We start from the raw sequence: 54,356 nt of genomic DNA on the forward strand, positions 1-54,356 counted from the left end.
AGGGCGACGTCGAGGGCGGCCAGCGGAGTGCGTTCCTGCCAGGTTCGTCCGCTGTCGCTGCTGGTCATCAGCAGTCCGCGGGTGGCGTCGAAGCCAACGACGGCCGTGCCGTCGACGTCGAGCGCGTGGAAGTCGACCTGGCCGTGCAGGCTGATCGGCTCCCACGTCGCACCGCCGTCGGTGCTGCGGACCAGGCCGAGCGGGTTCGGTGTGCTGGTGTCCTGGGGGGCGGGGTGGCCGCTGGCCAGATACGCCGCCGGTCCGGCGACGGTGAAGCCCATCAGATCCGGTCCGCCGGTCTGCGGTGAGGTTTGGCGCGGGGCCAGTGTCCCCTCGGGGGTGAGGCCGAACAGACCGTGGTGGCCTGCGATCACGATGCCGCCGTCGGCAGGGTCGACCCCGACCCCGTGGACGTGACCAACCCGGTCGAACAGGTCGGCGGTGGTGTCGGCAGCGGTGGGGGAGGTGCCTGGCTGAGCCGGTCCGCCACAGCCCGCCAGCAGTACGGCGATGCCTGCGGTGAGCAGGGCGTAGGCGGGGCGGGATCGAGTTCTGCGGGGGTTGGGTTTCGTGCGGCGTGCGGAACGTCTATCGATCATCAGCAGTGGTGGTTTCTCTTCAGTCGGGTCGTGCTCCGGCAGCGCGGTGGGCTCGGCGGGCCGAGCCTTGAGCAGGATGTGGAGACCGTCGTGGCTGCGCGGTCATCGACCGTCGCCACATGCCGCGCGGCGGTCGGCGGGGGGTGTGCGGGCAGACAGCGCCCGAACCGCGCACCCGAGCAGGCAGCGCAGAACCGCACGGCCGGGCTCGGATGTGGCGGCCGTGATCACGGCGGACAGCGGACCTCGAGCAGTAGGCCGACTCGCGCTCTTCGCCATCGGACAGCCTCCTTCGTCGATACGGGCGGGGGGTATGTTACGGACTACCGTACATACCCCCCGCCCGTATCGGTCAGGGGTGAGAGCGACCTTTCGGTGCCGGCTCACCCTGACCGGGGGCCCGTCAGCCGAGGAGCTCGCGCATCTCGGTGATCTCGGTTTCCTGGGCGTCGACGATCTGCTGGGCCAGTGCCTTCGCCTCGGGGTTGGTCCCGTTGGCGAGTTCGGTCTGGGCCATCTGCACCGCACCTTCGTGGTGGGCGATCATCATCTCGAGGAACATGCGGTCGAAGTCGGCGCCGTTGGCCTGCTTGAGCTGGCCCATCTGCTCGGGGGTCATCATCCCGGCCATGCCGCCGTGGTCCATGCCGCTCTGTCCCATGCCGTCTTGGCCCATGCCGTTCTGGTCGGGGCCGTGGCCCATCGACTCGTGGTCCATCTCGGGCATGGCGCCGGGTGCGGGCGCGTCCCAGGCGGTGAGGAAGGTCTGCATCTGCGCGATCTCCGGGCCTTGGGCCTGCTCGATCTTGGTGGCGAGGCGGCGGACGTCGTCGCTGCCGGCGCGGTCGGTGGCCAGCTTCGACATCTTCAGGGCCTGCTGGTGGTGCGGGATCATGCCCTGGGCGAAGGCGATGTCGGCCTGGTTGTGCTCGGCCGAGATCGCCGCGCTGGGGGCGGCGGCGCTGGTGGGGGTGGGTGCCGGGTTCGCGGGTGTGGCGCTGCCGGCGGGATCCGGACCGCCGCAGGCGGTCAGGACGAGGGCAGCAGTCAGTGTCGTGGCCGCGGCGGCCACGTTGGTGATCTTCATGTGTGGTTCTGGCTCTCCGTGTCGGAACGTGTGATCAGACCGGATCCGGCGCTCTGTCGCGCCGGGGGCCGATCAGGTCCGCATCACGCAGAGCTGGGCGAGTCTTCGGGGGACGGGCGGTGGCCGCTGGGCCGGTATGCCGTGGGCCAGCTGGCGGGCCGGGGTGACCGAGACCGGGAGCGTCAGGCGTCCGAGGAACAGCCACGCCGCGAGCAGCGCGAGCCCGGCGGCGGCCAGCACCGCCAGGCACAGGTGCAGCAGGTGGGCGTCGTACTCGCCGTGGTCGGCCGGCATCGGGCCGTGGGCGGCCGCGGCCGAGACCGGTGCAGACGGCGGCGTGGAGGCCGCGTCGGCTCGCAGGTCGGTGTGTTCGACTACGGACGTAGCGACCGCACCCTGATGCCCGGTGTCCGTTGCGGGGGCGGCAGCCGGGGCGACGAGCGCGTGCATCCCGACGAGCCCGAGCAGGACAGGCAGGACCAGCAGCACCAGCTGCAGTCCGTGTTGCCTGTTGCCCATGTCGGCCACGGTACCGGCGTGACTGCGCGCACTGTGCGGTCAGTAGGACGACGGTGCCTGGGCGCCACGGAAATGGCAGCGCTTCCCGGGCTGGCGCGCGGGTGCATCACCCCGACCCGCCATGGATAGTCGTTACCGGCCGGCGGAGTGGTCTGCGGACCTGTTGAGCGTCGAGGAAGGTCAGGTCAGTGAGTCGAGGGCGGTACGTAGCCGTTTGCCGGCGTCGGCCGCGGTGTCGGCGAGTTCGGCTTGGCCGCCGGCGGCGATGCCGAGCAGGGCGCCGGGATCGACGGCTTGGACGATGGTGCGTCCCTCGGCGCGTCGGATGGTGACATTGCAGGGCAACAGTAAGCCGACCTCTGGGCTGGCAGAGAGCGCGGCGTGGGCGAGGCTCGGATTGCAGGCGCCGAGGATGGTGTAGTCGTCGACTTGCTCGCCTAGCTTTGCGGCGAGGGTGGCCTTGATGTCGATAGTGGTCAGCACGCCGAAGCCCTGCTCGGCGAGGGCCGTCGTGACGGCGTCGATGGCCTGTTGGTGGTCGAGATCGACCTCGACGGTGTGGGCGATCTGCATCGCTACTGGCTCCCTGTCATGTGCGGGTGCGAGCCCGGGTGGACGGGCTCACGACACTTCCGGAATACCCCGGGGGGTACGGTCGTTGTGCGGACGGCGAGCCCACGGACCCACCGTGGGATGCCCGGGAACGGAGACCGCCATGCAGGTTCAGGCCAAGGAACTCAGTGATGTGGTGAGCCGGCTTCGCCGCGTGGAGGGTCAGATCAGCGGGATCATCCGCATGATCGAGGAGGGGCGTGAGTGCAAGGACGTGGTCACCCAGCTCGCCGCCGCGGCCCGGGCGCTGGATAAGGCCGGCTTCAAGATCATCGCGACCGGCTTGCGGCACTGCATGACCGAGAACGACGAGGGAGAGCGCGCCGTCGACGTGGCCGAGATGGAGCGACTCTTCCTCTCCCTGGCCTGAGCGCGCAGGCCCCCGCGCTCCGGCCGGACCGACGTCAGGAGTGGCGAGAACGCTGCTCCTGACGGACCTTCGGCCAGAACGACGATCAATCACACGGTAGGGCATACCCTACCGGGTAGGGAATCTGATGATTAACATTCGAACGATTGCGACGTCCGGCCTCGGTGATCGCAGCTACCTGGTCACCGACGGCGAGGTGGCCGTGGTGATCGATCCGCAGCGCGACATCGACCGGGTCCTGGACCTGGCCACCGACCTCGGCGTGACGGTGACCCACGTTGCCGAGACCCACATCCACAACGACTACGTCACCGGCGGGCTCGACCTCGCGCAGCGCACCGGCGCGGCGTATCTGGTCAACGCCGCGGACGAGGTCGGCTTCGACCGCACCCCGATCGCCGACGGCGAGCAGGTCACGACCGGGACGATGGGTCTGCGGGCGATTGCCACCCCGGGACATACCCACCATCACCTGTCCTACGCCCTGCTCGACACCACCGCCGACACAGGTGGCGAGGTGGTGGCGGTGTTCACCGGCGGGTCGATGCTCTACGGCACCACCGGGCGCACCGACCTCGTCTCGCCCGCCGACACCGTCGAGCTGACCCACGCCCAGTTCCACTCGGTGCGCCGGCTGGTCGCCGAGCTGCCCGCCGCGGCCGCGGTCTACCCCACCCACGGATTCGGCAGCTTCTGCGCCAGCACCCCGGCCAGCGGCGCCGACGGCTCCACCGTCGGGCAGGAGGCCACCAGCAACCCGGCACTGACCCAGGACGAGCAGGACTACGTCGACACGCTGATCGCCGGACTGGGGGCGTTCCCGACCTACTACGCCCGCATGAGCCCGGCGAACACAGCCGGTCCCGCCCCGGTCGACCTGTCGGCCCCGGAACCGGTCGACCCCGCGGAGCTGCGACGCCGCCTCGAGGCCGGCCAGTGGGTGGTCGACCTGCGTGAGCGCACCGCGTTCGCCGCCGGTCACCTGCCCGGCTCGCTAGGCTACGAACTCTCGACACCATTCGTCACCTACTTCGGCTGGACGTTCGACTTCGACGCCGAGCTGACCCTGATCGGCGACGACCCGCAGCAGGTCGCCGACGCCCAACGCGAACTGGTCCGGATCGGCATCGACCGCTTCGCCGGCGCCGCGACCGGCCCGATCGAGTCCCTCGATGCCGGGCAGGGTCTGCGTTCCTACCCGGTCTCGGACTTCGCCGGCCTGGCCGCGGCCCGCGCCGAGCGCGGCCAGGATGCGCTGTTCATCGTTGACGCCCGCCGCGACGAGGAACGCGCCGCCGGTGGGGTGCAAGGCTCGGTGCACATCCCGCTGCACGAGCTGGCAGGCCGCCGCGACGAGGTTCCCGGCGGCCAGGTGTGGGTCTACTGCGGCTCGGGGTATCGCGCCTCGATCGCCGCCTCGATGCTCGACCGGCCCGGCCGCGACCTGGTCCTGATCAACGACGACTGGCCCCGGGCCGCCGACGCCGGGCTGACCATCACCGACCAGTCCACCACCGGCAGCTGACCCCTGCCCAGGCGCCACGCACGGGCGCCTCCCAGGAGCCCGCCCACCAGCCGGCGCAGCTCCACGGGGCGAGTCGCCTCGACGTAGCACGAGAGGACTCCTTCTCCCATGACCACGACCTCCACGCCCGAAACCTCCCCGACCGGGCATACCGTCGACGCCAACGCCGTCATCGCCCGGCACCAGGCCGCCGCGCGCGACGGGACCGGTACACCGGTGGTCGTCGACGTCCGCAGCGCGGCCGAATACGGGACCTCTCACATCCGCGGCTCCTACCACGTGCCGCTGGCCACGCTGGCCGAGCACACCCGTGACCTCGCCGCCCACATTGAGGGCCCGGTGGTGCTGGTGTGCCAGTCCGGGGTGCGCGCTGAGCAGGCTCGGCGCCACCTCGCCGCGGCGGGGCTGGAACACGCCCACGTCCTCGACGGCGGCCTGCCCGCCTACACCGCCGCCGGCGGTGACATCGTGCGCGGCCCTCAGGTCTGGGCGCTGGAGAGGCAGGTCCGGCTCGTCGCCGGAGCTCTCGTGCTCGCCGGGCTGACCGCCGGACGGTACCTCTCGCCGAGGGGCCGGCTGCTGGCCGGCGGAATCGGCGCCGGGCTCACCTTCTCCGCGCTGAGCAACACTTGCGCCATGGGCGCCGCCCTGGCCCGGCTCCCGCTCAACCGCGACGTCGCCGAGCCCGAGGTCAGCCAGATCCTCGCCGCGTTGCGGGCCCGGCGGAACGAACGCCCCCGGGACACGCAGCGGTGATCGTTCTCGCGGCAGGGTTCGGGCTGCTCATCGGCGCCCTGCTCGGCCTCGTGGGCGGCGGTGGCGGCATCCTTGCCGTGCCCGCCCTCGTCTACGGGCTCGGGCTGCCGCTGGCCGAGGCGGTCCCGGCATCGCTGGTGGTGATCGGTCTGGCCTCAACGGTCGCGGTCGCCCCCCGCGTCCGCCACGAGGTCAACTGGCGCCTCGCCGCGATCATCGGCGCCGCGGGCATCCCCACTGCTGTTATCGGTGGGATCGTCAACCAGCAACTCGACGGCCGATGGCTGATGCTCGTGTTCGCCGCACTCATGGTCACCGCCGGACTGCGGATGCTGCGCGACACCGACGAGGCCGGCGGGGTATGCGAGCTTCCCGGCGGCGGCGTCGCCTGGCGCCGCTGCCTGCCCCGCGCCGTCGCGACCGGGCTGCTGGTCGGGTTCCTGACCGGGCTGCTCGGCGTCGGTGGCGGGTTCCTGCTCGTGCCCGCCCTCGTCGTCGCCCTCGGGCTACGGACCCCGAACGCGGTGGCCACCTCGCTGGTCGTCATCGTCATCAACTCGATCGCCGCCCTGCTGCCCTACCTCACCGCCGGCAGCGCTGCCGGCACCGCAGGCGGGCTGGACTGGCCCATCATCGCCCCGTTCGCCGCCGCCGCGATCCTCGCCTCGCTCCCGGCCGGCCGCCTCGCCCGCCGGTTGCCCGCGAGGACGCTGAGCCGCGGGTTCGCCACGCTGGTCCTGCTCGTCGCCGCCGGCGTGACCGCCCAGACCGTCGTCGCCCTCGCCACCACCTGACTTGCAGCGAAACGACACGAAGGAGCACACCGTATGACCGTCCGTGAGATCTCCGTCGACGACCTCGCCGCCGCCCGCGACACCGGCGAGGCGACCGTGATCGACGTCCGCAACCCCGACGAGTACGCCGAGGGCCACATCCCCGGGGCCCGCCTGATTCCGTTGCCCGAACTCGGTGACCGCCTCACCGAGGTCCCCACCGACCGTCCGGTGCACCTCGTGTGCCAGTCCGGCGGACGCAGCACCCAAGGCGCCGAACTGCTCACCGCGGCCGGACTCGACGCGGTATCGGTCACCGGCGGCACCACGGGCTGGATCGACTCCGGACACCCCACCACCACCGGATAGCGCGCCACCCCACCGGGTAGCGAGCCGCATCACAGCACTGCACGAGAGCGACACCCGACGCCCCCTGCACCGAGCAGGGCGCCGGGCGAGGAGGTCATGACCATGATGGGTGGATCGATGATGGGCTGGGCCTGGGTATGGCCGGTCCTGGTGCTGATCGGGCTGGTCCTGCTGGGCTATGTCGTGGTCCGGCTCGCCCAGAGCCGCGCACGTGCCGGCGCGGCACCGGGCGGGGGAACCCGGTCGGAGGGATCGCCGGAGGCTCGCCCGTCGGCGCGACAGATCCTCGACGAGCGTTATGCCCGCGGCGAGATCGACGAGGACGAGTACCACCACCGCCGCGACATGCTGGGATGAACCCGCCCCGATCAGCCGGCGCCGCGCGCTGGGCTGGCCGGGCTCGCCGCCGCCGTTGCGGCCGGTGCCACCGGATGGCTCGGCGGATTCTCCGGTGCCGGGACGGGCCGGCTACGGTTCCCGCCGGGAACCGTTGCAGGACCCAGTCGTAGCGGCCAGCCGTAGCGGGCGACTCGGGTGGAACTCACCGCCGCTCCGGGGCGGGCTGGGCGGGCCGGACACCGCCGCGCTCGGTTACAACCGGCTCCACGCCCGGGCCCGACGCAGCGGGGCCGACCCGGCGACGAGTTCGCGCGTCCGGCCACGGAGGCTGCGACCCAACTCGATTGCCGGTCTCCGTTGCGGAGGCGGCAGCTGCGGCCACGAGCGCGTGCATCCCGATGAGGCGAGCAGGACCAGTCGCAGTCTGTGTCGCCTGTTGCTCGTATCGGCCACGGTACCGGCGTGGCTGCGCGGCCCGTGCAGGTCGTGCGTGCCGTTCATGTCGGTGTCCCGACCACGGTCAGGACTGCACCTGCGCCCACGCCGAGCAGCAACGACACCGCAGCGGCGCCGAGCGCGGTCCACCGCGCCCACGGGCGCGACCGGGTCCCCGATCTCTCGTGGTCGACGGGGCCGGTGGTGTCGTCGTGGTCGTTTGTCGGGGGCGGTGAAGGCGGGTGCGATGACGCGCAGGTAGTAGAACAGCGAGGCGACGGTGTTGAGCACGGCGAGCACGACCAGCCAGGCCAGGCCACCGTCGACGGCCGCGGTGAACACGACGAGCTTGCCGAACAGCACCGCGGTCGGCGGGGTGCCGACCAGTCCGAGCAGCGCGACGACGAGGGCGATCGCGAGCAACGGGTCGCGGCGCAGCAGCCCGCGGTGCCCGTCGATGCTGCGCTGGGCGGTGGCGGCGACCACGGCGAAGGCGGCGATGTTGGTGACGGCGTAGCCGGCGAGGTAGAACAGCAGCGCCGGCTGGGCCAGCGGTGCGCGGCCGGCGACGGCGACGGCCATCAGCAGGTAGCCGACCTGGGACACGGTGACCTAAGTCCGGGTCGGTCCGGCGAGCACCACGAACTCGGTTTCGCGGCGGTGCCCGGCGACGGTGTCGCCGCACACCGTCGAATCCGCCGGCTACTCGGCGACCCTGCCGCACGCCGACCAGGCCGGCGACCGGACCGAGGACGACGACAGCGGTGCCGACGACGAGCTGCGCGCCCTGCGCGACCGGCTGATCGTCTCCGCCGTACTGGCCCTGCCGGTGGTCGCCATGGCGATGGCCCCGCCGCTGCAGTTCACCAACTGGCAGTGGCTCTCGCTGGTGCTCACCGCGCCGGTGTGGGCCTGGGCGGGCGCCCCGTTCCACCGGGCCACCTGGACCAACCTGCGCCACGGCGCAGCCACCATGGACACCCTCATCTCGATGGGCACGACCGCGGCCATGGCCTGGTCGGTCTATGCACTGTTCTTCGGCACCGCCGGGATCCCCGGCATGGTGCACCCGTTCGAGCTGACCGTCTCGCCCACCGACGCCGCCGGAAACATCTACCTCGAGGTCGTCGCCGGGGTCATCACCTTCATCCTCGCCGGCCGCTACTTCGAACAGCGCTCCAAGCGACGCGCCGGCGCCGCCCTGCGCGCCCTGCTCGAACTCGGCGCGAAGGACGTCGTGGTGCAGCGCGGCGGCACCGAGACCCTGATCCCCGTCTCCGAACTCGTCGTCGGCGACCGGTTCATCGTCAAGCCCGGCGAGAAGATCGCCACCGACGGCACAGTCGTCGAGGGACGGTCCGCGGTCGACGCCTCCATGCTCACCGGCGAGTCCGTGCCGGTCGAGGTCACCGTCGGCGACACCGTCGTCGGCGCCACGGTGAACGCCGGCGGACGGCTGGTCGTCGAGGCCACCCGGGTCGGTTCCGACACCCAGCTCGCCCAGATGGCGAAACTGGTCGAGAACGCCCAGAACGGCAAGGCCGCCGTCCAGCGCCTCGCCGACCGCATCTCCGGGGTGTTCGTCCCGATCGTCATCGTGATCGCCGCGGTGACCCTCGGGTTCTGGCTCGGCGCCGGCGTCGGCGCCACCGCTGCGTTCACCGCCGCCGTCGCCGTCCTGATCATCGCCTGCCCGTGCGCGCTGGGCCTGGCCACCCCGACCGCGCTGCTGGTCGGCACCGGCCGCGGCGCCCAGATGGGCATCCTGATCAAGGGCCCCGAGGTGCTCGAATCCACCCGCCGGGTCGACACCGTGGTGCTGGACAAGACCGGCACCGTCACCACCGGGACGATGGCACTGGCCGGGATCCACACCGCCGACGGCATCGACGAGACGACCGTGCTGCGCCTGGCGGGCGCGCTGGAGAAGGCCTCCGAACACCCCATCGCCGCCGCCATCGCCACCGCCGCCATCGAGCGCACCGGTGACCTACCCGGCGTCGAGGAGTTCACCAACCACGAAGGCCTCGGCGTCCAGGGGATCGTCGAGGGCCACGCCGTACTCGTCGGCCGGCCGCGGCTGCTCGAGCAGTGGTCGGTCCCGCTGGACGGAGAGCTCGCCGACGCCGCCGCGGGCGAGGCCGCGAAGGGCCGCACCACCGTGGCCGTCGCCTGGGACGGCCAGGCCCGCGCCGTGCTCGTCGTCGCCGACACGATCAAGGCCACCTCCGCCGAGGCGATCGCCGAGTTCCGCCGCCTCGGGCTCACCCCGGTCCTGCTGACCGGCGACAACCAGGCGGTGGCCGACACCGTCGCCGCCGAGGTCGGCATCGAACCCGGCCCGGACACCGTCATCGCCGAGGTCATGCCCGCCGACAAGCTGGCCGTGATCGAGCGGCTGCAGGGTGAGGGCAAGGTGGTCGCGATGGTCGGCGACGGCGTCAACGACGCCGCCGCCCTCGCCCAGGCCGACCTCGGCCTGGCCATGGGCACCGGCACCGACGTCGCCATCGAAGCCTCCGACATCACCCTGGTCCGCGGCGACCTGCGCGCCGCCGCCGACGCGGTCCGGCTCTCCCGCCGCACCCTGACCACCATCAAGGGCAACCTGTTCTGGGCCTTCGCCTACAACACCGCCGCGATACCGCTGGCCGCGGCAGGCCTGCTCAACCCCATGATCGCCGGCGCGGCCATGGCATTCAGCTCCGTCTTCGTCGTCGGCAACAGCCCGCGGCTACGCCGATTCCGAGGACACGCCATCTGAGATGCGGGTCGAGGCGCCCTGTAGGAACTGCACGTCACACAGCGCCGCTCTCCACCACGGAGGGCGGCGCTGTTGTACGACGTCCCCTGCAGGGAGAGGTCCTGCCGAATGCGTGCGCAAGCCAGGTCGGCGTCCCAGTCCGGGATGAACAGCTAGGGGGTACGTCGAGTGCAGTGGGCCGCCGCCTGTGCCGAGCACGACAGCCGTCTTCCTCACGGTCGGCTCAACTCTGCCCCCGGCGGCCCGGCTTTCATCCAGCGGCGCAGGACGGGTGAGCGCGGGTCGGTCCGTCCAGGTCTCGCTCTGCCCGTCGCGGTGCACGTGCAATGCGGTCGATCTGGTAGAGGTCGCCCGATGAGGATCGCAGCCACTGCCGCCCGGCAGAAGCTTGCCACTCCCCTGGTTTGCGACCGTCCGCGCCACATGAACGTTTCGTGGCCTCGGTCCGGCAACCGGAGCGTGGCGCTGCCGGCGGCAGTGGGTGCCGTGCGTGTCGACCGTGCTCCCCGTCGTCGAGCCGCTCCGGGGCGCGAACGGACGAGGGCCGGGCGACCGGTCAGGCCCGGGCCGGGGTCCGCGGCGCGTAGTGCCTCGGCCCGGCCAGCGGCCGGTCGGTCTCCGCAGCGTCTAGAAGTGCAGTCAACGGGTCGGTGGTCGACGAGGGCAACGCCCGCGGGTACGGCCGGTTCCTCGGCGAGCGGTACGGCGACCGGGACAACGTCACCTGGACGCTCGGCGGGGACCATCCGGCGGGCGGCGAGGAACGCCTCTGGGGCAACCTCGCCGAGGGCCTGCGCGAGGGCGGCGCGACCCAGCTGACGACCTACCACCCGCAGGGCGACCAGACCTCCGCGCAGTGGTTCGCCGGGGCCGACTGGCTGGACTTCCACATGATCCAGGGCGGGCACTGCCTGCGCTACGGCGTCCGGCAGCGGCTCATCGAGACCACCTACGACGCCCGCCCGGCGAAGCCGTTCATCGACGGCGAGCCGATCTACGAGGAGCACCCGTACTGCTGGGAGTCCGATCGTGGGTTCTCCACCGCGCAGGACGTCCGCCGCGACGCCTGGTGGGCGGTGCTCGGCGGCGCCGCCGGGCACACCTACGGCGCGCACTCGGTGTGGCAGTTCAACGACGGCGGCCGCGGCGCGCTGGGCGCCCGCGGCAGCTGGACCGACGCGCTGCGGCTGCCGGCCGGCGGGCAGATGGTCCACCTGCGGGAGCTGATGGAGTCGCTGCCGTTCCAGCTGGGTGTGCCGGACCAGTCGGTGATCACCTCGGAGACCGGGTCCGGGAAGGACCGGATCGTCGCCAACCGCGCCTCGGACGGCTCCTACCTGCTGGTGTACACGCCGTCCGGCGGGGGCTTCGCGCTCGACCCGGCCGCGACCTCCGGGCTGACGACGGCCCGCTGGTTCGATCCGCGCACCGGCGCGTTCCGGGACGCGACGCCGGGGGAGCGGTTCGAGCCGCCGTCGGACAAGGACTGGGTGCTGCTGCTGACCGGCCCGGACGCCCCGGGACCGGACGGTCCCGGGGACGCCGCGGCGGGGCCGGTCAGCTGATCGCGAACCCGGCGAACCCGGCCTGCTTCGCCTCGTCGAACCGCTGCCGGTAGAGCGGCAGGCCGCCCGGGTAGTTCAGGCTCTGGATCGGCTTGCCGGGGATGTTGGCGCCCATGTACCAGGACCTGGCCTTCGGGAACAGCGTCGGCGCCACCAGCCCGGCGACGTGCTCGGCCCACTCCCGGTCGGCCTCCGGCGTCGACTCGATCCGCCGGGCGCCGGACCGCAGCAGGTGGTCGAGCGTCTCCACCACCATCTCGCCCTGGATCTCGGCGCAGGTCGGGCCGTTGCAGAAGCCGGAAGGGCTCTGCGGGCCGTAGACGAACAGCAGGTTCGGGAAGTGCGCGGTGGCGATGCCCAGGTGCGCCGCGACCCCGTCCGCCCACTGCTCGCGCAGCAGCCGGCCGTCGGTGCCCCGGATGTCGAGCCGGGTGAGCCCGCCGGAGACCGAGTCGAAGCCGGTGGCGAGCACGATCACGTCGAACGGGTGATCGGCCCCGTCCCGGGTGGTGATGCCGGTCGGCGTCACCGCCTCGATCGGGTTCTCGACGAGATCGACCAGGCTCACGGTGTCCTGGTTGAACACGTCGTAGTAGTTCTGCTCCAGCGACGGGCGCTTCACCCCGAACGGGTGCGGCGGCTCGGTCGGCGCCAGCTTCTCGGCCAGCGCCGGGTCGTCGATCCGGGCCCGGACCTTGTCCCGCCAGAACCGGTAGGCGTGGTCGTTGGACTCCTGCACGAACAGGGTGTCCTGGTAGATCGCGAGCCAGAACCGGAACCCGCCGCGGTCCCACAGCTGCTGGTAGCCCGCGGTCCGTTCCTCGTCGGTGAGGTCCAGCGCGTTCTGCGGGATGAAGTCGTAGTCGAACCCGGCGAACGTCTCGCCGCGGGCGGCGAACCGGTTCGGCAGCTCGCGCCGGATCTCGTCCTGGTCGGCCGGGGTCAGCGTGCGCTGGCGCATCGGCAGCGCCAGGTTCGGCGTGCGCTGGAAGACGGTCACCGCGGCCGCGTCCGGCGCGGCCTCCTGGGTGACCTGCACCCCGCTGGCGCCGGTCCCGATCACCGCCACCCGCTTGCCGGTGAGGTCGACGCCCTCCTGCGGCCACAGCGCGGTGTGGTGCGCGGCGCCGCCGAACGAGTCGAGCCCGGGCAGGTCCGGGACGTACGGGCGGGACGCGAACCCGAGGCAGGGCACCAGGTAGCGGCAGCGGGTGGTGCGGCCTTCGGCGGTGCGCACCACCCACTGGTCGCGGTCGGTGTCGAAGTCGGCCCCGGTGACCCGGGTGTCGAACCGGATGTCCCTGGCGAGATCGAGCGTCCGGTCCAGATGGTCGAAGTAGTCCCGCACCTCGCTCCAGCCCGGGTACAGCTCGCTGTACTCCCAGCTCTTCCAGATGTCCTTGTAGGCGAACTGGTAGATCGGGCCCTCGGTGTCCACCCGGGCGCCCGGGTAGCAGTTCCAGTACCAGATGCCGCCGAGCCGCGAACCGGCCTCGTAGATCTTCACCGAGTAGCCGAGATCGCGCAGCCGGTCGAGCTGGTAGATGCCGGCGAACCCGGCTCCGATGACGAGGACGTCGAGTTCCTCGGTGGTCGTGTCGGTCATGTGCGGTCGACTCCTTTCGTCGGGGCCGGCGCAGGTCCGCCGGCGGGGATGGGTGCGGCGGTGGGGATCACGGGGTGCCGGCGTGCGGCACGTCGACCCGGGTGCGCAGGATCCGGCCCAGCCGGGTGCTGCGGCGTTCGGCCTCGTCGAACGACGGCGCGACGCACAGGTGCAGGGTCCGGCCGTCGTCACCGCCGAGCATGCAGGCGTACACGCCGTCGTCGCCGGTGCTGATCTCCTCCAGGATCGTGCCGCCCTCGGCGACCCGCACGCACCGGTGGTGCACCGCGTCGGCGGTCCAGACGGCGCCCTCGGCGTCCAGGCAGGTGCCGTCCGGGGCGACGACGACCGAGGCCAGCATCGCGTCCAGGGTCGAGGTGTCCGGCGGGTCGCCGAACACGGCCCAGTCCCGGCGCGGCCCCAGCCCGCCGTCGTCGTGGATGTCGAAGGCCGAGATCCGGTTGCCGAACGTCTCGCTGACCAGCAGGGTCCGGCCGTCCGGGGTGATCACCGAGCCGTTCGGGAACATCAGGTCCTTCGCGACGACGGTGACGGTCCCGTCCGGGTCGACCCGGGACACGTCGGTCGTGGCGAACGGGGCGCCGCCCATCAGGTCGTAGCCGAAGTTGCCGACGTAGGCGCGGCCGTGCGCGTCGACCACCATGTCGTTGGTGTGCCCGCCGGCGACCGCCGACAGGTCGCCGTGCTCGACCAGCCCGCCGTCGGTCAGCCGCAGCAGCTTGCGGTCCCGCATGGAGACCACGAGCAGCGTGCCGTCCGGCAGCCAGCCCAGGCCGGACGGCTGCTGCGGCACCGTCGTCACCACCTCGGTGCTGCCGTCGGGGGCGACGGCCAGTACCTGGTGGGTGTAGAAGTCGGAGGTCCACAGCCTGCCGTCGTGCCAGCGTGGGCCCTCGAGGAAGGTGTACCCCTCGATCAGCGGGGTGAGTTCGCGGGAGGTCATAGTCGACGTCCTTTCGCCGGGTGCAGGGCGGAAGGGAGTGTCGGGCGCCGGTGTCCCCGGTCACTGTCCGACTTCGCTACATCCACCGCCGGGGCGACGACGTGTCCTGTTTTGGGACAGTTACGGGACGCACGACCTGCTGTGATCGGCCCCTACACTGGAACCGGCCTTCATCAACGGTGAGGGGGCGGCTGTGCGGATGCACCGGCGCGACGTCATGCGCACCCACCGCGAGCTGGTGCTCGGCGGGGACGACGGGCAGGACACCGGCGATCCGGCGGCCCGCGGCACGGTCCGCGACGAGATCGTCTCCTCGTGGCGGCGCTGCCGGCTGGTCGGCGTCACCACCAGCGGCGAGGACGTGCCCTACCGGGCGGAGTTCGAGCGTCCCAACCGGCTGCTGCGCGCCGCCGATCCGGTGATCGGCAGGCTCGCCGACCAGATCGACGACGGCCCGGCCACCATCCTGCTCGCCGACTCCGACGCCCAGATCATCGACCGGCGGGCCGGTCGCCGCGAGCTGGCGAACGCGCTCGACCGGCTGCTGGTGGCCCCCGGCTTCACCTACGCCGAGGAGTTCACCGGCACCAACGGCATCGGCAGCGCGCTGGAGGAGTGCCGGCCGTTCGTGGTGTCCGGCGCCGAGCACTTCCGGGACAACCTGCAGCAGTTCACCTGCATGGGCTCGCCGATCCGGCATCCGGTCACCGGCCGGGTCGAGGGCGTGCTCGACGTGACCTGCCGGGTGGAGGACCGGCACGAGCTGCTGGCGCCGCTGGTGCTCGCCGCGGTCCGGGAGATCGAGGCCCGGATGGTCGCCGACGCCTCGCGCCGCGAACAGATGCTGCTCGACCGGTTCGTGCGCGCCGGGCGGCGCAGCACGGCGGCCGTCGTCTCGCTGAACGAGGACGTGGTGATCGCGAACACCGCCGCCGCCGGCCTGGTCGAGCTGTCCGACCAGGCGGTGCTCTGGGACTGGGCGTGCCGGATCCTCGGCACCCGCGACGAGTTCACCGGCGACATCCGGCTGTCCAACGACGTCGTCGTGCAGGCCAGGGCGACCCGGGTGGGGGAGCGCGGCGCGACGGCCGGCGTGGTGATCGAGATGCGGCCGCAGCCGGACCGCGCGGCGCCGTCCGGGCGCACGCGGCAGCGCGCCCGGGCCGGCACGGGCGAGGGGCGGCTGGTCGGCCGGAGCGTCGCGAGCAGCCGGTTGCGCGACGCCGTCGACGCCGCGCTGGCCGCCGGCCGGCCGCTGCTGGTCTGCGGCGAGCCGGGGGCCGGCAAGCTGTTCGTCGCCACGCACGTGCACGGCAGGCGCGCTCCCGGCGAGCCGGTCACCGTGCTCGACGCGGTGCTGTCGGCGGACGATCCGACCGGCTGGCTGGGCCGGCTGACGGACGCGCTGGACGGCCCGGGCGGCGTCGTGCTGCGCCATCTCGACCGGCTCGCGCCCGCCGTCGCCGCCCGGGTGGCCGCCGTCGTCGAGCAGGTGACGACGGCCCGGCTGGTCGCGACCGCCCGGCACCGCGGCGGCGCGGGCGCGGCGAGCCGGGTGCTCGACCACTTCCCGGTGTCGGTGACCGTCCCGCCGCTGCGCTTCCGCGGCGAGGACATCGCCGATCTCGCCCCGCTGCTGCTGGGCGCCGGCAGCAGCCGCCGGCCGGTCCCGCGGCTGCAGCCCGGGACGCTGCGCACGCTGGCCGCGCTGGACTGGCCGGGCAACGTGCGCGAGCTCGGCGCCGTGCTGTGCACCGCGGCGGTCTGCTCGCTCGGGTCCGACATCGGGCACCGGCACCTCCCGCCGGAGTACCGCTCCCCGGGCGGTCGGTCCGGCCCGTCGTCGCTGCTGCGCGCCGAGCGGGACACCGTGCTCGAGGCGCTCGCCGAGACCGGCGGGAACAAGGTGGCCGCCGCTGAACGGCTCGGCGTCGCCCGGTCCACCCTCTACCGCAAGCTGCGCCAGCTCGGGATCGACGACCACCGGCTCCCCGGCGCCGATCCGGGCTGACCGCGCCCCGGCGGCGTCACTGGTGGTGCACCGGCTCCCACAGCGCGCCCGGCGTCGGCGCCGGCCCCTCGCCGCGCAGCGACCAGCGGCCCACGACCAGCCCGAGCAGCCGCTGCACCGGGCCCGGCGCGAGATGGTGCGCGGCCACCAGCAGCCGGACCGGGAGCCCGCCGGCGACGGTCTCGGCGCGGGGCCTGCGCAGCCGGGCGACGATGGTGCGGGCCACCCGCTCCGGTGCCGCCACCGGCGGCGGCGGGGCGACCCGGCGGCCGGTGTGGTTGGCCGACACCGACCAGATCGGGGTGTCGACGGCGCCGGGCAGCACCGTGCACACGTGCACCCCGCGCACCCCGGCCCGGCGCAGCTCGGACCGCAGCCCCGCGGACAGGGTGCGGACCGCCGCCTTGGACATGCTGTAGGCGGTGAGGTGCGGCGCCGGCACGATCCCGAGCACCGACGACACGTTCACCAGCACCCCGCCGCCGCGCTCGACCATCGCGGGCAGCGCCGCCCGGGCGCCGTGCACGCAGCCACCGACGTTGACCTCCAGCACCCGGGCGGTCTGCTCCGGCGGGGTGTCCAGCACCGTGCCGAACAGTGCGACCCCGGCGCAGTTCACCCAGCCCTCGACCGGGCCGAGCCGTTCGGTGACCACGGTCGCCGCCCGGGCGACCGATCCGGCGTCGGCGACGTCGGCCGGTACCGCCACCGCCCGGCCGGCCGGGAGCTCGGCGGCGACCGCGCCGAGCGCCGCCTCGTCCCGCCCCAGCAGGCCGAGCAGTGCGCCGGCCCGGCCGAGCTCGCGCGCCGTCGCCCGGCCGATCCCGCTGGACGCCCCGGTCACCACCACCACCGCACCGTCGAGCCGCATACCGGTGCTGCTACCCGCTCCGGGCCGGTGCATGCCCGGCGGAGTGCATCGCGTCCCGGCGGGTAGGCGGTGCGGGTCCGCACGACGAGAGGAGCCGGGACGTGATCGAGGTACGACGCAGGCTGGGGGCTACGCCGGGGCAGGTCGACGCCGTGCTGGCGGACGGCTGGACCTACGGGCTGTGGGTGGTGGGCGCCGTGCACATCCGGGGGGTGTCGGAGGACTGGCCGAAGCCCGGTGCCCGGATCCGGCACAGCATCGGCGCCTGGCCGCTGATGATCGAGGACCGGACCTACGTCGAGGAGTACGAGCCGGGGCGGCTGCTGCAGCTGCGCGCGCACGCCGGCCCGGCCGGGACCGCCCGGGTCCGGCTGGAGTGGGAGCCCGACGGCGACGGCAGCACGGTGCGGATGTCCGAGGACGCGATCGCCGGGCCGGGCCGGCTGGTGCCGCCGCCGGTGCGCGCGCCGCTGCTGCGGTTGCGCAACGGGGAGAGCCTGGCCCGGCTCGCCGCGATCGCCCGGGGCCGGCCCGAGCAGCCGGATCAGGCGTAGAGCCGCCGGTGCGCGAACCGGACCGCCCCGCGGTAGAGCAGGCCGGTCCGGCCGGTCGCGGCGAGCGCGGCCCGGGCGGCGTTCCCGCCCGGCCCGCCGTGCACGGCGCCGCCGGGATGCGCCGACGCGCCGGACAGGAACAGCCGGTCGATCGGGGTGTCGGCCCGGCCGAGCCCGGGGACCGGCCGGAACACCAGCTGCTGGTGCGGGGCGCAGGTGCCGCCGGTGATCGCGCCGTCGACCAGGTTGGCGTCCTGGGCCTCCAGGTCCGCGGGCCCGGCGACGGCGCGGGCCCGGATCAGCGACCGGAACCCGGGCGCGTGCGCCTCCACGACCTGCTCCATCCGGTCCGCCCAGCGCAGCACGTCGTCGGTCCCCCAGCCCAGGCCGCGCGGCACGTGGGTGTAGGTCCACGCCGACTCGGTGCCGGGCGGCGAGCGGTCCGGATCGGCCGTCGTCATCTGGCCGAACAGCAGGAACGGGTCCTCGGGCAGCCGCCCGGAGGTGAGATCGGCGGCGTAGCGGCGCAGGCCGTCGACGTCCGCGCCGAGGTGCACGGTGCCCGCCGAGCGGGCGCCGGGCGCCGCCCACGGGACCGGCCCGTCCAGCGCCCAGTCCAGCTTGACGGTGGAGAAGTCCCAGTGGAACCGGTCGAGATCGGCGACGAACCGGGCGGGCAGGTGCTCCTCGCCGACCAGGTCCCGGTACAGCCGGGGCGCGTCGATGTCGGCCAGCACGGCGCGCCGGGCGGCGATCCGGTTCCCGGCGGCGTCCGCCACCCCGGTGGCGCGGCCCCGGTGCACCAGCACCGAGCTGATCGGCCGGCCGCACTCGACGCGCCCGCCGCGGGTCGCCAGCCGGGCGACGAGCGCGTCGGTCAGCGCACCCGAGCCGCCGACCGGCACCGGGAACCCGATCTGCTGGCCGAGCATCGTGAGCAGCCACCCGTAGGCGGCGCTGGCCGCCGAGTCCGGGCCGAGATCGGTGTGCAGCGCGTTGCCGGCCAGCAGCAGCGCCGCCGCCGAGCCGCCGAACCGCTCGCGGGCCATCCGGTCCACCGGCTGCACCAGCATCCGGGCCAGCCGCAGCGCGTCCCCGGCGCCGAGGGTGCGCAGCAGCCGCCCGGCCGCGCGCACCGGCGGGAACGGGCGCAGCGCCGCCTCCAGCACGTCGCCGCCGATCCGGTCCCAGTCGGCGGCCAGCGCCCGCCAGGCGTCGCCGTCGCCGGGATGGTCGGCGTCCAGCGCGGCGGCGGTGTCGTCGACCGAGCGGTGCAGCACCGCGCAGCGGCCGTCCAGGGTGGGATGGGCGACCACGGCCGGGGCGTGCCGCCAGCGCAGTCCGTGCGCCGGCAGGTCCAGGTCGCGCAGCACCGGGGAGGCCGCGCCCATCGGGTGGAAGGCGCTGGCCAGGTCGTTCACGAAGCCGGGCGCGGTGATCTCGGCGGAGCGCACCGCGCCGCCGGGGGTGTCCGCCGCCTCGCAGACCAGCACCTCCCATCCGGCGTCGGCCAGCAGGTTCGCCGCGACCAGGCCGTTGTGGCCCGCCCCGATCACGACGGCGTCGACACGTTCGGTCATCCGATCCACGCCGGGCGCGTACCCGCCGGAGCCGTGGTCATGCGGCCGGTCACCCGAGCACGTCGTAGGCGACGAGCACGTCGTCCTCGACCGAGTGCAGGCAGGCGCGGCGCAGCGCGATCCCGTCGGCGACCCGGTTCACCCCGAGGTCCCCGACGGCCTCCACCCCGGTGCCGATGATCCGCGGCGCGATCCCGACGACGACCCGGTCGACCAGGCCGGCGGCGAGCAGCGCGGTCAGCAGCCGGGCGCCGCCCTCGACCATCACCGAGCGGATCCCGTCGGCGTGCAGCACGGCCAGCGCGGCCGGCAGGTCGACGCCGCCGGGTGCGGCCGGGACCTCCCGGATCCCGGCGCCGGCCCGGCCGATCCGGTCCCGGTCGGCGTCCGACGCGCGGTTCGTGGTGATCAGCACGGTGTCCGGCGGCCCGGTGAGCAGCTGCGCCCCGGACGGGGTGCGCAGCGTGCTGTCGATGACCACCCGCAGCGGGGACGCGCCCGGCACCAGCCGCACGTCGAGCCGCGGATCGTCGCGCACCGCCGTCCCGGAGCCGATCACGACGGCGTCGCAGCGGGCCCGCACGGCGTGCGAGACGGCCCGCTCGGGCTCGCAGCTGATCCACTTGGAGTCGCCGCCGACGGCGGCGATCCGGCCGTCCAGGGTCTGCGCGTACTTGAGGACGACGTGCGGGCGGTCCGGGTGCGTGCGGAACGCCCCGACCAGCTCGGCGGCCACGGACTCGGCGGTGGTGGCGGTACCGGTCATGGTGCCCTCCGGTCGGGGACGGTGTCGGTGCGCAGCACAGCATGACCCCGCCACGATCGGGTGAGCGTGAGCGCGCCGGGCAGGGAGCCGACCAGGGTCAGCAGGCCGAACAGCACCGCGGTGGCGAATCCGGCCGCCGGGTCCAGCGCGGCCGCGCCGAACATCCCGGCGGTGACGCCCTCGCGGGGGCCCCAGCCGCCGACGTTGAGCGGGATCGCCATCGCGAGCAGGCCGAACACCAGCAGCGGCAGCAGCACCGGGAGCGGGGCGTCCACCCCGGCGGTGCGGGCGGCGACGACGAACAGCGCCAGGTGGCAGCCGAGCCCGGTCAGCGACAGGATCACCACGGCCGGGCCGCGGTCGCGGGACAGCAGGACGACGCGGACGTCGTCCAGCCAGCCGCGCAGGCCCGGCTGCGCGCCCGGCCCGGTCCGGGTCCGGTACAGCACGGCGACGACCGCGGCGAGCAGCACCGGCACCAGCAGCGCACTCGGATGGCCGGTGACGACGGCGAGCAGGGCCAGGCAGCCCAGCAGCACCACGACCTGGCCGCCGGCCCGCTCCAGCACGACGGCGCGGAAACCGGCCCGGCCGCCCGCGGTGGGCAGGCCGTGCGCGACGGCCCGGTGCGCGTCGCCGAGCATCCCGGCGGGCAGCACCGAGTTGAGCAGCTGCGCCCGGTAGGTGTCGGCGACGGCGGTGCCCAGCGGCACCGGTGCGCCGATCCCGCGGGCCACCACGTACCAGCGCAGCGCGGTGCAGACGGTCGCGGCGAGGCCGAGCAGCAGCGCCACCGCGAGCACCGCGGGGGTGAGCGAGCGCAGCCCGTGCAGCAGCTCGGTGGTGCCGAGCTGGGTGGCGAGCAGGGCGAGCAGGGCGAGGGTGACCGCGATCCGCAGCAGCACGCCGGCGGCGGCGCTCATCGCAGCGCCGCCGGACGGGTGGCGGTGAGCACCGCGTCCACCTCGGCGACGGCGGCGTCCCAGCCCGGCAGGGTGTCCCGGCGGGCCAGCGCGAGCTCGCGGGCCCGCTCCCGCAGCCCGGGATCGGTGAGCCAGCGGCGCAGCGCCGCGGCGAGCCCGGCCGCGTCGCCGGGCGGTACCAGCAGCTCCGGCACGGCGGCCGCGCCGAGCGCGTCCGGGAGCCCGCCGGTCCGGGTGGCGAGCACCGGGATGCCGCGGGCGAGCGCCTCGGTCACGACCATTCCGTAGGACTCCACCCGCGAGGGTGCGACGAGCAGGTCGGCGACCGCGTACTCGGTCTCGAGCGCGGCCCCGGAGCGGGCGCCGGCCAGGGTGATCCGGTGCTCGAGACCGCGCTCGCCGAGTGTGCGGCGCAGCGCGGTGCCGAACCCGGGCCGGTGGCGTTCGGGGCCGACGATCCGGCACCGCCAGTCGTGCCCGCTCACCTCGGTGAGCGCGTCGACCAGCAGGTCGTGGCCCTTGGTGGGGCCCAGCGACCCGACGCTGAGCAGGCTGCCCGCACCGTCGGTGCCGGGCGCGATCTGCGCCGGGTCGGTCCCGGGCACGGCGACGTGCACCGCGGCCGGGTCGAGCCCGTGCCGCTCGACGAGCCGGTCCGCGGTCCACCGGCTGGTCGCGATCACCGCCCGGGCCGCCCGCAGCACCTGGGCCTCCCGCTCCGGGAGCCCGGGGGGAGCACCGGGCTCGTCGCCGAGCGGCAGGTGGACGAGCACGACCACGTCGAGCCGCGCGGCCTGCGGCACCACCACGGCGGGCACCGCGCTGCCGACGAGCCCGTCGAGCAGCACGGTGGCCCCGTCGGGCAGCGCGATCAGTTCCCGGGCCAGCCGGGCCGAGCTCGCCGGCCCGGGTTCCGGCCAGTCACCGGGCACCGTCAGCTGGTGCACCGTGCGCCCGGCGCGCCGGAGCCCGTCCCGGATCCGCCGGTCGTAGGCGTTGCCCCCGCTCGGCCGCAGCGGGTCCTCGACGTCGCCGGGGACCACCAGGTGCACCGGGTCCGCGCTGCCCACCCTCCCGGGGCCGGCCGTCACAGGTCCCGCTCGTAGGCGGCCGATGCCACGTGCGACTCGCCCAGCGAGACGGCCAGTCCGGCGAGTCCGCGCGCGCCCTCCCCGAGTGCACCGGCGTGCACCCGCTCGGCGAGCCGGTCGGCGACCAGCTTCGCGAGGAACTCGGTGGAGGTGTTGATGCCCTCGAACGCGGGCTCCTCGTCGAGGTTGCGGTAGTCGAGCTCGGCCAGGATGGCCTTCAGCTCCTCGGTGGCCCGGCCGATGTCGACGACGATGCCGTCGTCGTCGAGGTCGCGGCGGCGGAACGTGGCGTCCACCACGTAGGTGGCGCCGTGCAGCCGCTGTGCGGGTCCGAACACCTCTCCACGGAAGCTGTGCGCGATCATGAAGTGGTCACGGACGGTGATGCTGAACATGCGTTCTCCTCACGGGGATGTCGGGGGCTCCCCGTAGTCCACACGGATGGCGAGCGTGTCCTGTTCACCGCCCGCCGCGATCCGGTCCAGTGCGGCGGGAAGATTGTCGAACCGGACACCGCCGGTGACGAGAGCGTCGAAGGCCGGATCGGCGAGCAGCCCGAGGGCGACGGCCAGGCGGTCGGCGTGGCTGCGCCGCCCGCGACGGGCGGGCGCGACGGCGCCGACCTGGCTGGAGCGGATCGCCAGGCGGCGCGAGTGGAAGTCCGAGCCGAGCGCGACGGTGACCGGGCGGTCGCCGTACCAGCTCAGTTCCAGCACCGTGGCCTCGTCGGCGAGCAGTTCCAGCGAGCGGCTCAGGCCGTCGCCGGTGCCGCTGGTGTGCACGACCAGATCGCGGCCGGTGCGGGCGTCGGCGGGCAGCGCGAACCCGGCGCCGAGCCGCTCGGCGATCTGTGAGCGGGACGGCTGGACATCCACGATCTCGACGTCGACGCCGGGGAAGCGGGCCAGCAGCGCGGCGACGGCGCAGCCGACCGGGCCGGCCCCGACCACGCTGACCCGGTCGCCGATCAGCGGCGCCGCGTCCCACAGCGCGTTGACCGCGGTCTCCACGGTGCCGGCCAGCACCGCGCGGCCGGCGGGCACGTCGTCCGGGACGGGCAGCACCGCCGTGGCCGGGACGACGTAGCGGGTCTGGTGCGGGTAGAGGCAGAACACGGTGCGGCCGAGCAGCCCGGCCGGGCCGTGCTCGACGACGCCGACGTTGAGGTACCCGTACTTCACCGGACCGGGGAACGTGCCCTCCTGGAACGGGGCGCGCATCCGGTCGTACTCGGCGGGCGGGACCCCGCCGCGGTGCACCAGTCCCTCGGTGCCGCGGCTGATCCCGGTGTGCAGGGTGCGGACGACGACGTCGTCCGGTCCGGGGTCGGGCAGCTCGACGTCGCGGATCTCGCCGCGGCCGGGTTCGACCAGCCAGTAGGCCCGGTCGGGCGTGTGTCGTCGGGTCACCCGGTCACGGTATGTCGGGAACGTCCGGTCGGCGCGGTCACCGGGGCAGCAGCCGGGCGGCCTCCGCGTGCACCGTCCTGACCAGCGCGGCGGCCGCCCCGGACGGCGACGGTGCGGTCACCACCCGCAGCGACCGGTCCGGTACCCCGGCCGGGTCGTGCACCGGCAGCCAGCGCACGTCGTGCGGGACCGAGTCGGCGGCCAGGCCGGGGACCAGGGTGATCCCCAACCCGGCCGCGACCAGCCCGAACCGGGTCGCCCAGTGCCGCACCTCGGGCCCGGTGCGCGGCCGCTCCAGTCCCGGCCACGGCCCGAACTGCGGCTCCCCGGCGGGCCCGGTGCCGACCACCCAGGTCTCACCGGCGAGCTCCGCGACGTCGACCACGTCGTGCCCGGCCAGCCGGTGGTCGGCGGCGACCGCGATGCCCGGCCCGCGCGGCACCTGCACCGGTTCGTGGTGCAGGCCGTCGAGGTCCACCTCCGGCAGGCCCTCGCCGCGCGCGATCAGCGCGACCTCGATCCGGCCGGCCCGCAGCCTGCGCAGCTGCACCGGGGTGGCGGCCTCCTGCAGGTCGACCCGCAGCTGCGGGTTGCGGGCCGCGAGCCGGGCGATCGCCCGGGGCAGCAGCACCGCGGCCGCGGTCGGGAACGCCGCGGCCACCAGCCGCCCGGCCAGCCGGTCCCGGACGCCGGCGAGCTCGGCCAGCGCGCCGTCCAGCTCGCCCAGCACCCGATCGGCCCGGCGGACCAGCACCTCGCCCGCCGCGGTCGGCCGCACCCCGCGCGGCAACCGCTCGAACAGTGCCCCGCCCGCGGCCGCCTCCGTCGACGCGACCTGCCGGGACACCGCGGACTGGGTGTAGCCCAGCGCCGTCGCCGCCCCGCTGAACGAGCCCTGCCGGGCGACCTCGCGCAGCACCCGCAACCCGACCAGCGTCAGCTCCGCCATGCGTCGATCATATGCGTTTTGCGCATGGCTGTCGTGCAGAACAGTCGCTTGTCGCATGGCTCGGGCGCTTGCAGGCTGGATCCCATGAACACCGACACGCACACGACCTGGTTCCTCACCGGCGCGTCCCGCGGCTTCGGACGGCTGTGGGCCGAGGCGGCGCTGCGCCGCGGCGATCGGGTGGTCGCCACCGCCCGCGACGTCGGCACCCTCGACGACCTGGCCGCCGCGTACGGCGACGCCTTCCTCCCGCTCCCGCTCGACGTCACCGACCGGGACGCGGTGTTCGACGCCGTCCGGCGGGCGGCCGAGCACTTCGGCCGGATCGACGTCGTGGTCAACAACGCCGGCTACGGGCACTTCGGCGCCGTCGAGGAGCTGACCGAATCGGACATCCGGGCCCAGCTGGAGACGAACTTCTTCGGCGCGCTGTGGGTGCTGCAGGCCACCCTGCCGGTGCTGCGCGCGCAGGGCTCCGGGCACCTGCTGACCGTGACCAGCGAGGGCGGCGTCCGGGCGTTCCCGGGGATCGGGGCGTACCACGCGTCGAAGTGGGCGGTGGAGGGTCTGGTCCAGTCGCTGGTCCAGGAGATCGAGGGATCCGGGATCCGGGTGACCAACATCGAGCCCGGCCCGTACGAGACCGGCTGGCTGGAGATCGGCGCCCGGCGCAGCGCCCCGCTGCCGGCCTACGAGCACCTGCGGTCCGATCCGGTGGCGTTCGAGATCGGCGACCCGGCGGCGACGGTGCCCGCGCTGTTCGCGGTGGTCGACGCCGACGATCCGCCGCTGCGGGTCTTCTTCGGCCGGTCCTTCGAGCCGGTCCGCGACCAGTACCTGGCCCAGCTCGCGGAGTGGGAGCGCTGGCAGGACGTGGCGCTCGCCGCGTTCGGCACCGCCGGGAGGTGACCCGCGGCGGTGGCTCCAGCAAGTAGAACGATGGTACAACTAGTACGATCGTTCAAGCTTATGGCTGGAGTCCCGCGTGCCACCACCACCCGCCGTCGTCCGGGCCGGTCCCCGTCAGTGGATCGGATTGGCCGTGCTCGCGCTGCCCACCGCGTTGCTCGGGCTGGACGTCACCGTGCTGTACCTGGCACTCCCGGAGCTGTCGCTGGATCTGCGGCCCAGCAGCGTCCAGGCGCTGTGGATCATGGACGTGTACGGGTTCATGATCGCCGGACTGCTGATCACGATGGGCACCCTCGGGGACCGCACCGGGCGGCGCCGGCTGCTGATGATCGGGCTCGTCGCGTTCGGCGCCGCCTCGGTCGCCGCGGCGTTCGCGACCTCCGCGGAGATGCTGATCGCCGCCCGCGCCGCGCTCGGCGTCGCCGGTGCCACGCTGATGCCCTCGACGCTCGCACTGATCGGGAACATGTTCACCGACGTCCGGCAGCGCGGCCTGGCGATCGGCGTCTGGGCGACCATGTTCGCGCTCGGGATGGCTCTCGGGCCGCTGGCCGGTGGCCTGCTGCTGGAGCGCTTCTGGTGGGGGTCGGTGTTCCTGCTCGCGATCCCGGTCGTGGTGGTCGTGCTGGTGGCGGCCCCGCTGCTGCTGCCGGAGTACCGCGATCCCGCCGCCGGACGCCTCGATCCCACCAGCGTCGCGTTGTCGCTGCTCGCGATCCTGCCGCTGGTCTACGCGGTCAAGCACGGGGCGGCGGCCGGCGTCGACGCCCGCACGGTGGCCGCGGCGACGGCGGGGACGCTGTTCGCGGTGCTGTTCGTCCGGCGACAGGGCAGGCTGGACGATCCGCTGCTCGACCTGCGGCTGTTCCGGGTGCCCGCGTTCGGTGCCGCACTGCTGGTGCTGCTCGTCGCGCTGGTCGGCGTGGGCGGCGCGATGTACCTGGTCACCCAGCACCTGCAGTTCGTGGAGGGGTACTCCCCGCTCACCGCGGGCCTGTGGATGGCGCCGCCGGCGCTCGCCATGTTCGTCGCGGCGATCGGCGCCCCGCTGCTGGCCCGGCGGATCCGGCCGGGCGTCGTCGTCGCCGCGACGCTGGCCGCCTCCGCGGTGGGCCACCTGCTGTTCGCCGCCGTCGACGGCCCGGGGAACACCGGCCTGGTGGTGTCCGCGTTCGCGCTGGTCTATCTCGGGCTCGGCGCGGTGGCCGCGCTCGGCACCGATCTGGTCGTCGGCAGCGCCCCGGCGCACCGGGCCGGATCGGCGGCCGCGATGTCGGAGACCGTGCAGGAGCTCGGCATCGCGGTCGGGGTGGCGGTGCTCGGCAGCGTCGCGAACGCCGTCTACCGCGCGACGCTGCCCGCCGCCGCCGGACTGCCCACCGCCGGCGGACTGGACGCCGCCGGTGGACTGGACGGCGACGCTGCGGCGAGCCTGGCCGGCGCGGTCGCCGCCGACCTGCCGCCGGCCGCCCTGGACGCCGCCCGCCACGCCCAGGCCGCCGGGCTGGGCGTGGTCGGCGCCGCGACCGGGGTCGCCGTCGCCGCGCTCGCCCTCCTCGCCCTCCTGACGCTGCGCCGGGTCGCCCCGGTCGGCCGTCCCGAACCGTCGAGATGCAGCTGAGCGTTCCGGAAAGATCGACTATTCGCACTGGTGCGCATCTCGCCGGGGCGGCGGCGGCCGGCCGATAGCGTGGGGCGCGCAGAGGAGAGGGGGTTGCGTGCCGGGCACCGAGATGCCGTCCGACGGGCGCCGCGCGCGTGGGGAACGCCGCCGCGCCGAGCTGATCGCGGCGACCCTGCGGGTGGTCGCGCGGGACGGCGCCGCCGGCGTCACGCACCGCAGCGTCGCCCGCGAGGCGGGCACCCCGACCAGCCTCGCCACCTACTACTTCGCCACCCTCGACGACCTGCTGATCGCCGCGCTGACCGAGGTCGGCCGGGACTACGAGCGGATCCTGCGGGCGGCGCTGGACTCCGGCGCGGACCCGCTGACCGGACTCGCCCGGCTGCTCGCCGACTCCGGCACCGAGGCGGGCCGCGGCCGCGCGCTGGCCGAGCGCGAGCTGTCCACACTGGCCGCCCGGCGCCCGGCGCTGCGCGGGGTCGCGCACGGCTGGCGGGCGCTCGTCGCCGAGATCGCCCGCACCCGCACCGACGACCCGCACGCCGCCACCGCGCTGATCGCGACCGCCGACGGGCTGTGCGCCTCGATCCTGCTCGACGACGAGCCGCCCGATCCGCAGCGGCTGCGCGCCGTCCTGGAGCGGGCGCTGGGTGTGGCCCGGGCGTGACCCCGGTGCGCCGGCACCGGCTCGACGCCGGCGCTGACGGCTGTCTGCCGCCGGGGGACTGCACGCGCGGTCCGGTCGGCGGCTCAGCGCCCGGCCCGGGTGCGGTAGAGCCGCCGGGCCCACAGGTGGCTCGCCACGGTGATCAGCACGCACCAGCCGACGGCGAGCGCGGCGCTGGTGCCGAGCCCGTCGGCCGGGCCGATCCCGAGCAGCCCGCGCAGCGCGTCGATCATCGGGCTGAACGGCTGGTACTCGGCGAACCAGCGCAACCCGGCCGGCATCGAGTCGGTGGGCACGAAGCCGCTGCTGAGGAAGGGCAGCACCAGGAACAGCGGGTGTTGCTGGCCGACTCGACGGTGTCGGCGGCCAGCCCCAGTGCCACGGTGAATCAGGTCAGCGCGACCGTGACCAGCGCCAGCAGGCCGATCGCGCCGAGCCAGCCGAGCGGCCCGGCGGTGGTGCGGAAGCCCATCGCGACCGCCACCAGCCCGACGACGGCGAGCGCGACGGCGGTCTGCGCGAACGCGGCGACGACGTGCCCGGTGAGCACGCTGATCCGGGCGATCGCCATCGTCCGGAACCGGGCGACGATCCCCTCGGTCATGTCGGTGGCCACCCCGAGCGCGGTCGCCAGCGCGACGCTGGAGATCGTCATCAGCAGGGTCGCCGGGGTGATGTAGACGAGGTACTCGGTGCGGCCGGCCCCCGGTCCGGCGAGACCGGCGCCCATCGTCGCGCCGAAGACGTGCACGAACAGCAGCAGCACGATCGGCTGCGCGATCAGCGTCAGTGTCAGCGACGGGTGGCGGCGCATGTGCAGCAACCGGCGGCGCGCCATCGTCAGCGAGTCCCCGAGGGGGTGCGGCCGGTCGGTCAGGGTGGTCATGACAGCGGTACCTCTCGGGTGGCGGGGCCGCCGGTGAGGGTGCGGAGGACGTCGTCGAGATCCGGTCCCTGGGTGCTCAGGTCCTCCGGCGCCACCCCGGCCGTGTCCAGCCGGTCGAGCAGCGCGCGCAGCGCGGCGGGACCGTCGGCGGGCAGCTGCAGGGTCAGCGCCTCCGGATCGGGGACCGCACCGGGCAGCGCGGCACGTGCCGTGTCCAGGGCGCCGGGATCGGCGAACCGCAGCCGGACGTGACCGCCGGGGACCGGCGTCTTCAGGTGGGCGGGACTGCTCTGGGCGACGATCCGCCCGCCGTCGAGCACGGCGACGTCGTCGGCGAGCTGATCGGCCTCCTCCAGGTACTGGGTGGTGAGCAGCACCGTGACGCCGTCGGCGACCAGCTCGCGGACGGCGGACCACAGCTCGCGGCGGCTGCGCGGGTCGAGCCCGATGGTCGGCTCGTCGAGGAACAGCACCCGGGGCGAGCCGACCAGGGTCATCGCGAGATCGAGGCGGCGGCGCATCCCGCCGGAGTAGGCGGCGGCCCGGCGGCCGGCCGCGTCGGTCAGGTCGAACCGGTCGAGCAGTTCGCGGGCCCGGTCCCGGCCGCGGTCGCGGGGGAGATGGTGCAGGTCCGCCATCAGCCGCAGGTTCTCCGCGCCGGTGAGCAGCCCGTCGACCGCGGAGAACTGGGCGGTGACGCCGATCGCGGCGCGCACCGCTTCCGGCTCGGTGGCCGGGTCGTGGCCGGCGATCCGGATCCGCCCGGCGTCCGGTTCGACGATTGTGGCCAGGATCCGGACCATCGTCGTCCTCCCGGCGCCGTTCGGGCCGAGCAGGGTGAGCACGGTGTCGGGGCGGATCTCGAGGTCGACGCCGTCGAGAACGGTCTGTGGTCCGTAGGCCCTGCGCAGGCCGGTGACGCTGACGGCCGGTTCGGTGGGCATGGCGGACACTCCTTCGCTTCCGGGCAGGACGGGTCGACCGGCGGGCCGTCGCGGCCCGGCGGTTGCGGTGATTCGGTGCTCGCGCGCGCTCAGGCGCGGCGGATCACGATGTCGCCCTCGCGGGACCGGGCATGCACGGCGGCGGTCTCGGCGTCGAGCCAGAGCGCGGTACCGGGTGCGAGACCCCGATCTCCAGCCGGCCGTGCGTGCTGGTCAGGTCCACCTCGCCGCGGGTGATCCGGCCGAGCCGGACGCTGCCATAGGCGGTGCGCACCTGGGTGTCGGCCTCGACGGCGTCGATCTCGATGTCACCGTGGGTGCCGGTCAGATCGGCGGTACCGGCCAGGACGTCGGCCCGGACGGAGCCGTGCTTGCTGCGCAGCACCGCGGCACCGCCGATCTCGGTGATCCTGATCCCGGCGTGGTCGGCGGTCAGCGTCGCGTCGCCGTCGATCCGGCCGGTCACCCGGACCTGGCCGTGGGCCGCGGTGAGCTCGGCCGACGCGGCTTTCTGCAGGCGGACGTCACCGTAACCGCTGCGGATCGTGCACGGACCGAGCCGGCCCTCGGTGCGGATCTCGCCGTAGGACGTCCGGGCCTTCAGCGCGGAACCGGCCGGGAGGCCGATCTGCACCGCGATCGACCTACCGGGGGTGGGGCGGCGTGAGCTTCTGCAGCAGGGAAGGTGGGCAGGTTCGTCGCCTCCTCGGCGCCACGCGGGCACCGTGAGTGGGAAGGTCGGTGCGGCTCAGCCGAACCAGCCGGTCCGGCGCTGTTCGCCGGCCGGTGCGGACGGTGGATCGAGTGCGGCGGACGCCACCCGGGTCAGCGAGGTGTTCACGCTGAGGCCGTCGCGGGCGGCGGCCTCCTCGATCCGGGCCTTGAGGCTCTCCGGCGGCCGGAAGTTGATCCGGGCGACCGGCCCCTCGGGGAGTGGTGCTGACGACCAACTCGGGATCGGACCCGCTCAGCCGCAGGCGCACCGAGCCGGGCACGAGATCGAGGGTGATCTCGTCGACGGCCGCCGCCAGCGCCTCCAGCCGGTCTACCGCGGGGGCCCGGTGTCTGCCCGGGGCTCAGCCCAGCTCGCCCGCCGCCGCCCCGACGACGTCGACGATCCGCCCCGGCTCCGGGATCCGCCGGGCGAAGACGTAGACCGTGCTGAACCCCAGGTCGCGCTGCGCCGACGCGGCCCGGACGACGTCGCCGGCGGTGGTGTCCGGGTCGATCCCGATCATCGCGGTCTTCTCGATGTCGTCGTAGTCGCGCTCGACCGCGTCGCAGTGCGCCCGCAGCACGTCGAGCTTGCGGGCCGACTCCGGCGTCGCGGCGATGTTGCAGGCGTCGGCGTACTGCGCGACCAGCCGCAGCGTGCGCCTCTCGCCGGATCCGCCGATCAGCAGGTACGGGTGCGGCCGCTGCAGGGCCTGCGGCACGTTCAGGGTGCGGCCGAGCCGGTAGTGCTCGCCGGTGAACGGGTCGTCCGAGTCCGACCACATCTGCAGGCAGATCCGGATCGCCTCCTCCAGCCGCTCGAACCGCTCCCGGGTCGGCGGGAAGCCGAAGCCCAGTCCCGCGGACTCCTCGGCCGCCCAGGCGGCACCGATGCCCAGGCCGGCGCGGCCGCCGGACAGCACGTCCAGGGCGGAGACCTGCTTCGCGACCAGGGCCGGCTCGCGGTAGGTGACGCCGGTGACGAGCGTGTGCAGCCGCACCCGCTCGGTGGCCGCCGCGAGGAAGCCGAGCGTGGTGTACGCCTCCAGCATGTCGTTCTCGAACGGGCCGAGACCGACGTCGCCGCCGAGCTGCCAGAAGTGGTCCATCACGGTGATCCGGCTGACGCCCGCGGCCTCCGCGTCCCGGGCGTGCCGGGCGAGCGCGGGGCCGAGCGCCGCGGCGCCGCCGTTCCAGGTGAAGTCGGCGATGTGCAGTCCGAGTTCCATCGGGTCTCCTGTTCTCGTCGTCCGTGTCAGAGCTGCCTCTCGCCGCCGTCGACGTAGAGGTTCGCGCCGAGCACGAAGCTGCTCTGCGCGGACGCGAGGAAGGCGACGGCGTCGGCGGTGCCCGCGCGGCCGAGCGGCACCTTCGCCGCGAAGCCGGCCCGCGCCTGCTCGGCGCGCTCCGCGGTGATCTCGCCGAGCGGGAGGAACTCCGCCGTCCCGGCGTTCGCGAACACGACGTCCAGGCCGTCGCCCCGCTCCCGGACCGCGGCGTAGAGCCGGTCGAGATGGTCCAGGTCGGCGACGTCGCCCGGCACCCCGGTGGCCGGGCCGATCGTCTCGACGGCCGCGTCCGGCTCGGCCTCGTTCCTGCCGGTCACGAACACGTGCGCGCCCTCGGCGGCCAACCGCCGGGCGGCCGCCAGGCCGATCCGCTGCTGCCGCCGGTCACCACGGCCGTCCGGCCCTCGAGCTGTCCCAAGCCGCCCTCTCCCGCCGATTCAGTACCGATCGGTACTGAACTGACCGTAGCACTTCGGTACCGCTCGATACAGAACGAGTAGCCTGGGTCCCGTGACCGGTGCGAAGAAGGCCTCCGTCGGCCGGCCCCGCGGGTTCGACGCCGAGGAGGCGCTCGAACGCGCGCTGTTCGTGTTCTGGGAGAAGGGGTACGAGGGCGCCGGCCTCGCCGACCTGACCGCCGCCATGGGCATCACCCGGACCAGCATGTACGCGGCCTTCGGCAACAAGGAGCAGCTGTTCCGCAGGGCCCTGGACCGCTACACCGAGGGCCCCGCCTCGTACGGGGAGCTGGCACTGACCGAGCCCACCGCGCAGGCGGTCGCGACGGCGTTCCTGAACGGCTCGGTCCGGACCACCACTCGTCCCGACGCACCGGCCGGCTGCCTGGGGGTCCAGGGCTCGCTGGTCTCCGGCGAGGCGGGCCGCCCGATCCACGACGCGCTGGTCGAGTGGCGCACCGCCGCCGAGGTGCGGCTCGCGGAGCGCTTCCGGCGGGCGGTCGACGAGGGCGACCTGCCCGCTGGCGCGGACCCGCGGCGGCTCGCCCGCTACGTCATGACCGTGGCGAACGGGATCGCCGTACAGGCGGCGGGCGGGGCGTCGCGGGGGGAGCTGCAGGAGGTCGCCGACACCGCGCTGCGGAACTGGCCGCCGGTCTGATCGGGCTCGACCCTGCCGCGGGGGGCATGGTGTCGCGCGGTCCGGGTGAGGCAACGAGCCCGACGCGCGGCGCCGGCTCGCGACCGTCGGGGCCTGGACGGAGCTGCCCGACCTGATCCCCGCCAGCCAGGGCGAGGCGGGCATCGTCGAGCTGATCGGGGCGTCGCGGCGCGCGGGGTGGGCGTCGAGGCCTGCGTGTTCACCGTCGCCGACGCGGAGCTGCTGGTGCGCCGGGGCGGCGTGCACCGGTTCCGGCGGGTCGTCGTCGAACCCATGGAACCCGATCCGGCGCAGGCGTGCGCGCACGCGATCGCGATGGAGGAGGTCCTGCGTACCGCCGGGATCGGGATCGAACAGCTGCACCACGGGATGGGGACGGCGTCCTGGCCCGTGCTGCGGCAGGCCGCCGCCCGGGGGGAACGTCGATCTCGTCCGGGCTGCGGTGGCGATCCTCGGGTAGGGCGACGCTCTCACGACGGCCACATCGAGGACGGTGATCCCGACGTCACGGAGCCGGCACCGGGACGGGCCCGGGACCCGCTACTTCGTCTCGCGCCAGGCCCGCTCGAACGGCAGCCGCCACATGTTCGGCGCGATGAGCTGGTGGATCGAGTTGGGCCCCCAGGTGCCAGGCGGGTAACGCTTGACTACGGGCGGGTCGTCCAGCAACGGCTGCGACCGCTCCCACAGGGACTCGATGCCCTCGGCGGTGGTGAACAGGGTGTGGTCGCCGCGCATCGCGTCGAGGATGAGCCGCTCGTAGGCCTCCAGGACGTCGCCCGCGGTCTCGGTCTCCTGGGTGGAGAACTGCATCGACAGCTTCTCCAGCCGCATGCCCGGCCCGGGCCGCTTCCCGTAGAACGACAGCGACACCCGCGACGAGTCGGCGAGGTCGAACGTGAGGTGGTCCGGCCCGGCCTCCCCGACGCCCGAGCCCTGCGGGAACATCGTCCGCGGGGCCTCCTTGAAGGCGATCGAGATGATCCGCTGGCCCTCCGCCATGCGCTTGCCGGTGCGGAGGTAGAACGGCACCCCGGCCCAGCGCCAGTTGTCCAGGCCCACGCGCAGCGCGATGAAGGTCTCCGTGTCGGAGTCGGGCGACACGCCGCGCTCCTCACGGTAGCCACCGTACTGCCCGCGGACGACCTCGTGCGGGTGGATGGGCAGCATCGATCGGAAGACCTTGTTCTTCTCCTCGCTGATGGCGCGCGGCTCCAGGGCCGTCGGCGGTTCCATCGCGACGAACGCCATCACCTGCATGAGGTGGGTGACGACCATGTCCTTGTACGCGCCGGTGGACTCGTAGAAGTCCGCGCGCTGGTCGAGGCCGAGCTTCTCGGGGATGTCGATCTGGACGTGGTCGATGAAGTTGCGGTTCCAGATCGGCTCGAACAGGCCGTTGGCGAAGCGGAACGCGAGGATGTTCTGCGCGGCCTCCTTGCCGAGGAAGTGGTCGATGCGGAAGACCTGCGACTCGTCGAACACCTCGTGGACGTGGTCGTTGAGCTCGATGGCGCTGTGCAGGTCGTGGCCGAACGGCTTCTCCATGACGACCCGGGAGCGGTCCACCAGGTCCGCGTCGTGCAGCATCGTGATCACGTTCTGCGCGGCCTTCGGGGGGACGGACAGGTAGTGCAGCCGGCGCGCACCCTCCCCGAGCTCCGCCTCGGCGGTGGCGACCGCCGCGGCGAGGCCCTCCGGGCCCGCGCCGGTGCCGACGTAGCTGAGCCGCTGGGCGAACCGGACCCAGGCCTCGTCGGTCAGCTTGTGGACGCCGAAGTCGTGCATGGCGCTCCTGGCGAGATCGCGGAACTCCTCGACGGGCATGTCCTCCATCGCGGTGCCGACGATGCGCACGTCGGGAGCCAGCGTCGACTCGGCGAGGTAGGCGAGACCCGGGAGGAGCTTGCGCTTGGCCAGATCGCCGGTGGCCCCGAACAGCACGATCACGTGCGGGGCGGTCGGCTCGACGTCGCGCCGCCGGGGGCGGGAGGCGGGTGACGGATAGGCATGGTCTGCGCCGTTCGCAGGGACACCGATCTCCTCCTCAAACCGTTGGGGGGTCTGTCCGGAGTCCCGCACACGCGCCGGGCGGAGGCGTCAACCTAGCACGGGCGAACTCGACCGGGAAGCGAATGGCGGTTCGTCGGGTATTGTTCGGCGACCTTGCGGGTCCCCCTTTTCCGGAATCGTGTCGCGGAACGCGCGGAATGCGCTGCGGTCCACGATGGCCGGTCGTGTCCCGGGAGGACGGGCGTTCCGGCCCGGCAGCCCGTGCGCCGGTGCCACGGGGGCCGGGCCGGCCCGGGCCCGGTTCGACGGATGTGCTGGTGGGGGGCATGATCGGGCGCGGCGTGCCGCAGCCGGCGGGGCGGCGGGCGGCCGGGCGTCCGGCGGTGGCCCGGACCGTTCCGGTCGGTGAACGCTGCCCGGTCCCGGCCCGGTCCCGGCCCGGGACGGACCGTGTCGATACGGACGGGACCGTCGGCCCGGTCGATTCCGCCGGGTCTCCGGACGGACCCGCGGTCCCGATGCCGGGAATGCTTTCCGCCGACGCGATTCTTCCGGTCCGCCGTGCTGGTCGACCGCGCCCCGGCGCGCGACGGCCGACGTCGAGCGGTGTCTCAGCCGGGCTGTTCGATCCACGGCCGCAGGTACTCGCGATCCACCGGGACGCCCGGCGGCACGAGGTCGATCATCCTGCGGACGCGTTCGGCGGTGTCCCGGGTCAGCCGGAAGTCGTCGTCGCGGGTCATGGCCTGCTCGGGTCCGTACTCGCGGGCGCAGGCCACGATCCGGGGCACGACGGCCCGCAGGTCGTTGAGATCGTGCCGGGCGAGCGCCGGATCGAGCCCGGCTTCGCGGAACCGGTCCTCGACGTGCAGCAGCTGGTCGGACAGCCAGCCCCAGGGGTCCGCGGTCAGCTCCGGTGACCAGACCCGGTCACTGGGCTCGACGCCGTCGAACGACGGGTGGTAATGGGCCGCGGCCCACTGTCCCGGCTGGTCGAGGCGGTCGAAGAGATCGGCTCGCCAGAACGTCGTGTCGGCGACGGACCGCTGGGAGGCGGACTCGGTGCCGCGGTGCGGCTGGGGTTCGAGGAGCCGCAGCTCGACCCGGGCCCCGCGCTCCATCGTCGCGTCGGGGGCGATCTCGAACCACCGCCGGACGTCCACGGAGAGTCGGGTGAAGGCGAAGGTGACGATCACGGGCGGTGCTCCTGGTTCGTCAGAGCCGGTCGGCCAGGTCGGCGAGACCGGTGGTGTGCAGATCGAAGCGGTCCGTGCCGGCCGGCGGATCACCGCCGGGGCGTTCGACGTAGGCGGTCCGCATGCTGAGCGCCGCCGCGCCGCGCAGGTCCCAGGCGTGTGCGGCGACCATGAGCACACGGTCGGGGGCGACCGCCGCGACGTCGAGTGCGAGCCGGTAGACCGCGGGGGCCGGCTTGTAGGTCGCGGCGTTCTCGGCCGACAGGGCCAGGTGCCAGCGCAGTCCGGCGTGGGCGTCGAGTCGCAGCAGCGTCGAACGGTCGGCGTTGGACAGGCCGATCACGGGACGTCGCTCGGCCAGACGAGCCAGTCCCTGCGCCGAATCGGGCCACGGCGGGAGCCGTGTCGAGGCCGCGGCCAGGAGCTGCAGCTGCCCGGGATCGTCGATCCCGGCCTGCCGGGCGACGACGGCCGCGGCCTCGGCGTCCAGGACGCTGCTCGGCGCGAACCCGCGGTCGCCGGCGACGATGCGCTCCTGCTCGGTCGCCACGTACTGCTGCCAGACGACGACGAGCCCGGCCGCCGTCGTGGGATCGGCGCCCGGGGCGCACCGTTCGATGGCGCTGCGCAGGCCCGTCGCCTCGTCCACCAGCGTCCCCAGCACGTCGAACACGATCACGTCGATGTCGATCGGTGCCATGCTCGACTCCATGATGTAAGGGGTAAAGTCGGATTGAACGGAGCCTAGGTCGGGGAGCGTAAGGCATGCAAGTGCTTCTTGACGGTTACGTCTTCGCCGCCACCGTGGCGACCGAGCTGGCCAACACGACGCCCGAGGTGTGGCAGGGGCCGGATCACCTCGGTGACCTCGACGCGCTGGTCGGCTTCGCCGACGAGTTCGACCGCACAGCGGCCGACCCGGCCGATCCGGGGCGGCCGTTCGGGCTCGGCGATCTCGCGCGCGCGGCCGCCGACCGCCGGCTGGTGGCGGTCCAGTCGCTGCGCTACGTCGTGCGGGGGTTGATCGACGTCCCGGAGCGGGAGCGCCTCGTCGCGGGGGCGACCGCGCTGACCGCCTCCGCCGGGGCGCTGACGCTGGTCCCCGGCGCTCGTGCCGATCGATGGGCGGTGGAGCTCGCCCCGGGAGGCGGGATCGACGACGCCCTCGCGCTCGTCTGCGGAGTCGGGATCCTCGGCGTCGTGCAGGCCCTCGGCGAGCAGCGGTTCCGGCAGTGCGGCGCGCCCACCTGCGTCGGGGCGTTCATCGACTCGACCCGGGCGGGGCGTCGCCGCTACTGCATGCCCGATCTGTGCGGCAACCGAGTCAACGTCGCCAACCATCGTGCGCGGCGGACGTCGGGCGGGGCCGGCTAGCGTCGGCTGCGACGTGGTGTAGCGAGAGCGGTCTCAACCCGTCCCTCGGGTGGGCTTCGGTGAGTGCTGTTCCGTGCCACGACTGACGAGCCGGGTGTGGGCTCACATCGGTAACCGGCGGACCCGCATGGTGTCCTCGCCGATGACGAGGACGCAACCGGCGTCGAGATCGTCGGAGCCTGCCCCGGTTTCCAGGACACGAACGGTGTGGTGATCATGCCGCGGTAGTGGCGGTGGTGTGAAGTCGTTCGTAGTCGGCGGGGGCGAGGTGGCCGATGCTGGTGTGGCGTCGGCGCGGGTTGTACCAGGCCTCGATCCACTCGGAGATCGCCGCGGACAGCTGCTGCGGGGTGTCCCAGTCGCGGGTGTCGAGCAGCTCGCGCTGCATGGTCGACCAGAACGATTCGATCATCGTGTTGTCCACGCTGGACGCGACCCGGCCCATCGAGCCGAGCAGCCCGGCCTCGCGCAGGCGGTGACCGAGGATCCAGGAGGTGTACTGGGCTCCGCGGTCGGCGTGCACGATCACGCCGGGTGCGGGCCGGCGCCGCCAGGTCGCCATCTGCAGGGCATCGACGACCAGCTCAGCGCGCATGTGCTCGGCGATCGACCACCCACGACCATCCGCGAGTAGGCGTCGACGACCGCGCAGCAGTACACCTTCCGGCCGGTGGCGGTGGGGTGTTCGGTGATGTCGGTGGCCCACAGCCGGTCCGGGGCGTCGGCAACGAATCGGCGTTGCACCAGGTCGTCGTGTGGAGCGGGTGCAGGTCGCCGGCCGGAGCGTTTGCGCCGGTGAGAGATCCCCGCGATCCCCGCCGTGCGCATCAGCCGGGCGATCCGCTTGTTTCCGCAGCGGATCTCACGGGCCATCCGCAGCTCGTTGTGCACCCGCGGCGCGCCGTAGCTGCGCCGGGACATGATGTGGATCTCGACGATCATGGCGCTCACCCTCGGCGTCTGCGATCGATCGCGCCGAAGGTGAGCGGGTCGTCCAGTCGTAGTAGCCCGAGCGGGATACGCCCAGAACCCGGCAGGGCACCGCGACAGCGAACCCGTCAGTGGCCAGTTCCCGGACCAGCGGGAAGATCATTTTGGGAGGATGTTCTCCCGCGCGAAGTACGCCGATGCCCGCTTGAGGATCTCCACCTCCGCTTCCAGCACTCGGTTGTGGCGACGCAGCTCGGCCAGCTCGGCCTTCTCCCCGGTGCTCGAGCCCCCCTCGACGCGGCCGGTGTCGACGTCGTCAACGGCCATCCACCGGCGCAGACAGGGCTCGCTGATCCCGAGGTCCTTCGCGATCTGGGCGACCGGCTGCTCGCCGGCACGAGCGAGCTCGACAGCACGGCGGCGGAACTCCGGAGGGCGTGGTGCAGGCATTCGACGGGCTCCCTTCCCGAGCGATGATCGCTCAGAACAGGTGTCCGAGGAAGCGGGTCAGGCTCCCCCGGCTCCGCGGTGAAGTCCGGGTCGATGGGGCGTCCGTTGCCCGGTGTCCCGGTGGTGCTGGTCGACGAGCTCACCGGCGAGGTCTCCGGGACCGAGGGCGAGATCTGCATCGACCTGTCCCGGCGGCCCACCAGCCTGATGGCCGGGTACCTGGACATGCCGGAGAAGACCGCCGACGCCATGGCGGGCGGCTTCTACCACACGGGTGACACCGCGACCCGCGACGAGGACGGCTACCTGTTCTACGTCGGCCGCACCGACGACGTGTTCAAGACCAGCGCCTACAAGATCTCGCCGTTCGAGCTGGAGAGCGTCCTCGTCGAGCACCCGGCGGTGCTGGAGGCGGCCGTGGTGCCCCAGCCCGACCCGGTCCGGCTCGCCGTGCCGAAGGCCTACGTCGCGCTCGCTCCCGGCCACGAGCCGACCCGGGAGACCGCGGCCGCGATCTTCGCCACGCCCGGGACCACCTGGCGCCCTACCTGCGGGTGCGGCGCATCGAGTTCTCCGGGCTGCCGAAGACGATCTCGAACAAGATCCGGCGGGTGGAGCTGCGGGCCCGGGAACGCGACGAGGCCGGGGCGGCCGCGGGCGGGGAGTGGCGCTACGAGGACTTCCCGGAGCTGAAGGGCTGACGGTCTCTCTCACTTCGTGGTAACTGCTACCGTCCAGCGGGAGGTAGCCGGGTTCGTGTCGCGACGACCGGCGCGCTCGACCGAGGTGAGGACTCCCGTGGACATGCTCCGTTTCCCTGCGGACACCATCAGGGCCCAGATCGCCGGCGTGCTGACGGCGTGGGGGATGGTACCGGAGCAGGTCGTGACCACGGCCGCGGTGATGACCCACACCGACCTGTCCGGGATCGACTCGCACGGGATATCGATGCTGATGTCCTACGAGGAGCTGTGGCGCTCGGGACGGCTGCGGCTCGACGCGCAGCCGGAGGTCGTCCGCCGGACCGCCGCGATGGCGTTGGTCGACGCGCAGGGGGGACTCGGTCATCCGGCCGCCGTCGCCGCGATGGAGCTGGCGATCGGGATGGCCCGCGCGGCCGGTGTCGGGGTGGTGTCGGTGCGCAACTCCCACCACTTCGGCGCGGCCGGCTACTACGCCGCGATGGCGGCCGAGGCCGGGCTGATCGGCCTGGTCACGACGTCGGCGAAGGTGGTGAGCGTCGTACCGACCGGTGGTGCGCTCCCGCGCCTGACCACCAACCCGATCGCGTTCGCCGCGCCCGCGCGGCGCAATCCGCCGTTCGTACTGGACATGTCGACCAGCACGGTCGCCGCGAACAAGATCAAGGTCTTCGACCTGCTCGGCCGGCCGGTGCCGCAGGGCTGGGTGACCGACGAGGCGGGGGGCCCGGTCACCGATCCGGCGGCCGCGATGGCCTACCTCCACGAGCACCTGTACGGCGGGCTCACCCCGTTGGGGAGCGACGGTGCGACCGGCGGCCACAAGGGGTACGGCCTGGCGGTCATGGTCCAGATCCTGAGCGCCACGCTGTCGGGCGCCGATCTCGCCGCGCGTCGGCCGCCCGGGGCCCCGGAGGACATCGGGCACTTCCTCCTCGCTCTCGACCCGTCCGTCCTGCGCCCCGACGGGGGATACCTCGACGACGTCGACGAGCTGCTCGACACCCTGCGCGAGACGCCGCCCGTGGACGCCGAGGCGCCCGTCGTGGTCGCCGGCGATCCCGAACGTCGGCACCGCGAGGAACGGGCCGAACACGGCGTTCCCCTGCCCGGCAGCCTGCTCCGGAAGCTCGAGGCCGTCTGCGAGCGGGCCCGGGTCCCCTTCCTGCTCGACGCCTCCCGCTCGGCGGACGGGGGCACCACCACCTCGTGACCGGCGGCACCGCCGCCCGGGCGGAGTCTCAGCCGGCGGGGACCGCACGGCCGATGGCCAGCGCGGCGCGCTGCACCTCGAGGCCGAGCGCGGCCGTGCGGGCCTCGGGGACGTCCTCGGTGTAGCCCGCCACCTGGACGGCGGCCCGGACGTCGCCGTGCAGCGGGATCGCCGCGGCGACGCTGGCGACCCCGGGGGCCCGCTCGTTGTAGGCCACCGAGTAGCCGAGTTCGCGGGTGCGGGCGAGGTCGGCCAGCACCGCCTCGACGTCGGGTGCCGGGTACTCGGCGGTCTCGCCGAGGCTCTCCAGCAGCGCGCGGGCGTCCTCCGCGCTCCGCTGGGCCAGCAGCGCCTTGCCGGCGCCGAGGTGCAACGGCAGCCGGGCCCCGACCGGCAGTTCGTACCGGAGCCTGCGCTGCGCGTGCGCCCGGGTCAGGACGACGCGGGTGTCGTGGTACTCCCGGAACAGCGACGCGGTCAGCCCCGTCTCGACCGCCAGGTCGATGAGGACCGGACTCGCGACGAGCAGCAGCGGGTTGGTCGTCAGGTAGGCGTGCGCACCGAAGGTGAGGGCGACTCCGGGACGGTATCCGGCACCGCTGCGCTCGACCCGGTCCCGCGATTCGAGCACCGCCAGGATGCGCTGCGCGGTGGGCACCGGCAGTCCTGCGCGCCGCGCGATCTCGGTGAGCCGCAGCGGTTGACGCGCCTCGTCGAGCACCTCGAGGACGTCGATGGCCCGTTCCAGGGACCGCATCGTCGAGCCCTTGTCCATGCCGTCCCACTTCCGTCGCCGACCACGCGCGCCCACCTTCTCACACAGTGGTAGATGGCCTCGCCAAGCGGGCGCGACGACGCCCTTGACAGATCCGGAACCACCACCCACACTCACTCAGCGAGCAAGACTTCCATTCTGTGAGACATCTTCTCACCAGAGTCCAACATCGACGTCGGGACTGGTCCACATGCCGATCGCGCTCCTAGCGCTCTGTGCGTTCATCGCCGTCATCGTGACCTGGAACGTGGTCCTGCGCCGGAACATGGGCGAGGCCATGCTGATCGGCCTGCTGGTCACGGCGCTGTTCGCCGGTACCGGAGCGCCCCGGGCCCTGCTCGACGGCATGGTCGGCGCACTGGAGCACGAGGTCCTCTTCGCCGCGATGGCGTTCGTGCTGATGGCGTACGTGATCGACCGCCTCGGGCTCATCCAGCGGCTGCTGGCCATCCTCAACTCGGTGTTCGGGCGACTGCGCGGCGGCCCCGCACTCGTGGACACCGCGGGGTCGGCGGTCATGGGGGCGTTGTCGGGGTCCAACTCCGGCAACACCGCCGCCAAGGGCTCCTTCACGGGGCCGTGGATGGTCCGCAGCGGCTGGAGCCCGACACGCAGTGCCACGATGCTCGCCGGGAACGGCGGCATGGGCGCGGCGCTCCCGCCGAGTGCCTCCATGGTCATCATGATCGGCTTCGCCGGCTCCATGGTGACCACCGGTCAGATCTATCTCGCCCTGCTCATGGCCGGGATCTACCAGATCGTGTGGCGGTTCCTGCTGATCTTCTGGTTCGTCCGCCGCGACGGCATCACCCGGGTCGACGACGAGGCGATCACCCCGCTGCGCGCCAGCGTCCGTGCGGCGGGAGCCGCCCCGCTGATCATGGTCGGCGCGTTCGTGCCGATCCTGCTGACCGTCGGCCCGCTGTCCGAGCTCCTCGGGACCGACGACCGTCTCGGCGACTCGCTCGGCGACATCTCGATCCTGATCTGGATCCCGGTGCTGATCACGGCGATCGCACTGGTCGTCGGACGCAAGCAGCTGCCGAGCACCCGCGCGGGCTGGTTCGACTTCACCACCGGCGCCATGCCCCGCCTCGCGGTCATCGGCTCGCTGCTGTTCTTCGCCGTCGCGGCGAGCGAGGGCCTCAACGGCCTCGGGCTCGCCGACGACGTCGACCGCATCCTCGGCGGTCTGGCCATCAACCAGTACGTGATGGTCCTGCTCGTCGCGGTGCTGGTGGCCGTGGTGGCCGGGCCGCTGTCCTCGACCGCGACCCTGACGGCGGTCGGTCAGGTGTCCCTGCTCGCGCTCGTCGCCGTCGGCGTGGACCCCGTGCTCGCCGTGACGGCCATCCTCGTGTTCGCCTCGACCGAGGGTTCGTCGCCTCCGGCCTCCGGATCCATCTTCGTCGCAGCCGGACTCACCGGTGCGAAGCCGGAGAAGACCTTCGTCCCGCTGATCGTCTACTTCATGCTCCCCGTCCTGCTGATCGGATGCCTGATCGCATGGGGCGTCCTGCCGGTGTCGCTGTGAACGATGACGCACCCCGTCCGCATCCCGCCCGGCCCCGAGGAGACGAGCCGATGTCCACCACCACACACACCAGTCCCGTCGGCGTACGCGACCGCGCCCGATCCGTCGCCAGGATCCTGTTCCTCACGGCGATGGCGGTGTTCGTCCTCATCGGCGCCGCCCTCGTCGTGATCCAGGCCCTCGGTGTCGTCCTGATGCGACCCGCACTCGTCTCGGGGGCCTCGGACGCGCTGCTCGTCCCGGCCATCGGCGCCGCGGTCGTCTTCGGGCTCATCGCCTTCGCCGGTGGCTACCTGGAGGACCGCGAGCCCGCCGAGGACGCGTCGACCGGGGACTGACACCGGGCGATCCCGCCGCCCGAACACCCGCTCCATCTCGAGAAAGGCTCTCTCATGCACGCCACCGTTCTGGGACTCGGCGAGGCCGGCGCCGTCTACGCCTCCGGTCTCGCGGCTCACGGATGGACCGTCACCGGCTACGACCCGGCGTCGGTCCCCACGCCCGTGGGGGTGCGGCGGGAGGCCGGTCCCGCCGACGCCGTCCGCGGCGCCGACCTGGTGCTCAGCCTCGTCGGTGGGCGGCACGCGCAGTCGGCGGCCGAGGCCGTCGCACCACACCTCGACGAGTCGGCCGTCTACGCCGACATGAACGCCGGGGACCCGGCGACCAAGATCCTGATCGCCGACGCCGTCGGGGCGGGCCGCTTCGCCGACGTCTCGGTGATCGGGCCGGTGCCGCGCCACGGCATCGCGACGAGCGTGGTGATCAGCGGGGCCGGGGCCACGGCCGCGGCCGGACGGTTCCGCTCCTTCGGTGCCGACGTCGACGACATCGGGGGAGCCCCCGGCGACGCATCGGCGCGCAAGCTGCTGCGCACGACGTGGATGAAGGGGCTCGGAGCGCTCATCACCGAGGCGCTGCGGGCCGGGCGGGCCGCGGGTGCCGAGGAGTGGGTCGCCCGGCAGATCGACGGGGAGCTGGCCGACGGCACGGCGACCCGGGAGCGCCTCCACATCGGCACGGCCAAGCATGCGGCGCGCCGCGCCGGCGAGTCCGATGCGGCCGTCCACCTGCTCGACCAGCTGGGGGTGGCACCGGGCATGACCCGCGCGACGGCGCAGCTGCACCACACCCTCGCCGACGAGCAGCTCGTCGACCAGGAAGCCCTCCTGGACACCTACCGCGGGCTCGCGGTGGCGACGATCGGCGACGCCCAGGACCGCATGGGCATGATGGACGGCGGCATCCACGCCCTCTACAAGGGTGCCCGCGCGGTCGGCCGGGCCCGCACCGTGTGGGTCCGCAGCGGGGACAACGCGGCGATCCACCGGGCGCTGCAGAACGTCCGGCGCGGTGACCTGATCGTGGTCAACGGGCACGGCGACACCACGCGGGCCCTGATCGGGGAGCTCATCGCGGAGCGGGCACTGGCCCGCGGCGTGACCGGCATGGTGATCGACGGGGCGGCTCGCGACGTCGTCGAGCTGGAGAAGATCGGCTTCCCGGTGTGGGCACGGGCGACCACGCCGGCCGGGCCGTTCAAGCACGGGCCCGGACGGATCGACGAGCCGGTCGCCGTCGGTGGGGTGGTGGTGCAGCCCGGCGATGTCGTCGCCGCCGACGACGACGGCGTCATCGTGGTCCCCGCGGCCCGCGCCGCCGCGACCGCGGTCCGCGCCCAGGAGGTGACCGCGGACGAGGAGCGACGCCGTTCCGCGATCCGCGCCGGAGCGGCCTGACCCCACCGGGACGGACCCGACGGGCGTGCAGGCGGCCGTCCGTCCGTCCGTCCGTCCGCGCCGGACAGGACGTCCGCGGGCTCAGAAAATCCAGAGAAGATGAAGCTCTCTGGTGGGGTCCGCTTCTCCTGTCCGGCCTGCGCGACGTCCGCGGCCTGCGCGGTCACGGGCTCGGTGACCGGTGCATCGCGCTGCGGACGGACGCGCGGGCCCCGGGGAGCGCCACCACGGGGGCTCCGGTCACCCGGGCCGGTGCTCAGGCCGGGGACGGGACGGGCTGGAACGCGGCCTCGGCGGCCTCGGCGACGACCCGGTCCTGCTCCCCGCTGCCTCCCGAGACCCCGACCGCGCCGACGACGTTCCCGCCGCTCCCGTGCAGCGGCACCCCACCGGCGAAGATCATCACTCGGCCGTGGTTGGAGCCGTTGATGCCGAAGAACTGCTCGCCGGGCTGGGAGCTCGTCGCGAGGTCGCCGGTCGGGATGTCGAAGGCCCGTGCGGTGAAGGCCTTGTTGATCGAGATGTCGATGCTGCCCATCCAGGCGTCGTCCATCCGGATGTGGGCCACCAGGTTCCCGCCCGCGTCGACCACTGCCACGTTGCTCGGAGAGCCGATCTCGTGGGCTTTCCGCTCGCCCGCGGCGATCACCCGGCGGGCGTCCTCGAGGGTCACTGTCTCGATCTGTCGCATCGTCGTGTCCTTTCGGGCCGGCCGCCGGGTGCGGCGGTCCGGCCGGTCTGCTCGGTCAGCCGGTTCGGGAGGGGGTGCGGACGACCTCGGTCCGGCCGTCCACGCGGGCGGTGGCGATGGCGGAGGGCATCGGGTGGCGGTTCCTCCCGCAGACGGGTCCGTGTGCTGTCCGCCCCCGTGCTCGGTGCGTCGGTCAGGCCCGGGCGGGCACGGCGGCGAACCGGGTGACGATCGCGGCGCAGAAGGCGGGGAGGTCGAACGGGGACCGGCTGGTGACGAACTGGCCGTCGACGCAGACCTCCTCGTCGACGACCTCGGCGCCCGCGTTGCGCAGGTCGGTGCGTATGCTCGCCCACGAGGTGAGCCGGCGCCCCCGGACCACGTCGGCCTCGACGAGGGTCCACGGGCCGTGGCACACCGCCGCGACCGGCCTGCCGGTGGCCACGAAGTTCCGAACGAACTCGACAGCGACCGGGTGGGTGCGCAGCTGGTCGGGGTTGACCGTGCCCCCGGGCAGCAGCAGGGCGTCGTAGTCGTCGACCGAGGCCTCGGCGACCTCCCGGTCGACGGTGACGGTGCCCGCGGGGTCCTTGTCCCACTCCCGGGTCCACAGCGATCCCGTGTGGATGGACAGCACCTCGACCCGGGCCCCGGCGCCGTAGAGCGCGCCGCGGGGGAGGTCGAGCTCGACGCGTTCCACGCCGTCGGCGGCGAGGATCGCGACCGTCCGGCCGTGCAGGTCCCCGGCCGTCACCGGTCGACCCCGCCCCGGACGGGCCGGCCGGCGCCGGGGTGCCCGGGCCGCTCGAGCAGGCCCTGGACGACCTCGGTGACGACGCGGCAGTGCTGCGGGAGTGCCGGTCTGCGCTCGCGGACCCGGGTGACCAGGGTGAGGGCGAGGTCGGCGAGCTTGGTGTTGGTGTGCTGGGAGATGCGGGTCAGCAGGGCGAACGCCTCGTCGGCCTCGATGCCGTAGTGGGCGACCAGGATGCCCTTGGCCTGACCGATCGCGTCCCGGGTGTGGAGGGCTCGGGCGAGGTTGTCCACCCGCCGCTGGAGCACGGTGGTCGGGTCCTGGTCGGGTCCGGTGGCCGTGCGGGGCCGTTCCCGTCCCGGGTGGTCGGTGGCGAGCTGTGGCGACATCAGGGGTGTGCTCCCCTTCCGGTGTCTGCGGTGAGCTGGTGCGCCGGGCCCGGCGGGTCCCTGTGGCGCGGTCACGACGCTAGAGAGCCCCGGGGCACCGCGATCGGGCCCGACATGCCCAGCGGCACCGTCGAGGTCCGGCCCGGCGGGCCGTGGCCGCCCCGGCCGGGGCAGGCCGGCACCGGCGGTCGGAGCAGGCCGTGGGTCCGTGCCCGGGAGATCACCCGGGCCCGGTTGCGGGCCTCGAGCTCGGCGAAGCTCAGGACGCGGTCGGGGGTGACCGGCGCGGCCCTGTCACCGCACCGGCGGGCGAGGCCGGGCAGGATCTGGCCGGGACCTGCACTACACCCGAACGGACATGGTGCGCGGTCACCGCCCGGTACGACCCGGCGGCAGCGGGGGAGCGGGGTCGCGCTGCGGTGCCGCGACCCGGCCCGGCACGTCCAGCCACACCGCCGAGGTCGGACCCGGCGGGCCGAGGCCGCGGCCCTCCGCGCCTCCCATCCTGATCTCGGCCGGACCCGGGCAGCCGGATCGGACCACCGTCGAGGGGAGAACACATGTCGGTCGGAGTGGGACTGCTCGTGACACTGGAGGCGCGGCCGGGCAAGGAGAGCGACGTCGAGGAGTTCCTGCAGGCGGGGCGCTCGCTGGTCGGTGAGGAGCCGGCCACCGTGGCCTGGTTCGCCGTCAGGCTCGGTCCGACGACGTACGCGATCGTCGACTTCTTCCCCGACGACGACGGCCGCACCGCCCACCTGCAGGGCCGGGTCGGCCAGGCGCTGGGTGAGCGGGCCGACGAGCTGTTCGCGACGGCGCCCGACATCGTGCGGCTCGACGTCGTGGCGTCGAAGCTGCCCTGACCGGGGCACTCCCGGGCGGGAACGGGTGCGGTGGATCAGCGGCCCGGGACCGCGCCCGGAGGACGGGTGCGCTCCCGGGCCGCACCCGCGCCGCCGAGGACCCGCCAGGCGCGCGACGCCACGTGCAGGTTCAGCCTGCTCTCGACCGCGCCCAGGTCGTGCCCGGACAGGTCGCGGATGCGCCGCAGCCGGTAGCGCAGCGTGCTCCGGTGGATGGTCAGGGCGCGCGCGGTGGCGTCGTAGTTGCCGCCGCACTCGTAGTACTGCCACAGCGTCGTGACGAGGTCGGACCGGTTCGCGGTGTCGTAGTCGATGAGCGGGCCGAGCCATTCGCGGACGAACTCCCGTACCTCCCCGTCGCCGTCGCCGGCGGCGAGCAGCCGGTAGATCCCCAGCTCGTCGAAGGTGGTGGCGCCACCGGCGCCCGCCGCGGCCGTCCTGACCTCGAGCGCACGCATGGCCTCGGAGTAGGACTGCGGGAGCCCGGACGGGTCCTCGCACGGCCGCCCCACGCCGATCGACCCGTTCGTCGACCGCAGCAGCGAGGCCACGACGTCGTGCAGCTCGACCCAGGGTGGCGGGCGCCCGTCGGCCGGGTCCGGCTGCGGCACCACCAGCACGGCCGTGCCCCTGCGCCGGGTGGTCAGCGGGGCCACGCCGAGGACCCGGGACCCGGCCCGGCGCAGGGCCTCGACGAGCGCCTCGTCGCTCGCCGGGCTCCACCGGGCGACCACCACCTGGTGCGGCCGGTGGAGGTCGTGCCCGATGACCGCGGCGCGCGTCGAGGCGCTCTCGCCGTCGGCGCCGTTGATCAGGTCGTCGACGAGGTCGCGGCGCAGCCGCAGGTCGGCCTCGGCCAGCGCACGCTGGTGGGACAGCTCCACGGCCAGCACCACCGCGCCGTGCTCCAGCGCGAACACGTCCTGCTCGCCGGCCTCCTGGCGGGGGTCGGCGATGCTGAGCACACCGAGCACCTCGTCGTAGGGCTGGGCGACCGCCACGATCCGTTCACGGTGGCGCATGGCCCGCCCGTTCCGCCGGACCTCGGCCAGCATCTCGTCGCGGACCCGGGGCTTGGGCCGCGGGTAGGTCCGCGGACGCCCCGGGCCGGACCAGGCGAGCAGGTTGCCGAAGCGGTCCTCGACCGCGACGACCAGACCGGTGAGGGCGTGGACGGCGTCGGCGATCCCGGCGGCGCCGCCTCCGTACGCGGCCGCCCGGGTCAGGGTCTCGTGGATCCGCTGACGCTGCTGGAGGTTCGCCACGGCGTCCTGGAGCTGCACGTTGGTCGACGCGAGGCGTGTGCTGAGCTCTCCCAGCTCCGTGGTGCCGGCCTTCTCCCGGCAGTGCAGGTCCGCCCTGACCAGGGCCGCCCCGGTCAGCTGGGCGAGCGTCGTCAGCAGGAACCGCTGGTCGACCGAGGGTTCCCGACCGGCCGAGACGACCAGGTGCCCGCTGACCGCCCGCATGGGGAAGGCCCAGACCCAGGCGGCCCCGGGGACGTCGAGACCGCCCTCCTTCCCGTCCAGGTCGAGCAGGGGCGCGACGAGGCCCGTGTCGCCGTCCGCTGTGCGCATCCCCGTCTCGTCGACCAGGTAGGAGCCCAGCGGGCGGTAGGGGCCCAGGGCGGAGACCGAGCTGATCGCCAGCCGGAGGATGTCCGGCTCCTCGATCCGGTCGAACATGACCATCGCCAGCGCGAACATGCTGCAGACGTTCGACATCTGCATGCGGAGCTCGACCATCTGCTGTCGATCGTCCATGACGGCTCCTCGACCGAGCGGCGCCGGCGGTGGCGGTCGTCCGGCCGCCGTCGGCGGGACCCTACTCCGCTCCGTCCGGCCGAGGCGGCCTCCGACGGCGCGCAGGGACGCCCGGTCGGGCGGCATCAGCGCGGCCGTCCGCCGCAACGCCCACTCGTCATCCGCCGGCCTCCCGTCTCCCGCTGCCGGCCCGCGGGCAGCGGGCCGGGCCCACGGTGACAGGGGCGTGGTCGTACGGCGTGGACCGTCCGGTGCCAACCCACGGGCTCCGGTTCGCCCCGTCGGGCCGGTCACGGGCACCGTGCGGTCCCCGAGGCCCGGGGCCTCGCCGGCCCGGCAGGCCGAGGACACGCGCCGAGGTTGGGTCCCCGGGAGCGAGTCGGAACCGACGCGCCTCCGCCACTGTCGTCGCGACCGCCGAGCGGTGCCGGGCCGGCCCCGGCAGCGCCCCACGACCCATCTGGAGCCCCGATGACGCTGATGCGTTTCGACCCGTTCCGCGAGCTCGACCGGCTCGCCGAGCGAAGCCTCCCGCCGGCCGCGCGCACGATGCCGATGGAGGCCCTGCTCCGGGGCGAGGACTTCGCGGTGCACCTCGACCTGCCCGGGGTGCACCGCGACGACGTGGACGTCACCGTCGAGAACAACGTGGTCACCATCCGGGCCCGGCGCATGCCGCAGCGGGCGGAGGGGGACGAGGTGATCGCCGACGAGCGGACCTACGGCGAGTTCAGCCGGCAGCTGTTCCTCGGCGACAACCTCGACCCGAACGGCCTCACCGCCGACCTCGCCGACGGGGTGTTGACCCTGCTCGTCCCGGTCAGCGAGTCCAGCAAGCCCCGGCGGGTCGCACTCGCCTCGTCCTCCCAGTAGCCCGCCCGCCGCGGCCCGGGCCGGCGGACGGATCGTCGCGGCCGGCCCCTCCGGATCGGAGAGCACACCCATGTCCGAACCCTCCACCCCCGTCACCGAGCACACGTCGACGGCTCCTCCGGACGGTGGCTCGACGACGCGCTCCGGCCGACGGCGGATCGCGACGTTCGACGACTACCCCGCGGCCGAGCGGGCCGTCGAGCGGCTCACCTCCCACGGGTTCCCCGTGCAGCGGGCCGCGATCGTCGGCCGCGACCTGCGGTCGGTCGAGCAGATCGTCGGGCGGCTGACGGTCGTCACCGCCGTCTGGCGGGGAGCGCTGTCCGGCGCGGTACCCGGAGCCCTGATCGGCTGGATCTTCGGCCTGTTCGCCTGGATCAACCCGTTGATCGGGGGACTGCTGCTCGCGGCGTACGGCCTGGTCCTCGGCGCCGTGCTCGGCGCGGTCGTGGGCCTGGTCGTCTACGCGTTCCAGCGCGGCCGGCGCGACTTCACCTCGATCACGGTCGTGGAGCCCCGGCACTTCGACCTCGTCGTCGACGAGGAGGTCGCCGACGAGGCGACCCGGCTGCTCGACCGGGAGGTGTGACCCGTGGCCAGGGCCGCCGGCATCGACCTCGGCACCACCAACTCGGTCATCGCCGTCTGGGAGGGCGGACAGGCCGACGTCGTCCCCAACGCCGAGGGGACCCGCACCACCCCGTCGGTCGTGGCGTTCGCCGAGAACGGTGACCGGCTGGTCGGCCAGCTCGCCCGCCGCCAGACCATCCTCAACCCGATGGGCACGATCTCCTCGGTCAAGCGGTTCATCGGGCGGACGTTCGCCGAGGTCGAGCAGGAGGCCGGCCAGGTCCCCTACGACGTCGTGCCGGACGACGACGGCAACGCGCGGATCCGGGTGCGGGGCAAGCTGTACGCGCCCGAGGAGCTCAGCGCGATGATCCTGCGCAAGCTGGTCGACGACGCGAGCCGCCATCTCGGGGAGAAGGTGACCGAGGTCGTCATCACCGTCCCGGCGTACTTCAACGACGCCCAGCGCACGGCGACCAGGGACGCCGGCCGGATCGCCGGCCTCGAGGTGCTGCGGATCATCAACGAGCCGACGGCCGCGGCGCTGGCGTACGGGATGGACAAGAAGGAGCACGAGACGGTGCTCGTCTACGACCTCGGCGGCGGCACGTTCGACGTCAGCCTGCTCGACGTCGGCGACGGCGTGGTCGAGGTACGAGCCACCGCGGGCGACACGCACCTCGGCGGCGACGACTTCGACCGGCGGATCGTGGACCATCTCGCCGACGGGTTCCGGAAGGAGAACGGCATCGACCTGCGGGAGGACCCGCAGGCCCTGCAGCGGCTGTTCGAGGCCGCCGAGAAGGCCAAGGTCGAGCTCAGCTCGGTCACCCGGACCCAGGTCAGCCTGCCGTTCGTGACCGCGGACGCGACCGGGCCCAAGCATCTCACGACCTCGCTCATGCGCTCGACCTTCGAGGAGCTCGTCGGCGACCTGCTCGAGCGGACCATGGCCCCGCTGCGGCAGGCGATGAGCGACGCCGGGATGAGCCCGGACGACATCGACGAGGTCATCCTGGTCGGCGGCTCCACGCGGGTCCCGGCCGTGCAGAACCTGGTCCGGCGCCTCACCGGCGGCCGGGACCCCAACATGACGGTCAACCCGGACGAGGTGGTGGCCGTCGGCGCCGGCATCCAGGCCGGTGTGCTCACGGGCGACGTCTCCGACGTGCTGCTCCTCGACGTGACCCCGCTGTCGCTGGGCGTGGAGACCCAGGGCGGGGTGATGACCCGGATCGTGGACCGCAACACGACGGTGCCGGTGCGCCGCAGCGAGACCTTCTCCACCGCGGCGGACGACCAGCCCGCGGTGGACGTGGTGGTGCTGCAGGGCGAGCGCGAGCGTGCCGCGGACAACCGGGTGCTCGGGCGGTTCCAGCTCGCCGACATCCGGCCGGCGCCACGGGGCGAGCCGCAGGTCGAGGTCACGTTCGACATCGATGCCAACGGCATCCTCGACGTCACCGCCCGCGACCAGGACACCGGCAAGGAGCAGCGGATCACGATCTCCGAGAGCTCCAACCTGGACGGTGCCGACATCGAGCGGATGGTCGCCGAGGCCGAGGAGAACCGGTCGGCCGACCAGCAGCTGCGCCAGGAGGTCGACGCCCGCAACGAGCTCGACTCCCTGGCGTACCGGGCGCAGCGCCTGCTGGACGAGCGCGGCGACGCCGTCCCCGCCCACGAGCGGTCCCGCGCGGAGCTCACGATCGGCGATGCACGCCGGGCCGTCGAGGAGCAGGCCCCGGGCGAGCGGCTCCGCGAGCTGTCCACGGAGCTGCAGAGCGTGATCGGCGGGCTGCAGGCCGCCGGGAGCGGTGGTGCCCGGGAGACCGGCGGCGCCGGCCCCGACGGGGACGCCGTGGACGACGACGTGATCGACGCCGAGTTCGACCGGAGCGGATGACGACCCCGACCGGCCACCACCGCCGAGAGCCGACCGAGAGGACACCGATGAGCGTCCCGTCACCGGAGGACCAGGACACCGAGCGCGGCGACGGGACCGGGACCGGGACCGGGACCGCCGCTGCGGCGGGGACCGACGTCGAGGACCGGTGGCGGCGTGCGGTCGCCGACCTCGACAACGTCCGCAAGCGCGCGGCCCGCGACCTGGCCCGGGAACGGGCCACCGAGCGGGCGCGGGTGGCGGGTGCCTTCCTGCCCGTGCTGGACACGATCGACATGGCGCTCGCGCACGCCGACGCCGACCCGGGCGCGATCGTGGCGGGGGTCCGGGCGGTGCGGGAGCAGGCGCTGACCGTGCTCTCCGAGCTCGGCTACCCGCGGCAGGACGACGTCGGCGTCCCGTTCGACCCGCTCCGCCACGAGGTGGTCGCGGTCGTCAGCCCGGAGGAGGCCGGGCTGCCCGCCGGCGCCGTCGCCGCCGTGCAGCGACCGGGCTACGGCGAGCCGGAACGGCAGCTGCGACCTGCGACGGTCACCGTGACCGGCGGGTCGGGACGGTAGCCGTGGCGCGCGACCACTACGAGGTCCTTGGTGTCGGTCGTGACGCCGGCGCGGAGGAGATCCAGGCCGCCTACCGTCGGCTGGCCAGGGCCAACCACCCCGACGTCAACCGCGACCCGGCGGCCGAGGACCGGTTCAAGGAGATCAACGACGCCTACCACGTGCTGTCGGACCCGTCGTCGCGGCGCCGCTACGACCGCTTCGGCGACGACCACCGCCGGGTTCCGGAGGACTGGGAGGAGCGGGTGTCCCGTGCGGGGAGCCGCGGCGGGTCCGGAGCCACCCGGGACGGCGGGTTCTCCGGCTTCGGGGACGCGGGGGTCGCCGGAGCCGGGTTCACCGACGTCGGCGGGGCGGGGGTCGACATCGAGGACCTGCTGGGCGGGTTGTTCGGCCGGGGCCGCGGGGGCGCGACGGTGGGCGGCGCCGACCAGGAGGCCGAGCTCCCGCTGACCGTCGAGGAGGCCTATCACGGCGGCCGGCGGGAGATGCAGCTGTCGGGTACCTCCGGTCCGCGCACCTACACCGTGACGATCCCGCCGGGCGTCGTCGACGGGCAGCGCATCCGGCTGGCGGGCGAGGGCGGCCGCGGGCTGGGCGGCGGCGCGGCGGGTGACCTCTACCTGGTCGTCCGCATCCTCCCGGACGAGCGCTACCGGCTGGTCGGGCGGGACATCGTCGTCGGGCTGCCGGTGAGCCCGTGGGAGGCGGCGCTGGGCGCGACGGTGCCGGTGACCACCCCGGGGGGCGAGGTCACCGTGACCGTGCCGCCGGGGTCCTCCACCGGGCGGAAGCTGCGTCTGCGCGGCGAGGGCATGCCCGGTCGCCGCGGGGTCCGCGGCGACCTCGTCGCCGAGCTCGGCGTGCACGTCCCGGCCCGGCTCACCGAGCGGGAGCGGGAACTGTTCTCCGAGCTCGCACAGGTGTCCACGTTCGACCCGAGACGGGAGCCCACCCGCCCGGGAACCCACGGCGCCCGACGGCGGAAGGCGGCGACATCGTGACGACCCATCCCCTGCTGGTCCGGCCCGGCCGGCCCCTGAGCCAGGCCGAGTTCGCCCGGCGCAGCGGCGTTCACCCCGAGCACCTGCACCGCCTGTTCGCCCTCGGCCTGCTGCGGGCGACACCCGACACCGACGGCCGGCTGTCCGTCCCCGCCGGCGAGCTCGCCGCGGTCCGCCGCATCGAGCGGCTGCGCTCCGGGCTCCCGGTCAACTACGCCGCACTGGGCCTGATCGTCGAGCTGCTCGACCGGATCGGCCGTCTCGAGACGGCGCTGCGGACGCAGCGCGCCGCGCACGACACGACCCGAGGGTGGATCTCCTGATGGACGCCGACCGCCTGACCCGGAAGTCCCAGCAGGCACTCGCCGCGGCGCAGGACGCCGCGACCCGGGCCGGACACGCCGAGACCGACTCGCTGCACCTGCTCCTCGCGCTGCTCCAGCAGCCCGACGGTCTCGTCCCGCGG

57 protein-coding genes and 3 pseudogenes (1 of these 60 running past the window's edge) are annotated in these 54,356 nt (G+C 73.9%); 29 read left to right on the forward strand and 31 right to left on the reverse strand.

Annotated elements, in window-relative coordinates:
* From ACVJO7_RS27760 to ACVJO7_RS27775, 4 genes are all read right to left on the reverse strand, one after another.
* Positions 1-374, reverse strand: a 374-nt coding sequence (locus ACVJO7_RS27760) for a WD40/YVTN/BNR-like repeat-containing protein (RefSeq protein ID WP_491675335.1), incomplete at its 3' end; no start/stop codon positions are given.
* Positions 375-1,002: 628 nt separating this feature from the next.
* Positions 1,003-1,686 carry a DUF305 domain-containing protein gene (locus ACVJO7_RS27765; protein WP_491675336.1) on the reverse strand — a complete coding sequence of 228 codons (684 nt, stop codon included), beginning with the start codon at positions 1,684-1,686 and terminating at the stop codon, positions 1,003-1,005.
* A 72-nt stretch (positions 1,687-1,758) separates the two neighbouring features.
* Positions 1,759-2,205, reverse strand: coding sequence for a DUF6153 family protein (locus ACVJO7_RS27770; RefSeq protein ID WP_491675337.1), 447 nt, complete (start codon positions 2,203-2,205; stop codon positions 1,759-1,761).
* 180 nt (positions 2,206-2,385) lie between these two features.
* Positions 2,386-2,778, reverse strand: a complete 393-nt coding sequence (locus ACVJO7_RS27775; protein WP_491675338.1) for a DUF302 domain-containing protein — start codon at positions 2,776-2,778, stop codon at positions 2,386-2,388.
* Between the two features lie 142 nt (positions 2,779-2,920).
* Between ACVJO7_RS27775 and ACVJO7_RS27780 the strand changes: the two genes are divergently transcribed.
* From ACVJO7_RS27780 to ACVJO7_RS27805, 6 genes are all read left to right on the forward strand, one after another.
* Entirely contained in the window at positions 2,921-3,187 is a 267-nt protein-coding gene (locus ACVJO7_RS27780; protein WP_491675339.1) for a metal-sensitive transcriptional regulator, read from the forward strand.
* A gap of 127 nt (positions 3,188-3,314) precedes the next feature.
* Positions 3,315-4,712: an MBL fold metallo-hydrolase gene (locus tag ACVJO7_RS27785; RefSeq protein WP_491675340.1), complete on the forward strand. Its 1,398-nt coding sequence runs from the start codon at positions 3,315-3,317 to the stop codon at positions 4,710-4,712.
* 108 nt (positions 4,713-4,820) lie between these two features.
* Positions 4,821-5,468 (forward strand): rhodanese-like domain-containing protein, encoded by a 648-nt coding sequence (locus ACVJO7_RS27790; RefSeq protein ID WP_491675341.1) that lies wholly within the window; start codon positions 4,821-4,823, stop codon positions 5,466-5,468.
* Positions 5,465-6,262, forward strand: a complete 798-nt coding sequence (locus tag ACVJO7_RS27795) for a sulfite exporter TauE/SafE family protein (protein ID WP_491675342.1) — start codon at positions 5,465-5,467, stop codon at positions 6,260-6,262. The genes ACVJO7_RS27790 and ACVJO7_RS27795 overlap by 4 nt, the downstream gene beginning before the upstream one ends.
* Positions 6,263-6,295: 33 nt before the next feature.
* The gene (locus ACVJO7_RS27800) at positions 6,296-6,610 is read left to right on the forward strand and encodes a rhodanese-like domain-containing protein (RefSeq protein ID WP_491675343.1); all 315 of its coding nucleotides are present in this window, start codon (positions 6,296-6,298) and stop codon (positions 6,608-6,610) included.
* A gap of 96 nt (positions 6,611-6,706) precedes the next feature.
* Positions 6,707-6,967 carry an SHOCT domain-containing protein gene (locus tag ACVJO7_RS27805; protein WP_491675344.1) on the forward strand — a complete coding sequence of 87 codons (261 nt, stop codon included), beginning with the start codon at positions 6,707-6,709 and terminating at the stop codon, positions 6,965-6,967.
* Between the two features lie 234 nt (positions 6,968-7,201).
* Here the strand turns inward: ACVJO7_RS27805 and ACVJO7_RS27810 are convergent, their stop codons facing one another.
* Complete coding sequence (locus ACVJO7_RS27810) at positions 7,202-7,990, reverse strand: proton-conducting transporter transmembrane domain-containing protein (protein WP_491675345.1); 789 nt, start codon at positions 7,988-7,990, stop codon at positions 7,202-7,204.
* 67 nt (positions 7,991-8,057) lie between these two features.
* Between ACVJO7_RS27810 and ACVJO7_RS27815 the strand changes: the two genes are divergently transcribed.
* The 3 genes and pseudogenes from ACVJO7_RS27815 to ACVJO7_RS27825 all read left to right on the forward strand — a co-directional run bounded on the left by ACVJO7_RS27815 (position 8,058) and on the right by ACVJO7_RS27825 (position 11,713).
* A complete protein-coding gene (locus tag ACVJO7_RS27815) occupies positions 8,058-10,148 on the forward strand; it encodes a heavy metal translocating P-type ATPase (protein WP_491675346.1) in 2,091 nt (696 codons plus the stop codon).
* Positions 10,149-10,759: 611 nt separating this feature from the next.
* Positions 10,760-11,380 (forward strand): annotated as a pseudogene (locus tag ACVJO7_RS27820) (glycoside hydrolase family 140 protein); the annotation flags it as partial.
* Positions 11,375-11,713, forward strand: a complete 339-nt coding sequence (locus ACVJO7_RS27825; protein WP_491675418.1) for a putative collagen-binding domain-containing protein — start codon at positions 11,375-11,377, stop codon at positions 11,711-11,713. The pseudogene ACVJO7_RS27820 and the gene ACVJO7_RS27825, both read left to right, overlap by 6 nt.
* Here the strand turns inward: ACVJO7_RS27825 and ACVJO7_RS27830 are convergent.
* Both ACVJO7_RS27830 and ACVJO7_RS27835 read right to left on the reverse strand, forming a co-directional pair.
* Positions 11,706-13,319, reverse strand: coding sequence for a flavin-containing monooxygenase (locus ACVJO7_RS27830; protein ID WP_491675347.1), 1,614 nt, complete (start codon positions 13,317-13,319; stop codon positions 11,706-11,708). The genes ACVJO7_RS27825 and ACVJO7_RS27830 overlap by 8 nt on opposite strands.
* A gap of 67 nt (positions 13,320-13,386) precedes the next feature.
* The gene (locus ACVJO7_RS27835; protein WP_491675348.1) at positions 13,387-14,283 is read right to left on the reverse strand and encodes an SMP-30/gluconolactonase/LRE family protein; all 897 of its coding nucleotides are present in this window, start codon (positions 14,281-14,283) and stop codon (positions 13,387-13,389) included.
* Positions 14,284-14,482: 199 nt separating this feature from the next.
* Here ACVJO7_RS27835 and ACVJO7_RS27840 point away from each other — a divergent pair, with 199 nt between their 5' ends.
* Positions 14,483-16,294, forward strand: a complete 1,812-nt coding sequence (locus ACVJO7_RS27840) for a sigma-54-dependent Fis family transcriptional regulator (RefSeq protein WP_491675419.1) — start codon at positions 14,483-14,485, stop codon at positions 16,292-16,294.
* Positions 16,295-16,310: 16 nt separating this feature from the next.
* Here the strand turns inward: ACVJO7_RS27840 and ACVJO7_RS27845 are convergent, their stop codons facing one another.
* Positions 16,311-17,165: an SDR family NAD(P)-dependent oxidoreductase gene (locus tag ACVJO7_RS27845; RefSeq protein ID WP_491675349.1), complete on the reverse strand. Its 855-nt coding sequence runs from the start codon at positions 17,163-17,165 to the stop codon at positions 16,311-16,313.
* A gap of 101 nt (positions 17,166-17,266) precedes the next feature.
* Between ACVJO7_RS27845 and ACVJO7_RS27850 the strand changes: the two genes are divergently transcribed.
* Entirely contained in the window at positions 17,267-17,719 is a 453-nt protein-coding gene (locus tag ACVJO7_RS27850) for an SRPBCC family protein (protein ID WP_491675350.1), read from the forward strand.
* On the opposite strand, the gene ACVJO7_RS27855 is transcribed toward ACVJO7_RS27850, so the two are convergent.
* From ACVJO7_RS27855 to ACVJO7_RS27885, 7 genes are read right to left on the reverse strand one after another with little or no spacing between them, the layout of a single operon-like run.
* Entirely contained in the window at positions 17,710-19,299 is a 1,590-nt protein-coding gene (locus tag ACVJO7_RS27855) for a phytoene desaturase family protein (protein WP_491675351.1), read from the reverse strand. The two genes, ACVJO7_RS27850 and ACVJO7_RS27855, sit on opposite strands and share 10 nt — an antisense overlap.
* 49 nt (positions 19,300-19,348) lie before the next feature.
* A complete protein-coding gene (locus tag ACVJO7_RS27860) occupies positions 19,349-20,065 on the reverse strand; it encodes a RibD family protein (RefSeq protein WP_491675352.1) in 717 nt (238 codons plus the stop codon).
* Positions 20,062-20,988 (reverse strand): lysylphosphatidylglycerol synthase transmembrane domain-containing protein, encoded by a 927-nt coding sequence (locus ACVJO7_RS27865; protein ID WP_491675353.1) that lies wholly within the window; start codon positions 20,986-20,988, stop codon positions 20,062-20,064. Before ACVJO7_RS27865 ends, ACVJO7_RS27860 begins: the two co-directional genes overlap by 4 nt.
* On the reverse strand, positions 20,985-22,058 hold the full coding sequence (locus ACVJO7_RS27870; RefSeq protein WP_491675354.1) for a glycosyltransferase family 4 protein: 1,074 nt from the start codon (positions 22,056-22,058) through the stop codon (positions 20,985-20,987). The genes ACVJO7_RS27865 and ACVJO7_RS27870 overlap by 4 nt, the downstream gene beginning before the upstream one ends.
* A 17-nt stretch (positions 22,059-22,075) precedes the next feature.
* Positions 22,076-22,474 (reverse strand): 6-pyruvoyl trahydropterin synthase family protein, encoded by a 399-nt coding sequence (locus ACVJO7_RS27875; RefSeq protein ID WP_491675355.1) that lies wholly within the window; start codon positions 22,472-22,474, stop codon positions 22,076-22,078.
* Between the two features lie 9 nt (positions 22,475-22,483).
* Positions 22,484-23,488: a zinc-dependent alcohol dehydrogenase gene (locus ACVJO7_RS27880; RefSeq protein WP_491675356.1), complete on the reverse strand. Its 1,005-nt coding sequence runs from the start codon at positions 23,486-23,488 to the stop codon at positions 22,484-22,486.
* Between the two features lie 37 nt (positions 23,489-23,525).
* Positions 23,526-24,437: a LysR family transcriptional regulator gene (locus tag ACVJO7_RS27885; protein WP_344018114.1), complete on the reverse strand. Its 912-nt coding sequence runs from the start codon at positions 24,435-24,437 to the stop codon at positions 23,526-23,528.
* A gap of 84 nt (positions 24,438-24,521) precedes the next feature.
* On the opposite strand from ACVJO7_RS27885, the gene ACVJO7_RS27890 reads away from it, so the two are divergent.
* The 3 genes from ACVJO7_RS27890 (at position 24,522) to ACVJO7_RS27900 (ending at position 27,640) form a co-directional block, all read left to right on the forward strand.
* Positions 24,522-25,346: an SDR family NAD(P)-dependent oxidoreductase gene (locus ACVJO7_RS27890; protein WP_491675357.1), complete on the forward strand. Its 825-nt coding sequence runs from the start codon at positions 24,522-24,524 to the stop codon at positions 25,344-25,346.
* A gap of 64 nt (positions 25,347-25,410) precedes the next feature.
* Positions 25,411-26,970 (forward strand): MFS transporter, encoded by a 1,560-nt coding sequence (locus ACVJO7_RS27895; RefSeq protein WP_491675420.1) that lies wholly within the window; start codon positions 25,411-25,413, stop codon positions 26,968-26,970.
* 112 nt (positions 26,971-27,082) lie between these two features.
* Positions 27,083-27,640 carry a TetR/AcrR family transcriptional regulator gene (locus ACVJO7_RS27900; RefSeq protein ID WP_491675421.1) on the forward strand — a complete coding sequence of 186 codons (558 nt, stop codon included), beginning with the start codon at positions 27,083-27,085 and terminating at the stop codon, positions 27,638-27,640.
* Between the two features lie 83 nt (positions 27,641-27,723).
* Here the strand turns inward: ACVJO7_RS27900 and ACVJO7_RS27905 are convergent.
* The 5 genes and pseudogenes from ACVJO7_RS27905 to ACVJO7_RS27925 all read right to left on the reverse strand — a co-directional run bounded on the left by ACVJO7_RS27905 (position 27,724) and on the right by ACVJO7_RS27925 (position 31,790).
* Positions 27,724-28,526 (reverse strand): annotated as a pseudogene (locus ACVJO7_RS27905) (ABC transporter permease).
* On the reverse strand, positions 28,523-29,470 hold the full coding sequence (locus ACVJO7_RS27910) for an ABC transporter ATP-binding protein (protein WP_491675358.1): 948 nt from the start codon (positions 29,468-29,470) through the stop codon (positions 28,523-28,525). Before ACVJO7_RS27910 ends, ACVJO7_RS27905 begins: the two are co-directional and overlap by 4 nt.
* A 103-nt stretch (positions 29,471-29,573) precedes the next feature.
* Complete coding sequence (locus ACVJO7_RS27915) at positions 29,574-30,104, reverse strand: DUF4097 family beta strand repeat-containing protein (protein ID WP_491675359.1); 531 nt, start codon at positions 30,102-30,104, stop codon at positions 29,574-29,576.
* A 442-nt stretch (positions 30,105-30,546) separates the two neighbouring features.
* On the reverse strand, positions 30,547-31,413 hold the full coding sequence (locus ACVJO7_RS27920) for an LLM class F420-dependent oxidoreductase (RefSeq protein ID WP_491675360.1): 867 nt from the start codon (positions 31,411-31,413) through the stop codon (positions 30,547-30,549).
* Positions 31,414-31,439: 26 nt separating this feature from the next.
* Positions 31,440-31,790, reverse strand: coding sequence for an SDR family oxidoreductase (locus ACVJO7_RS27925; RefSeq protein WP_491675361.1), 351 nt, complete (start codon positions 31,788-31,790; stop codon positions 31,440-31,442).
* Positions 31,791-31,983: 193 nt separating this feature from the next.
* On the opposite strand from ACVJO7_RS27925, the gene ACVJO7_RS27930 reads away from it, so the two are divergent.
* Positions 31,984-32,592 (forward strand): TetR/AcrR family transcriptional regulator, encoded by a 609-nt coding sequence (locus tag ACVJO7_RS27930; protein WP_491675362.1) that lies wholly within the window; start codon positions 31,984-31,986, stop codon positions 32,590-32,592.
* Positions 32,593-33,132: 540 nt separating this feature from the next.
* Here ACVJO7_RS27930 and zwf read toward each other — a convergent pair.
* From zwf to ACVJO7_RS27945, 3 genes are all read right to left on the reverse strand, one after another.
* Positions 33,133-34,542, reverse strand: a complete 1,410-nt coding sequence (zwf, locus tag ACVJO7_RS27935; RefSeq protein WP_491675363.1) for a glucose-6-phosphate dehydrogenase — start codon at positions 34,540-34,542, stop codon at positions 33,133-33,135.
* A 674-nt stretch (positions 34,543-35,216) separates the two neighbouring features.
* Positions 35,217-35,801 carry a hypothetical protein gene (locus ACVJO7_RS27940; RefSeq protein WP_491675364.1) on the reverse strand — a complete coding sequence of 195 codons (585 nt, stop codon included), beginning with the start codon at positions 35,799-35,801 and terminating at the stop codon, positions 35,217-35,219.
* 19 nt (positions 35,802-35,820) lie between these two features.
* A complete protein-coding gene (locus ACVJO7_RS27945; RefSeq protein ID WP_491675365.1) occupies positions 35,821-36,501 on the reverse strand; it encodes a haloacid dehalogenase type II in 681 nt (226 codons plus the stop codon).
* Between the two features lie 65 nt (positions 36,502-36,566).
* Between ACVJO7_RS27945 and ACVJO7_RS27950 the strand changes: the two genes are divergently transcribed.
* On the forward strand, positions 36,567-37,175 hold the full coding sequence (locus tag ACVJO7_RS27950) for a CGNR zinc finger domain-containing protein (RefSeq protein ID WP_491675366.1): 609 nt from the start codon (positions 36,567-36,569) through the stop codon (positions 37,173-37,175).
* 214 nt (positions 37,176-37,389) lie between these two features.
* On the opposite strand, the gene ACVJO7_RS27955 is transcribed toward ACVJO7_RS27950, so the two are convergent.
* The 3 genes from ACVJO7_RS27955 to ACVJO7_RS27965 all read right to left on the reverse strand — a co-directional run bounded on the left by ACVJO7_RS27955 (position 37,390) and on the right by ACVJO7_RS27965 (position 38,555).
* The gene (locus tag ACVJO7_RS27955) at positions 37,390-37,770 is read right to left on the reverse strand and encodes a transposase (RefSeq protein ID WP_491675367.1); all 381 of its coding nucleotides are present in this window, start codon (positions 37,768-37,770) and stop codon (positions 37,390-37,392) included.
* Positions 37,701-38,117, reverse strand: a complete 417-nt coding sequence (locus ACVJO7_RS27960; RefSeq protein WP_491675368.1) for an IS3 family transposase — start codon at positions 38,115-38,117, stop codon at positions 37,701-37,703. The genes ACVJO7_RS27955 and ACVJO7_RS27960 overlap by 70 nt, the downstream gene beginning before the upstream one ends.
* Before the next feature lie 147 nt (positions 38,118-38,264).
* Positions 38,265-38,555 (reverse strand): transposase, encoded by a 291-nt coding sequence (locus ACVJO7_RS27965; RefSeq protein ID WP_491675369.1) that lies wholly within the window; start codon positions 38,553-38,555, stop codon positions 38,265-38,267.
* A 66-nt stretch (positions 38,556-38,621) separates the two neighbouring features.
* Here ACVJO7_RS27965 and ACVJO7_RS27970 point away from each other — a divergent pair.
* A pseudogene (locus ACVJO7_RS27970) lies at positions 38,622-39,256 on the forward strand (AMP-binding enzyme); the annotation flags it as partial.
* A 103-nt stretch (positions 39,257-39,359) separates the two neighbouring features.
* On the forward strand, positions 39,360-40,469 hold the full coding sequence (locus ACVJO7_RS27975) for an Ldh family oxidoreductase (RefSeq protein ID WP_491675370.1): 1,110 nt from the start codon (positions 39,360-39,362) through the stop codon (positions 40,467-40,469).
* A gap of 28 nt (positions 40,470-40,497) precedes the next feature.
* Here the strand turns inward: ACVJO7_RS27975 and ACVJO7_RS27980 are convergent, their stop codons facing one another.
* Positions 40,498-41,280: an IclR family transcriptional regulator gene (locus ACVJO7_RS27980; RefSeq protein ID WP_491675371.1), complete on the reverse strand. Its 783-nt coding sequence runs from the start codon at positions 41,278-41,280 to the stop codon at positions 40,498-40,500.
* Positions 41,281-41,434: 154 nt separating this feature from the next.
* Between ACVJO7_RS27980 and ACVJO7_RS27985 the strand changes: the two genes are divergently transcribed.
* From ACVJO7_RS27985 to ACVJO7_RS27995, 3 genes are read left to right on the forward strand one after another with little or no spacing between them, the layout of a single operon-like run.
* Entirely contained in the window at positions 41,435-42,778 is a 1,344-nt protein-coding gene (locus tag ACVJO7_RS27985; RefSeq protein ID WP_491675372.1) for a TRAP transporter large permease subunit, read from the forward strand.
* A 50-nt stretch (positions 42,779-42,828) separates the two neighbouring features.
* Positions 42,829-43,116, forward strand: a complete 288-nt coding sequence (locus tag ACVJO7_RS27990; RefSeq protein ID WP_491675373.1) for a hypothetical protein — start codon at positions 42,829-42,831, stop codon at positions 43,114-43,116.
* 54 nt (positions 43,117-43,170) lie between these two features.
* A complete protein-coding gene (locus ACVJO7_RS27995) occupies positions 43,171-44,517 on the forward strand; it encodes an RraA family protein (RefSeq protein WP_491675374.1) in 1,347 nt (448 codons plus the stop codon).
* 256 nt (positions 44,518-44,773) lie between these two features.
* On the opposite strand, the gene ACVJO7_RS28000 is transcribed toward ACVJO7_RS27995, so the two are convergent.
* From ACVJO7_RS28000 to ACVJO7_RS28010, 3 genes are all read right to left on the reverse strand, one after another.
* Positions 44,774-45,208, reverse strand: a complete 435-nt coding sequence (locus ACVJO7_RS28000; RefSeq protein WP_491675375.1) for a GlcG/HbpS family heme-binding protein — start codon at positions 45,206-45,208, stop codon at positions 44,774-44,776.
* 193 nt (positions 45,209-45,401) lie between these two features.
* Complete coding sequence (locus ACVJO7_RS28005; RefSeq protein ID WP_073577546.1) at positions 45,402-45,962, reverse strand: type 1 glutamine amidotransferase domain-containing protein; 561 nt, start codon at positions 45,960-45,962, stop codon at positions 45,402-45,404.
* On the reverse strand, positions 45,959-46,351 hold the full coding sequence (locus ACVJO7_RS28010; protein WP_491675376.1) for an ANTAR domain-containing protein: 393 nt from the start codon (positions 46,349-46,351) through the stop codon (positions 45,959-45,961). The genes ACVJO7_RS28005 and ACVJO7_RS28010 overlap by 4 nt, the downstream gene beginning before the upstream one ends.
* Before the next feature lie 560 nt (positions 46,352-46,911).
* Between ACVJO7_RS28010 and ACVJO7_RS28015 the strand changes: the two genes are divergently transcribed.
* On the forward strand, positions 46,912-47,214 hold the full coding sequence (locus ACVJO7_RS28015) for a putative quinol monooxygenase (protein ID WP_073577549.1): 303 nt from the start codon (positions 46,912-46,914) through the stop codon (positions 47,212-47,214).
* Positions 47,215-47,249: 35 nt separating this feature from the next.
* Here ACVJO7_RS28015 and ACVJO7_RS28020 read toward each other — a convergent pair whose 3' ends face one another.
* A complete protein-coding gene (locus tag ACVJO7_RS28020) occupies positions 47,250-48,977 on the reverse strand; it encodes a PucR family transcriptional regulator (protein ID WP_491675377.1) in 1,728 nt (575 codons plus the stop codon).
* A gap of 471 nt (positions 48,978-49,448) precedes the next feature.
* On the opposite strand from ACVJO7_RS28020, the gene ACVJO7_RS28025 reads away from it, so the two are divergent.
* The 7 genes from ACVJO7_RS28025 to clpB form a co-directional block, all read left to right on the forward strand.
* Positions 49,449-49,850, forward strand: coding sequence for an Hsp20/alpha crystallin family protein (locus ACVJO7_RS28025; RefSeq protein WP_491675378.1), 402 nt, complete (start codon positions 49,449-49,451; stop codon positions 49,848-49,850).
* 70 nt (positions 49,851-49,920) lie between these two features.
* Positions 49,921-50,439 carry a YflT domain-containing protein gene (locus ACVJO7_RS28030; RefSeq protein ID WP_491675379.1) on the forward strand — a complete coding sequence of 173 codons (519 nt, stop codon included), beginning with the start codon at positions 49,921-49,923 and terminating at the stop codon, positions 50,437-50,439.
* A 3-nt stretch (positions 50,440-50,442) separates the two neighbouring features.
* On the forward strand, positions 50,443-52,326 hold the full coding sequence (gene dnaK / locus ACVJO7_RS28035) for a molecular chaperone DnaK (protein WP_491675380.1): 1,884 nt from the start codon (positions 50,443-50,445) through the stop codon (positions 52,324-52,326).
* Between the two features lie 47 nt (positions 52,327-52,373).
* Complete coding sequence (locus ACVJO7_RS28040) at positions 52,374-52,886, forward strand: nucleotide exchange factor GrpE (RefSeq protein WP_491675381.1); 513 nt, start codon at positions 52,374-52,376, stop codon at positions 52,884-52,886.
* A gap of 2 nt (positions 52,887-52,888) precedes the next feature.
* Positions 52,889-53,890, forward strand: a complete 1,002-nt coding sequence (locus tag ACVJO7_RS28045) for a DnaJ C-terminal domain-containing protein (RefSeq protein WP_491675382.1) — start codon at positions 52,889-52,891, stop codon at positions 53,888-53,890.
* Positions 53,887-54,213: a chaperone modulator CbpM gene (locus ACVJO7_RS28050; protein WP_253066888.1), complete on the forward strand. Its 327-nt coding sequence runs from the start codon at positions 53,887-53,889 to the stop codon at positions 54,211-54,213. Before ACVJO7_RS28045 ends, ACVJO7_RS28050 begins: the two co-directional genes overlap by 4 nt.
* Positions 54,213-54,356: the 5' portion of an ATP-dependent chaperone ClpB gene (clpB, locus tag ACVJO7_RS28055; RefSeq protein WP_491675383.1), read on the forward strand. The gene runs 2,487 nt beyond the window's last position; 144 of the gene's 2,631 nt are visible here — the first part of the coding sequence; it begins with the start codon at positions 54,213-54,215; the stop codon falls past the right edge of the window. The genes ACVJO7_RS28050 and clpB overlap by 1 nt, the downstream gene beginning before the upstream one ends.

It is taken from the genome of Pseudonocardia sp. DxW, assembly GCF_058448985.1.

Excerpts from the sequence above, each read along its gene's own strand:
- ACVJO7_RS27765 (WP_491675336.1), bottom strand. The coding sequence starts at position 1,686 with ATGAAGATCACCAACGTGGCCGCCGCGGCCACGACACTGACTGCTGCC.
- ACVJO7_RS27770 (WP_491675337.1), bottom strand. The coding sequence starts at position 2,205 with ATGGGCAACAGGCAACACGGACTGCAGCTGGTGCTGCTGGTCCTGCCT.
- ACVJO7_RS27775 (WP_491675338.1), bottom strand. The coding sequence starts at position 2,778 with ATGCAGATCGCCCACACCGTCGAGGTCGATCTCGACCACCAACAGGCC.
- ACVJO7_RS27780 (WP_491675339.1), top strand. The coding sequence starts at position 2,921 with ATGCAGGTTCAGGCCAAGGAACTCAGTGATGTGGTGAGCCGGCTTCGC.
- ACVJO7_RS27785 (WP_491675340.1), top strand. The coding sequence starts at position 3,315 with ATGATTAACATTCGAACGATTGCGACGTCCGGCCTCGGTGATCGCAGC.
- ACVJO7_RS27790 (WP_491675341.1), top strand. The coding sequence starts at position 4,821 with ATGACCACGACCTCCACGCCCGAAACCTCCCCGACCGGGCATACCGTC.
- ACVJO7_RS27800 (WP_491675343.1), top strand. The coding sequence starts at position 6,296 with ATGACCGTCCGTGAGATCTCCGTCGACGACCTCGCCGCCGCCCGCGAC.
- ACVJO7_RS27805 (WP_491675344.1), top strand. The coding sequence starts at position 6,707 with ATGACCATGATGGGTGGATCGATGATGGGCTGGGCCTGGGTATGGCCG.
- ACVJO7_RS27825 (WP_491675418.1), top strand. The coding sequence starts at position 11,375 with ATGGAGTCGCTGCCGTTCCAGCTGGGTGTGCCGGACCAGTCGGTGATC.
- ACVJO7_RS27830 (WP_491675347.1), bottom strand. The coding sequence starts at position 13,319 with ATGACCGACACGACCACCGAGGAACTCGACGTCCTCGTCATCGGAGCC.
- ACVJO7_RS27835 (WP_491675348.1), bottom strand. The coding sequence starts at position 14,283 with ATGACCTCCCGCGAACTCACCCCGCTGATCGAGGGGTACACCTTCCTC.
- ACVJO7_RS27840 (WP_491675419.1), top strand. The coding sequence starts at position 14,483 with ATGCACCGGCGCGACGTCATGCGCACCCACCGCGAGCTGGTGCTCGGC.
- ACVJO7_RS27845 (WP_491675349.1), bottom strand. The coding sequence starts at position 17,165 with ATGCGGCTCGACGGTGCGGTGGTGGTGGTGACCGGGGCGTCCAGCGGG.
- ACVJO7_RS27855 (WP_491675351.1), bottom strand. The coding sequence starts at position 19,299 with ATGACCGAACGTGTCGACGCCGTCGTGATCGGGGCGGGCCACAACGGC.
- ACVJO7_RS27860 (WP_491675352.1), bottom strand. The coding sequence starts at position 20,065 with ATGACCGGTACCGCCACCACCGCCGAGTCCGTGGCCGCCGAGCTGGTC.
- ACVJO7_RS27865 (WP_491675353.1), bottom strand. The coding sequence starts at position 20,988 with ATGAGCGCCGCCGCCGGCGTGCTGCTGCGGATCGCGGTCACCCTCGCC.
- ACVJO7_RS27875 (WP_491675355.1), bottom strand. The coding sequence starts at position 22,474 with ATGTTCAGCATCACCGTCCGTGACCACTTCATGATCGCGCACAGCTTC.
- ACVJO7_RS27885 (WP_344018114.1), bottom strand. The coding sequence starts at position 24,437 with ATGGCGGAGCTGACGCTGGTCGGGTTGCGGGTGCTGCGCGAGGTCGCC.
- ACVJO7_RS27890 (WP_491675357.1), top strand. The coding sequence starts at position 24,522 with ATGAACACCGACACGCACACGACCTGGTTCCTCACCGGCGCGTCCCGC.
- ACVJO7_RS27900 (WP_491675421.1), top strand. The coding sequence starts at position 27,083 with ATGCCGTCCGACGGGCGCCGCGCGCGTGGGGAACGCCGCCGCGCCGAG.
- ACVJO7_RS27910 (WP_491675358.1), bottom strand. The coding sequence starts at position 29,470 with ATGCCCACCGAACCGGCCGTCAGCGTCACCGGCCTGCGCAGGGCCTAC.
- ACVJO7_RS27920 (WP_491675360.1), bottom strand. The coding sequence starts at position 31,413 with ATGGAACTCGGACTGCACATCGCCGACTTCACCTGGAACGGCGGCGCC.
- ACVJO7_RS27945 (WP_491675365.1), bottom strand. The coding sequence starts at position 36,501 with ATGGCACCGATCGACATCGACGTGATCGTGTTCGACGTGCTGGGGACG.
- ACVJO7_RS27950 (WP_491675366.1), top strand. The coding sequence starts at position 36,567 with ATGCAAGTGCTTCTTGACGGTTACGTCTTCGCCGCCACCGTGGCGACC.
- ACVJO7_RS27955 (WP_491675367.1), bottom strand. The coding sequence starts at position 37,770 with ATGCGCGCTGAGCTGGTCGTCGATGCCCTGCAGATGGCGACCTGGCGG.
- ACVJO7_RS27960 (WP_491675368.1), bottom strand. The coding sequence starts at position 38,117 with ATGATCGTCGAGATCCACATCATGTCCCGGCGCAGCTACGGCGCGCCG.
- ACVJO7_RS27965 (WP_491675369.1), bottom strand. The coding sequence starts at position 38,555 with ATGCCTGCACCACGCCCTCCGGAGTTCCGCCGCCGTGCTGTCGAGCTC.
- ACVJO7_RS27975 (WP_491675370.1), top strand. The coding sequence starts at position 39,360 with ATGCTCCGTTTCCCTGCGGACACCATCAGGGCCCAGATCGCCGGCGTG.
- ACVJO7_RS27985 (WP_491675372.1), top strand. The coding sequence starts at position 41,435 with ATGCCGATCGCGCTCCTAGCGCTCTGTGCGTTCATCGCCGTCATCGTG.
- ACVJO7_RS27990 (WP_491675373.1), top strand. The coding sequence starts at position 42,829 with ATGTCCACCACCACACACACCAGTCCCGTCGGCGTACGCGACCGCGCC.
- ACVJO7_RS27995 (WP_491675374.1), top strand. The coding sequence starts at position 43,171 with ATGCACGCCACCGTTCTGGGACTCGGCGAGGCCGGCGCCGTCTACGCC.
- ACVJO7_RS28000 (WP_491675375.1), bottom strand. The coding sequence starts at position 45,208 with ATGCGACAGATCGAGACAGTGACCCTCGAGGACGCCCGCCGGGTGATC.
- ACVJO7_RS28010 (WP_491675376.1), bottom strand. The coding sequence starts at position 46,351 with ATGTCGCCACAGCTCGCCACCGACCACCCGGGACGGGAACGGCCCCGC.
- ACVJO7_RS28015 (WP_073577549.1), top strand. The coding sequence starts at position 46,912 with ATGTCGGTCGGAGTGGGACTGCTCGTGACACTGGAGGCGCGGCCGGGC.
- ACVJO7_RS28020 (WP_491675377.1), bottom strand. The coding sequence starts at position 48,977 with ATGGACGATCGACAGCAGATGGTCGAGCTCCGCATGCAGATGTCGAAC.
- ACVJO7_RS28025 (WP_491675378.1), top strand. The coding sequence starts at position 49,449 with ATGACGCTGATGCGTTTCGACCCGTTCCGCGAGCTCGACCGGCTCGCC.
- ACVJO7_RS28030 (WP_491675379.1), top strand. The coding sequence starts at position 49,921 with ATGTCCGAACCCTCCACCCCCGTCACCGAGCACACGTCGACGGCTCCT.
- ACVJO7_RS28040 (WP_491675381.1), top strand. The coding sequence starts at position 52,374 with ATGAGCGTCCCGTCACCGGAGGACCAGGACACCGAGCGCGGCGACGGG.